This is a genomic window from Streptomyces marokkonensis, assembly GCF_008312835.1.
Lineage (GTDB): Bacteria > Actinomycetota > Actinomycetes > Streptomycetales > Streptomycetaceae > Streptomyces > Streptomyces marokkonensis_A.
The window spans coordinates 1-57,671 of the sequence record NZ_VSKS01000003.1; the positions used below are offsets into that span (position 1 = coordinate 1).

Genomic DNA, 57,671 nt, shown 5'->3' on the forward strand with positions numbered 1-57,671 from the left:
GGCGTTGACTTTTGGCACGCTGTTGAGTTCTCAAGGAACGGACGCTTCCTTCGTACTCACCCTCTCGGGCTTTCCTCCGGGCGCTTCCCTTCGGTGTTTCCGACTCTATCAGATCCTTTTCTCGACCTGACCCCCAGTCAGCGGGGTTTGTCTTCCCGGCCGTTGGGCCGTTCCGACGTCTCAAACCTTAGCGGCTCTCTCCGTGTTTCCCAAATCGGGAGTGGGAATTCGAATTCGGGCACGCCGAAATCGATCCCGCTGGGAGGTCGTGCTGAGGTTTTGAGTGCCGCAGTCGCGGCGGAAGGTGCTGCCGCAGAACCGTTACGGCCCCGTGGCAACCCGGAGAACTCTACGGATCGGCAGGGCGACTGTCAACCACCCCCGGCCAAGATCTTTCAGTCGAGGTCGGTGAGCCGTCCGCCGGCGTCCGGCTGGGCGTCCTCCACCCGCCGCAGCAGGCGAGTCAGGACCTCTCCCAGGGTGGCCCGCTCGTCCGGGTCGAGGTCCTGGAGGAGGTCACCCTCGAAGACGGTGGCCATGCGCATGGCCTCCTGCCACTTCTCCCGGCCGGCCGGGGTGAGCTCCACGATCACGCGAACCCGGTTGGTCTCGTCCCGGTCCCGGGTGACGAGGCCCTCCGCGACCATGCGATCGATGCGGTGCGTCATGGCGGCCGGTGTCAGACCCAGGCGCTTGGCGAGGTCGCTCGGGCCCATGCGATACGGGGCGCCGGAGAGGACGAGGGCCTTGAGGACCTCCCAGTCGGCGTTGGTGATGCCGAGCTCGGCGGTCTGACGGCCGTAGGCGACGTTCATGCGGCGGTTCAGCCGGGACAGCGCGTTGACGATCTTCTCGACCTGGGGGTCGAGGTCCTGGAACTCGCGCTGGTACGCGGCGATCTGCTCTTCGAGTGTCGGCTCGCCGAGGCCGGAGGTGTCACCCATGCCCGCAGTATGGCACGTCCCTCCTTTGCCTTGAAGTCCTTCTCTGTGTAGTCTTTAGCATCGAACTTTAGCTTCTAAGTGTTCAGGTCTAACTAGTGAGAGAGGTGAACGTGACCAGGGCGATGGGCGCAGCGATGCGCCGGATCCACGTGGGCAACGCACTCAGCGCTTTCGGGCTGGGCTTCACGGTCCCGTATCTGTACGTCTACGTGGCGCAGGTGCGTGGGCTGGGGGCCATGACGGCGGGACTCGTGCTCGCCGTCTTCGCCGTGGCCGCGCTGATCGTGCTGCCGTTCGCCGGGCGTGCCATCGTCCGGCGGGGTCCGCTGCCGGTGCTGCTCGTCGCCCTCGTCACGGCCGCGGTCGGCGCACTGGGCCTGGGGTTGTCGGGCAGTGCGGCGGCGGTGCTGCTGTCGGCGTCGGCGCTCGGTGCCGGGCAGGCCGTCATGCAGCCGGCGCTCGCGACGATGATCGTCGACTGCTCCACCATGGAGACCCGGTCACGGGCGTTCGCCACGCAGTTCTTCCTGCAGAACCTCGGGCTCGGCGTCGGCGGTCTCATCGGCGGACACCTGGTGGACCCGACGGAAGCCGGCTCGTTCACTCTCCTCTTCTCCCTCGAGGCGGCGATGTTCCTGCTGCTGGTCGTGGTGATGGCGACGGTGCGGATGCCGCACTCGCCGCGCATCACGGACGCGCCGCGGCAGTCGGCCAGGGCGGGCTGGAAGGAGCTGCTGGGCAACCGGGCCATGGTGCAGCTCTGTGTGCTGGGCTTCGTGCTGTTCTTCGCGTGCTACGGACAGTTCGAGTCCGGGCTGAGCGCGTACGGTGTCGAGGCCGCCGGGATCTCCACCTCCGCGCTGGGCACGGCGCTGGCCGCGAACACGCTGGTCATCGTGGTGGCGCAGTTCGCGGTGCTGCGGTTCGTGGAGCGGCGCAAGCGGTCGCGCGTGATCGCGTCCGTGGGGCTGATCTGGGCCGTGGCGTGGGCCGTGGCCGGGTACGCGGGGCTCGGGAACGGGAGCCAGACGATGGCGACCGCCGCCTTCATCTCGACGTACGCGCTGTTCGGGCTCGGGGAGGCGATGCTGTCGCCTACGCTCGCGCCGCTGGTCGCCGATCTCGCGCCGACCGGGATGGCCGGTCAGTACAACTCGGCGTTCGCCCTGGTGAAGCAGCTCGCGCTGGCCGTCGGTCCGGCGGTGGGCGGCCCGCTCGGCGCCTCGCTGCACGCTCCGTACATCGTGGTCTTCCTGCTGTTCTCGCTCGGCATCACCGTTCTGGCGGTGCGGCTGGGCAGGCAGCTCACGGAGGTGCAGAACCATCCGTCGGCGGTGCGCAGCCGTGTGGTGGCGCAGGGCGGCGCGGCGGCGGGACAGGCTCCGGCGCACGCCTGAGACAGGCGCGTCCCTAGGGGGCTGTCCTCGTCGGCCCCGGCAGGAGGAATTCGCACCAGACCGCCTTGCCACCGCCCGGAGTGCGTCGGCTGCCCCAGGTGGAGGCGATCGTCGCGACGATGGCGATGCCCCGGCCGGACTCGTCGCCGGGTTCCGCGCGGCGGCGTCTCGGCAGGTGGTCGTCGCCGTCGGTGACCTCGATGATCAGGCGGCGGTCGGTGCGGCGCAGACGCAGCCGCATGGGGGGTGTGCCGTGCTGGAGGGAGTTGGCGACCAGTTCGCTGGTCGCCAGGACACCCAGGTCGTGCAGTTCCACGGGGAACCGCCAGCTGGTCAGGACGCCTGAGGCGAAGGCACGCGCGCGTGGCGCCGCCTCGACACCGCCGAGCAGTTCCAGCGCGGCGTTGCGGAAGAGCTCGCTCTCCGCTCCCTTGCGGGCCGGGTGCTGGAGGACCAGGACGGCGACGTCGTCGTCGTGGTCCGGGGTCACGCCGGCCGAGCGGACCAGGCGGTCGCAGACGACCTGGGGGCTGCCGGTGGCTCCGGCCAGGGCGCGCTCCAGGGCGGCGATGCCCTCGTCCAGGTCCTCGTTCCGCCGCTCGACCAGGCCGTCCGTGTAGAGGACGGCGGTGGAACCGGGGCCGAGGGGAACGGAGCCGGAGGAGTGCATCCAGCCGCCGGTGCCCAGCGGGGGGCCGGTCGGTTCGTCGGCGCGCTGGACGGTGCCGTGCTCGTCGCGGACGAGGATGGGCAGATGGCCGGCGGAGGCGTACACCAGGCGGCCCTCGTTGGGGTCGTGGATGGCGTACGCGCAGGTGGCGATCTGGTTGGCGTCGATCTCCATGGCAAGGCCGTCGAGCAGCTGGAGGACCTCGTGCGGCGGGAGGTCGAGCCGCGCGTAGGCCCGTACGGCCGTACGAAGCTGTCCCATGACCGCCGCCGCCCGCACCCCTCGTCCCATGACGTCGCCGATGACGAGGGCGGTGCGTCCGCCGCCCAGTGTGATCACGTCGTACCAGTCGCCGCCGACGGCGGCCTCGGTGCCGCCGGGGTGGTAGGTGGCGGCGATGCGCAGGTCGTCGGGCTCCTCGAGCTCCTGCGGGAGGAGGGAGCGCTGGAGCGTGACGGCGGTCTCGCGCTGCCGGCGCTCGCTGGCGCGCAGGCGTTCGGCGGCCTCGGCGTGGTCGGTGACGTCGGTGGCGAAGATCAGCACCCCGCGGCCGTCACCCTCGGCGACCGGGGTGCAGGTGAAGGTGTACGAGCGGCCGTCGGGGGCCTTGCGCGACTTCACCGTGCGGGGCTTGCCGCTGCGCAGCACCTGGTCGAGGAGGGGCAGCAGGCCGAGTTCGTCGAGTTCGGGGAGGGCTCCGCGCGCGGGGGCGCCGATCGGCCGGATGCCGAAGGCCGCCGTGTAGGCGTCGTTGACGTAGGCGATGCGGTGGTCGGGACCGTGGACGAGGGCGACGAGGGAGGGGACGCGGTCCAGGACCTCGCGCACTCCGAGCTCGTCGACGGCGGGCACGGGCCGCACGTCGTCGGTGAGTCGTTCGGCGCGGGCCGCGGGCACGGAGCCCTCTCCCCGCCGGTCCGGGGAGACCGTCTGCTCGGTCCGCGCTGCGGCGCGGCGCTGCGTTCCGGGGAGCCGGGCGCTCCAGCGCGTGAAGTTCACGAATCCTTGCCTCGTGTAGTTGTCGGCGGCCGGAAACCGGGACCGGCCGGGGCCCCGGGGGCCGCACCGGGGTGGGCGGGGCCCGCCCGCGGTGGTGGACCAGTCTGGCAGGGTGCCGACCGGGCCGACATCCCTCAGACGCCGGGCCTGTCGCTGAAGTTCCTGGGTCCGGTCAGGACGACCCCTTCGGGTTGTGCGGGGGGTCCTGAGAAGGCTTTCCACCGGCCGCCAGTTCGAACTCCGCACGGGGGTGCTCGAGTGACCCCAGGGAGACGATCTCCCGTTTGAAGAGCCCCGCGAGCGTCCATTCCGCGGCCACCCGTGCCTTCCGGTTGAAGGTCGGGATCCGGCTGAGGTGGTAGGTGCGGTGCATGAACCAGGCGAGGTAGCCCTTGAGCCTGCGCCCGTACACCTGGGCGACACCCTTGTGCAGGCCCAGGGAGGCGACGGAACCGGCGTACTTGTAGGCGTACGTCTCGAGCGGTTCGCCCCGCAGGGAGTGCAGGACGTTGTCCCCGAGGACGCGCGCCTGGCGGAGTGCGTGCTGCGCGTTGGGAGCGCACTCCCGCCCCGGCTCCCGCGCGGTGACGTCGGGCACGGCGGCGGCGTCCCCGGCGGCCCACGCGTGCGCGGCACCGTCGACGGCCAGTTCGGCGGTGCACTTCAGCCGCCCTCGGCCGTTCAGCGGCAGGTCGGTGGCGGCGAGGACGGGATGCGGCTTGACTCCGGCGGTCCACACGACCGTGCGGGTGGGGAAGCGCGACCCGTCGCTGAGCACGGCCACCCGGTCGGCGCAGGACTCCAGCCGGGTCTCGAGACGGACGTCGATGTTGCGCCGGCGCAGTTCGGTGACGGTGTACCGCCCCATCTCCTCCCCGACCTCGGGCAGGATCCGCCCGGACGCCTCGACGAGGATCCACCTCATGTCCTCCGGCCGGATGTTGTGGTAGTACCGCGCGGCGTAACGGGCCATGTCCTCCAGCTCGCCGAGCGCCTCGACCCCCGCGTAGCCGCCCCCGACGAAGACGAACGTGAGGGCGGCGTCCCGGAGGGCGGGATCTCGGGTGGAGGAGGCGATGTCCATCTGCTCCAGCACGTGGTTGCGCAGACCGATGGCCTCCTCGACGGTCTTGAAACCGATGGCGTGTTCGGCGAGCCCGGGGATCGGCAGTGTGCGCGACACGGAGCCGGGGGCGAGCACCAGCTCGTCGTAGGCGATCTGCCGCCCTCCCGTTCCCTCCTCGTCGGTGGCGAGGGTGCTGATGGTCGCGGTGCGCTTCGCGTGATCGATGGCGGTGGCCTCGCCGATGATGATGCGGCACCGGTCGAGAACCCGACGCAGTGGTACGACGACATGGCGAGGAGAAATGGCCCCGGCGGCCGCTTCGGGGAGAAAGGGCTGGTACGTCATGTACGGGTCCGGAGAGACGACCGTGATCTCGGCCTCGCCCCGCCCGAGTTCCCGTTTCAGCTTCCGCTGGAGACGCAGGGCCGTGTACATCCCGACGTAGCCGCCGCCGACAACGAGAATGCGCGCACGTTCCTTCACCATCCCATGACGCACCCGCCGCTTGCGTTTGTCCACAGCCTCGACGGATTGTGTGACCGGACGTTCCCGTCCCCCGGGGTTGGCCGATTCTCCGACCCTCACGCCGTAAACGCAGGTCAGCATGTATGAAACCGCATCCACCCCGGGGTACATTCAGGACGTATACGACTCGTGCTCCGATCGAGGGGCGCTCCGTGCGGAACCTGCCCCTTCTGAATTGACCCCCTCTCAACTATGTTCATGTGTCGACGGGGTGCAGGAGACGTGCTCTTCGGGTCCGTGACGGGCGGAGCCGACCAGCAGGGCCGGTTCCACGCCCCGGACATCGAATGGCGGGGAGAAGTCTCCGGGGGGAGACGTCATTACCGGGGGAATACATATGCATGTTCAGGGCTCTCATTGGTCTTCCGCCGTCGCGACCGGCGGCGCGCTGAGCGCGTCCACGGGCGCCTCGCGCGCGGACGGCGGGCGTACGACACCGCTGCGCGTGGACGCCCAGCGGAATCTGGAGCACGTGCTGCGTGCCGCCCGCGAGGTCTTCGGCGAGCTGGGCTACGGCGCTCCGATGGAGGACGTGGCACGCCGGGCACGGGTCGGTGTGGGCACGGTGTACCGGCGCTTCCCGAGCAAGGACGTCCTGGTGCGGCGGATCGCCGAGGAGGAGACCTCCCGGCTGACCGAACAGGCACGTACGGCGCTCGGCCAGGAGGACGAGCCGTGGTCGGCGCTGGCCCGCTTCCTGCGCACGTCGGTCGCCTCGGGCGCGGGGCGGCTGCTGCCGCCGCAGGTGCTGCGGGTGGGCGTGGCGGAGGAGCGCGGTCTGACGGACCACGCACGGCTGCCGCAGCAGCGGACGCAGGGGGCGGGTGAGCTGCGGCTGGTGCCGGAGCGGCCGGTGGGCGGCGCGGCGGAGGACGACGCGGGGGCGGCGCAGCTGCTCGATGTCGTGGGGCAGCTGGTGGACCGGGCCCGGGCGGCGGGGGAGCTCCGGCCGGACGTGTCGGTGGCGGACGTGCTGCTGGTGATAGCCACGGCTGCGCCGTCCCTGCCGGATGCGGCGCAGCAGGCGGCGGCGTCGGCGCGGTTGCTGGACATCCTGCTCGACGGGTTGCGGTCGCGGCCGGCGTGACACGCGGGTGCGCCTGACGGGCGCGGGGCGCTTCTCGCAACCTGACGTTGGCGCCCCGTCGGCCAGGCAACAGAGCCCGGCGCTGACGGAGTGCCCGGCGTTGGTGTGGTCCGGCGGATGTTCGCGCGGCCCGGCGCCTACGGGGCGCCGTCGCGCCCACCCTCCCCCACTCTCGACTCCTCCCCCACTCTCGGCTTCGCTCGAGCGGGGGGACCCCCATGAGCGGGGGGACCCCCATGAGCGGGGGGACCCCCATGAGCGGGGGGACCCCCATGAGCGGGGGGACCCCCATCGCCCCTGGGGGCACCTCCCAGGCCCTCAAGGCACTGGGGGAGGCACGACTGCCCGCGGAAGCGGGGGCCGCGGGAATGGCGCGGGGCCCGCGGGAGCGGCATCGGCCGCCTACGGCGCGGCATTGGCCGCCTACGGCGCGGAGGGGACGGGGCGGGGGTGTGCGCCCGCAGCGGCTGGTGCGACTCAGCGCCCCGCACCTCCACCGAGAGGCCCGATCGCACCAGTCCGAGGACGTACACCCCCGACCCGGCCCCGACCCACCCACCGGCAGAAGGCGCTACCCAAGCCCCCACCGGAGGGACAGCTGCGCCGCAGGCACGGGGACGTCGGCCCCCACCGCAGGGGTGTCAGCGGGTGCCCGCCGCGCCCGCGCCCAGCGCGCCCCGCTGCGGGGCGATCCCGCCCGGTACCGCCCGCTGCCGCGCCGGCGTCCCCGTCCAGCAGGTCCCGCGGCGTGCCAGCAGCCGCCGCAGCCACACCTCCAGGGCGACCAGGTCCGCCAGACCGTCCAGCGGCAGCGGCTCGCCCTCCGCCGCGCCCCGCAGGGCCTTCCGCACCACCCGCGCCTCGACCAGCCCCGCCTCCGCCAGCAGCGGCGTGTCGAACAGCGACATCAGCGAGCCCGCCGCCACCCGCAGCCCCGTCCGTGCCGCGGCCGCCGAGGTGGCCGCGCCCGGCGCCCCCCACCCCGCCGGCAGCTCCCGCACCCCCGCCCCCTCCAGCACCGACCGCAGAATCGACGCCCGCGCCCCGGGCTGCACCCGCAGTGCCTCCGGCAGTGCCCGGCACGCCCGCACCACCTGGTTGTCGAGGAACGGCGCGTGCAACCGCTGCGAGCGGATCTCGGCCGCCTGCTCCAGCACCCGCAGATCCGCCGCGTGCCGGGCCAGCGCCGCCCGCGCCCGGAAGTCACCGGGCCGCTGCCCCGGCCCCACGTCCGACCGCCGCGTCGACGCCTGGAGGCGAACCGATACTTCAGCCAGCGCCTCCCCGGTCAGCCAGCGCGCCGCCGGCCCGGGTCTCCCCCAGGTCAGCGCGGCCAGCGAGGCATCCGCGGCACCCGGCCCGTCATCGTCCAGCCGCCGGTGCAGCAGCCGCTCCGCGAGGTTCTCCAGGCCCGCCCGGTACGGCGTACGCGCGAGCCGCCGGGCCGCCGCGTACACCCGCGCGGGCACCATCACGGACCCGTCCGCCTTCGCCAGCGCGGCGACCGGCCGCACGAGATGCCGCCGCTTGCGGTCCATCAGCAGATCGGCCAGCCGCGCCGGATGCGCGTCCAGCACCTGCTTCGCCCCGTACCCGGTGAAGTGGTCCGCGCTCCCCGCCGCCAGCCGCGCCCGGTGCCGGGCCGCGGTCACCAGCGAGGGCCCGGGCTCGTCCGTCAACGGCCCGTCCAGTTCGACGTACGGAAGCGTCGACTCCTCACCGGCCACCACCACATGGTGCAGCCGCGGATTGGCGGCGAGCGCCCCGGCCCGCTCCAGTTCGCCCTCGTCGCGCCCCCCTGCCGCCCCGCCGGCCGCGAGGTCGTTGAAGGTGACGGCGAGCAGCCGCTCCCCCGCTCCCGTGCCGTGCCCCAGCACGGTCCCCGGCATCCCCGGCAGCCCCGCCGCCAGCAACGCCAGCGCTCCGGACGCCGGCCCTCCGGACAGGTCCGCCCCGATCCCCGGCACCGGCGTCCCCCGGGCCGCACGCCGCTCGGCGGGCCCCATCCCCGGCACGGGCCCGGGATCGATGTCGGCGCCCGGGACGTGCCGAGGGGCGGCCAGCCGGGTCCGTACGGCTTCCACCAGCGCGTCCCGCACCGCGTCCACCGCGTGGCCGGGATCGGCCGCCGGGGCGGCGACGGCGAGCGAGGCGACGGGTTCGTACCCGGCGATCTCGCGCGCCCCCGCGCGGAGGATCAGCGCGTGCCCGGGCGGGATGCGCTTCACGCCGTCGTACGGCGTGGAGTCGTGCAGCGCGGCCGGTACGTCGGGTGCGGCGAGCAGCGCGGCGAGGTGCCCGAAGTCGAGGTTGGCCTCGATGAGGTCGGCGAGGGGCAGCGCCGCGGTGGCGTACGCCGTACCGCCCGCCCAGGGGGTGTAGAACACCGGCCGGGCACCGGCGAGGTCGCCGCACACCGTGACCCGGCGCCCCACCCGCACCACCGCCGTGTAGCTCCCGGCCCAGGCGGTCAGGTGCCGCAGCGCACCGCCCCGCGCGGCGAACAGCGCGACGCGCAGCTGTTCGTCGGAGGCCCCGCACGTGCCGAGGACGGCGATCCGGGTCTGTTCGTCGGCCTTGACCACCCGTACCTCGTCGGGGCGCCAGTCACCGACCGCCCAGAGCGGGTCGGGGTCGCCCCACAGCAGCTGGGATCCCACGGGGTGCACGGTCTCGCCGTCGACGCCCGTGGCGCCGGCGGAGCCGGTGGGGCCGAACCCCATGGCTCCCGCGGCGGTGCTGCTCCATCCCACCAACCACCGCATCGCCGCCTCCACAGACTGTGGACAACCAGTGCACCGTACGAACCGGTTCCCCATGCTGCCATGAAGGAGGGGCTCAGGAGGGGTGCCGGAACCGTATGTGCTCCGTCGAATGCGCCCCGGCGGATACACCCACCCTCGCACATCCCGACCCCACCCCGGACCGAACAACCGCGCGGCACAAGGAGATCGCGGCGCAGGCGCCACGCAACACACCACGCCACCGCGACGCGAATGCGCCCCCCGGGTGCGCCCCAATAACCCTCAACGCGCCGTCAACTACCAGGCTAGAGGCGCCGATACACCCGAAAGAGTGGGGTCGATTTTCGGCCAATTCGGAGCGGTGAGGCCAGACTCGAACACGCTCCGTGCATGCTCTGCGCACCGCTGAGCGGTGCGCAGTCCGGGAGACGGAACGCGCCTCCCGGACCGTTCCGCCGCCCGCGGGGATGAAGGCGGCGGTGTCCCCCAGCCCACTGGATCCAGTACAGCGGGCCGACCCACGCACCGACCATGGAACCGCTCCCGTGATGGCCGGAGAAGAGCGCACACACAGGCGCACGGCCACACACCGGGAGCACGCCGCAACTGCGCGTATCGGACCCGTACTTCAGTACGGACCACAATCCCGCCATCCGGAAGAATGCCCCTTAACGCTTGGGATGCGGCGAACTACGCTGGGTTTACGAATGCCGCGTGGTTATGCCAGCGCGGCAGCCGTCTGTGTCGAGGGGTGGCGCATGTCCAGGGAGCAACGCGGGCCGAACGAAAAACTCGGCGCCGTTCTCGCCCTCGCGGGAATCAGCAACGCGGGCCTCGCGCGGCGCGTCAACGACCTTGGCGCACAGCGAGGACTGACACTTCGCTACGACAAGACGTCGGTGGCGCGCTGGGTGTCGAAGGGAATGGTGCCGCAGGGCGCGGCTCCGCACCTGATCGCCGCCGCCATCGGCCAGAAGCTGGGCCGTCCGGTGCCGCTCCACGAGATCGGCCTGGCGGACGCGGATCCCGCACCCGAGGTGGGCCTCGCCTTCCCCCGTGACGTCGGACAGGCGGTGCGCTCCGCGACGGAGCTGTACCGGCTGGACCTCGCGGGCCGCAGAGCCGGCTCCGGCGGCATCTGGCAGTCGCTCGCCGGATCGTTCGCGGTGAGCGCATACGCAACACCCGCCTCACGGTGGCTGATAACCCCGGCCGACAGTTCGGTGGCGCGTGAGGTGAGCCCCGCCGACGGCTCCGGCGCACCGCTCAAAGTCGGCCACAGCGACGTGCAGAAGCTGCGGGAGGCCGCCGAGGACGCCCGGCGCTGGGACTCCAAGTACGGCGGTGGCGACTGGCGTTCGTCGATGGTGCCCGAGTGCCTCAGGGTCGAGGCGGCCCCGCTGCTGCTCGGCTCCTACTCCGACGACGTGGGCCGCTCGCTCTTCGGCGCCGCGGCCGAACTGACCCGCCTGGCCGGCTGGATGGCGTTCGACACGGGCCAGCAGGAGGCGGCCCAGCGCTACTACATCCAGGCCCTGCGCCTGGCCCGCGCGGCGGCCGACGTCCCCCTGGGCGGCTACGTACTGGCCACGATGTCCCTCCAGGCGACCTACCGCGGCTTCGGCGACGAGGGCGTGGACCTCGCCCAGGCCGCCCTGGAGCGCAACCGTGGCCTGGCCACCGCCCGCACCCTGAGCTTCTTCCGCCTCGTCGAGGCACGCGCACACGCACGCGCGGGGGACGCGCAGGCGGCCGGCGCCGCCCTGAAGTCGGCGGAGAGCTGGCTCGAGCGGTCCCGCCCCGGTGACAGCGACCCGACCTGGCTCGGCTTCTACTCCTACGACCGTTTCGCCGCCGACGCGGCCGAGTGCTACCGCGACCTGAAGGCACCTCGCCAGGTCCGCCGCTTCACCGAGCAGGCGCTGTCCAGGCCGACCGAGGAGTTCGTGCGCTCGCACGGACTGCGCCTGGTCGTCTCGGCGGTCGCCGAACTGGAGTCCGGCAACCTGGACGCGGCCTGCGAGCAGGGCGTCCGCGCGGTCGAGGTGGCGGGCCGCATCTCGTCCGCCCGCACCACCGAGTACGTCAAGGACCTCCTGCACCGTCTGGAGCCCTACGGCGACGAACCCCGCGTGGTCGAACTGCGCGAACGCGCCCGCCCGCTCCTGATGACGACGGCCTGACACCACCGGCGGGCGGCCCCCGGCGGGCCGCCCGCTGCGGCCGTTGTCAGTGGCACGGTGCACTATCGATGCGGGAGGTGGTGCAGGTGGTGGTGGCGCGGTCGTACGACTGTGACGTGCTGGTGATCGGCGGCGGGATCGTCGGCCTGTCGACGGCGTACGCGATCAGCCGCGCGGCTCCGGGCACCCGGGTGACGGTGCTGGAGAAGGAGCCGGGTCCGGCCCGGCACCAGACGGGCCGCAACAGCGGCGTCATCCACAGCGGCATCTACTACCGCCCCGGCTCCCTGAAGGCGCGGTACGCGGTGCGGGGCGCCGCGGAGATGGTCAAGTTCTGCGCGGAGTACGACATCCCGCACGCCGTGACGGGCAAGCTGATCGTCGCCACGGCCCGCGAGGAGCTCCCCCGCCTGCACGCCCTGGCCCAGCGCGGCCGGGAGAACGGCATAGCGGTCCGTGAGCTGTGCGGCGCGCAGATCGCGGAGTACGAGCCGCAGGCCGACGGCCTGGCCGCCCTGCACGTGGGCACCACCGGCATCTGCGACTTCGCCGCGGTCGCCCGCCGGCTGGCGGAGGCGTCCGGCGCGGAGGTCCGCTACGGGGCACGGGTGGTACGCGTCGACCGCCGCCCCGACCGGGGAGTGGCCGTCCTGACGGCCGGCGGCGACGTCGTGCGCGGGCGGGTGCTGGTGAACTGCGCCGGTCTGCACTGCGACGAGATCGCCCGCCGCACCGGCGACGATCCCGGCGCCCGGATCGTGCCGTTCCGCGGCGAGTACTACGAGCTGGCCAGGCCGGAGCTGGTGCGCGGTCTGGTCTACCCGGTGCCGGACCCGGCGTTCCCCTTCCTCGGTGTCCACCTCACCAGGGGCGTCGACGGCAGTGTCCACGTCGGCCCCAACGCGGTACCCGCGCTCGCCCGCGAGGGCTACGACTGGCGGACGGTGCGGCCGCGCGAACTGGGGGCGACCCTGTCCTGGCCGGGTTCCTGGCAGCTGGCCCGCCGCCACTGGCGGTACGGCACCGGCGAACTGCACCGCTCACTGTCCAGGAGGGCCTTCACCCGGGCGGTGCGCCGGCTGCTGCCCGCGGTGCGGGAGGACGACCTCGTGCCGACGGCGGCCGGGGTGAGAGCGCAGGCGGTGCTGCGGGACGGCACCCTGGCCGACGACTTCCTGATCCAGGAGGCCCCCCGGGCGGTACACGTGCTGAACGCGCCGTCCCCCGCGGCGACGGCGTCCCTGCCGATCGGGCGCGAGATCGCGCGGCGGACGATGGCGCAGCTCACGGCGCAGGGACGGTGAGGGCCCTCCGGGTCCCCGTAAAATCGAAGCACTGTGTCTGACTCCGTGAGCACCCCCGAAGCACCGCACCCCGCCCCCACGCCCGGTGCGTCGATCCGCCGTACCCGGGCCAAGGGGGAGCCGCGGTTCCCGGACGGACCGAAGGCCGATCCGGCCGGATCGCACTTCGAGCGGCGGATCCGCAGTTTCCAGCCGCGCCGCAGCCGCGTCACCACCGGCCAGGCGGACGCCCTGCAGCGGCTGTGGCCCCTGTGGGGTCTGGACATCGACGGCAGCGGGCCACTCGACCTCGCCGGGTTCTTCGGCAACGACAACCCGGTCGTCCTGGAGATCGGCTTCGGCATGGGCGAGGCCACCGCGGCGATGGCCGCCGCGGACCCCGCCACCAACATCCTCGCCGTCGACGTCCACACGCCCGGCCAGGGCAACCTCCTCAACCTCGCCGACCAGCGCGGCCTGACCAACGTCCGGGTGGGCAACGGCGACGCGATCATCCTGCTGCGCGAGATGCTCGCCCCCGGCTCCCTGGACGGACTGCGCGTCTACTTCCCCGACCCGTGGCCCAAGAAGCGGCACCACAAGCGCCGGCTGATCCAGCCGGACTTCCTCACCCTCGCCGCGGCCCGGCTGCGGCCGGGGGCGGTCGTGCACTGCGCCACCGACTGGGAGCCGTACGCGGAGCAGATGCTCCAGGTGCTGACCGCGCACCCCGCGTTCGAGAACACGCAGGCGGACGGCGGTTTCGCGCCGCGCCCCGGGTTCCGTCCGCTCACCCGTTTCGAGGGGCAGGGACTGGACAAGGGTCATGTCGTGAACGACTTGCTCTTCCGCCGCGTACGGCACGAGGAGCGGACCGGGCACCGGGCCGGAGACCGAGCCTGAGACCGGGTTCCGGCCCGCACGCAGTCCTTCCCCTCCCTCGTTAGGGTCGATTCCGTGGCCACCAGCCCTCCGTACCCGACGCACCCCGGCGAAGCCTCCGGCGGGACGCCGCGGCACCCGCACTGGTGGCAGCGCCCCGGGGTGCGTTACGGCGCGCTGATCACGCTGCTCACCCTGTCCGGCCTGGTGATCCTCGCCCTGGTCCGCGAGCAGACGGGGACGCGGGGGTTCCTGGTCGGACTGGGTCTCGCCGTTCTGCCGGTGCCGCTGCTCCTGGCCGCCTTCCGCTGGCTGGACCGGGTCGAGCCGGGACCCTGGCGGAACCTGCTGTTCTCCTTCGCCTGGGGGGCGTGTGCGGCGGCGCTGATAGCCATCGTGGCGAACAGCTTCGCCACGCAGTGGATAGCGGCGGCGACCGCCGACCCGACCGGCGCCGACACCCTGGGGGCGACCGTCATAGCGCCGGTCGTGGAGGAGTCCGCGAAGGCCGCGGCCGTCCTCCTGGTCTTCCTGTTCCGCAGACGTGACTTCACCGGGATCCTCGACGGCGTGGTGATAGCCGGGGTCACCGCCACCGGATTCGCGTTCACCGAGAACATCCTCTACCTCGGCACCGCCTTCGGCACCGACCAGCTCACCGGCCACAGCGGCATTGCCTCGGTGACGGCGGCGACCTTCTTCGTCCGCATCGTCATGTCGCCGTTCGCGCACCCCCTGTTCACCGTGCTCACCGGGATCGGCTTCGGCATCGCCGCGCTGTCCACGGACCGGCAGCGCGTCCGGCGCGTGCTGCTCCCCCTGGGCGGGCTGCTCCTCGCCATGGGCATGCACGCCCTGTGGAACGGCTCCACCACACTCGGCGAGTACGGCTTCATCGCGGTGTACGCGGCCTTCATGGTGCCGGCGTTCGGACTGCTGACCTGGCTGGTGGTGTGGACGCGCCAGCGCGAGCTGCGGACGGTACGGGCGGAGCTGCCCGCGTACGCGGTCGCCGGCTGGCTCACCCCGGCGGAGCCGTTCGCCCTGGGCTCGATGCGGGCGCGGCGCCTCGCCCGGCGGTACGCGCGCCGGTACGGCGGGAAGCGGGCGGCGCGCGCGGTCGCGCAGTACGAGGCGTACGCGACCTCGCTGGCGTTCCTGCGGCACCGGGGCCGGCGAGGGCGGGCCGGGTCGGACTTCGTCACCCGGGAGCGGGAGCTGCTGCTGGAGCTGTGGCACCGGCGCGGTGCGGCCCGCCCGGCCCTGGACCACGCGGCCCGCCTCACCGCACCGCCGGTCCCGGCCGCGCCGTGGCCGGTGCACGGGACGTACGGGCATCCGCCGTACGGGCATCCGCCGTACGCTCATCCCGCGCACGGGCGCCCGCCCTACGGGCATCCGTACCCCGCCGGTGGACCCGGCGTCCGCCGCTCCTGACGGAGCGGGACGAGCGGCCCCGGAAACACCTGACCGGCAGCCCTGACGTCGGGGGGTCGTCGTCGGGACTGCCGGGATTCAGGGAGCGGCAGGGCTCAGGGGTTGAGGCCCTTGTCGCGCAGCCAGGCCATCGGGTCCACGCCCGAGGAGGAGCCGCCGGGGTGGACCTCCAGGTGGAGGTGGGCCCCGGTGGAGTTGCCGGTGGAGCCGACGCGGCCGATCACGTCGCCGGTGTTGACCTTCTGGCCGACGCTGACGCTGATGGAGGACTGGTGGGCGTACCAGATCTCGGTGCCGTCGTCGAGCGTCAGCACGGTCTTGTAGCCGTAGGAGCCGTCCCAGCCGGCGGAGGTGATCGTGCCGGTGTGGACCGCCTTGATCAGCGTGCCCGTGGGGGCGGCGAAGTCGAGACCGGTGTGCTGACCGGAGGACCAGTAGGCGCCGGCCTGACCGAAGGTCGAGGAGATGGTGTACGAGGAGGTCGGCAGCGCGTACTGCCTGGCCAGCTCGGCGAGGCGCTCGGCCTCGGCCTTCTTCGCGGCCTCCTCCTCCGCCTTCTTCTTGGCGGCCTCGGCCTTGGCCTCGGCCTCCTTCTCCGCCTTGGCGGCGGCCTCGGCGGCGGCCTTCTCCGCGGCGGCGACGGCCGCGGCCTCCGCCTTGCTCTCGGCCTGGTCCTGCTGCTGCTCGACCTGGGCCATGATCCGGGCGCGCAGCGCCTCACCGGCATCGGCGCCGCCCTGCTCGGTGTCGGCGGTGGTCATGCCGATGCTGCTGAGCGGGGTGGCCGAACCCTGGGGTGTTTCCTCGTCGGAGATGAGGGAACCCACGTTGGGGAGGTCGGGCATGGAGATGGACACCGGCGGCTTGCCGGCCTGGGCGCTGGCCATGCCGCCCGCGCCGACCGCGGCTATGACGCCGACGCCCAGCACGGTGGAGCTGCGGGCGAGTCCGCCGCCGCGCTGCTTGCTGACGCGGTGCCGGCCGCGCACCGGACGAATGGACTCCGCGGTGGGGTTCCACTCCTCGAAGGGGCCCTCGTCGGTGTGGGTGCCGCCGTAGGCGAAGGTGTCGCTCGGCTTGAACGGGGCCTCGGGGGCAGGCGGGTTGGACGCCACGGGGGCGTGCTCCTTTCCTTCCTTCTCGCCTACCGGGTTAGCTGACGGGTTCGGAGCAGGAAGGTCTCCTACGCGCGGGTACGAGCCGTGTCTCCACGGCTGTATCCACGCGATTCACCCCATGGTGGTGGTTCCCCGGTTCCCTTGCGGGATTCGGCGCGTGCGCACGGAGCCGACTTCTGTGACGGCTGGGACGACCGCGCTGCGTTATCGAACGTTAATAGACGCGAGGGCCGGATTCCAAGCCGTTCCTCTTGATCATTAACGATTTCCGCGTGGACTTAACCGCCACCAGCGGTCAAAAACGGGCGAGTTGACCCCACTGCAGACGTCGTGCGGTTTCTGACGGTGTATCAGTTGTTACGCTTTGCGGGGTGACTCGCTCACAGTGAGTGAAGAAGGAGCCGGGCCACGCGAAAACACCGAGGGCCGGAATCCTTGTCGGATTCCGGCCCTCGGCCTTCAGTAGCGGGGACAGGATTTGAACCTGCGACCTCTGGGTTATGAGCCCAGCGAGCTACCGAGCTGCTCCACCCCGCGTCGTTGAGACCAGTGTACGTCATCCGCGGGCCCTGCCGCACACCCATGATCGACGACCCGTCTCAACGGCCGGTCAAGTGGCCGTTCGGCGCCTTGGCGCGGTCCTCGTGCTCCGGCAGGACGACGACGGTGGCGCCCCCGTCGGCCAGCACCGCGCTGCCGTCGGCACCCGCCACGAACGTGTCCGGCTCCCGCCACGCCGTGACCACCCGCCGCACCCCCGCGGCCAGGATCAGCCGGGAGCAGGGGACCGGCCGGGACGCGCGCCGGGCACAGGGTTCCAGGCTGGAGTACACGGTGGCGCCGGCGAGCCGGGGATCCGCGGGGTCGATCCTGGCGAGCGCGGCCTCCTCCGCGTGCACCACCGGGTCCGCGCCCTCCCGGGAGTGACCGCGCGCCAGCTCCGTACCGTCGGCGGCCACCACCACCGCGCCCACGCTGAACGCCGTCCGGGAGGGAGGGCACTGCGCGGCCAGCTCGCAGGCGAGGGCCAGCCAGTGGTGGTCGGCGGCGGAGGGCAGCTCGCCGGCGCCGGGCGCGGTGGGCTCGTAGCGCATCAGGACGACGTCACCGACCGGGCGGGTCTCCACGAGCCGCAGCCGGCCGCCCTGGTAGGCGCCGGGGCCGAAGAGGCGGGGGGCGTCCGCGTCGCCGACGAACAGCGGGGCGAGGACCAGCTGGAGCTCGTCGGCGAGGCCCTGGGTGAGCAACTGGGTGTGGACCCGGCCGCCGCCCTCCACCATCAGCCGCCGCACCCCGCGCACGTCGTGCAGGTGCTCCAGCAGCCGCCGCCAGTCCAGTTCCGGGCCGAGCGGGACGACGTCGGCGGCGAGCCCCAGGGCGCGGGCACGCTCGGCGCCCTTGTCGGTGGTGCACAGGACCTTCTCGCCGCCGGTGTGCCAGAACCGCGCCGCCGGGTCCAGGTCACCGGAGCCGCTGACGGTGACCTTGAGCGGATACTCGGGCCTGCCCGCGGCGAGGCGGGCGGCACGCCGCTCGGGCGAGTTGACCAGCAGCCGGGGGTTGTCGGCGCGGATCGTGCCGGCGCCGACCAGGATGGCGTCCACGGATGCCCGCACCTCGTCGACCCGGTCGAAGTCGGCGGGGCCGGACAGCAGCAGCCGCTCGGGGCCGGTGTCGTCCAGGTAGCCGTCGAGGGAGACGGCGGCGGACAGCAGGACGTACGGATGGGGCATCGGCGCACTCCGGTGAGGGTCGGCGGCTGGCGGGACCGCTGTGCGGCCCGGGTCAAGTCTGACAACCCGCGGGGCGGGGAGCCGCCGGGGCCCGGCGGGGGCGGCCGCGGTCAGGCCCACGGTGAGCAGGACCGGGGTGTGGGCACGGTGACCGGTCGCAGCAGGAGGGCCGTGGCCACGATGAGCACGACGGCGCCCGGCGGGAAGACCCGCCGGAACAGAGGCACCCCGTACCGCCTCCTCGCCATGGACCGCTCGGCATGGGTCTCCGGTGCGGCGGAGCCCGTGACGGGCCGCGGACCGGGGGCGCGGACGCGGGCTGTCGCCCCATCCTGTGCCCCGAGCGGGCCCGCGCCATCGGTGACAGCCCCCATTTCCCGGGCCGGACACCGACCGGCGGGCGGTCCGCGTGCATACCGGACCCCCATGGGGATGGGGAGCGCGACGGATGGCCCCGGCCGGTGGTGACGGGAGACGCTGGAGGCTCCGTACCGAAGGGGTGACGACGTCGGCACACGGGCAAACTCCCTCGTACCGGCCCGAGTTCGCAGCAGGCCGACGGACCCCCTTCACCCGCCCCGGCGTTCCGGAGCGACGGCCGTCGGCAGGTCGCCGCGCGGCCACCCCTGGGAAGGAGGAGCCGTGCCCCAGTCCAACGACGACCGCCTGGTCGGCCCGGCGGCGCCACTCGAGCACGAGGATCCCCGTCGCGCCCGCCCGCCGTCCGCCGGACAGCCGGCCCGGCCGCGCGGGTACCGGCGCGCGGGCGCCTGGTGGGCGCTCGTCATCGGGGTGACGATGCTGGTCGCGGGCGTGATCGTCCCCGACGGACTGCTCATCGCGGCGGGTCTGGTTCTCTCCGGGATCGCCGTCCAGCTCCTCGACCCGGACCGGCGCCCGGCACGCGCCGCCCGGGACGCCCCCGACACGACGCGGCGCCCGGGCCGCGCGAAGCCGCCCCGGGCGCCGTGTCGCAGGTCAGAGGCAACGCCCCTGCCCTGCGAGGAGTAGGCCCTGTGGGACTCGAACCCACAACCAATGGATTAAAAGTCCACTGCTCTGCCAATTGAGCTAAGGGCCCCTGGCGATGTTGCCTCCCCGAGCATAGCCGGACGTGGCCGAGTCTCCGATCGGGTATCGGGGAGGCGGGTCCGGACGTGTCCCGCGGCGAACGCGGAAGGGCCCGCGCGACGAGTGTCGTGCGGGCCCTTCCGGTCAGCTCGGTGAGAGGGCGTCAGCCGTTGCGCTTCCAGCGCGGCTTGTCCTCGCGGCGGCCGAAGGAGCCGCCGCCGCGGTGGTCGTCACGACGGCCGTACGGGCGGTCGTGGCCGCCGGTGCGGAAGCCCGGACGGTCGCCCTGGCGGTCGCGGTTGAACGGCCGGTCGCTGCCGCGGTGGCCGCCCCGGTCGTCACGGCGGAAGCCGCCGCGGTCACGGTCACGGTCCCGGTCGCGGTTGAAGCCGCCCCGGTCGTCACGACGCTCGAAGGGACGCCCGCCACGGTCACCGCGGTCGTCACGACGCTCGAAGGGACGCCCGCCACGGTCACCGCGGTCGTCACGGCGGAAGCCACCGCGGTCGTCACGGTCGTCGCGGCGGAAGCCTCCGCGGTCACCGCGGTCGTCACGACGCTCGAACGAACGCCCGCCACGGTCACCGCGGTCGTCACGACGCTCGAAGGGACGCCCGCCACGGTCACCGCGGTCGTCACGGCGGAAGCCACCGCGGTCGTCACGGTCGTCGCGGCGGAAGCCTCCGCGGTCGCGGTCCCGGTCGCGGTTGAAGCCGCCCCGGTCGTCACGGCGCTCGAAGGAACGCCCGCCGCGGTCACCGCGGTCGTCACGGCGCTCGAACGAACGCCCGCCACGGTCGTCACGGCGCTCACGCCGCTCGTACGGCGCCGGGGCCTCCGTACGCTCCACGCGCTCGGCCCGCTCGACGTCCCGCACGGTCGGCTGTTCCGGCAGCGACACCTCGGCCTCGGCCGACACCTCGCCCGGCGCCACGGCGGCCGCCTCGGCCACCACGGTCCCGGGGTCCTCGCCCCGCTCCCGCGCGACCCGGGCCAGCAGCCGGTCGGCCTCGTCACGCAGCTCCGAGGCGCGGCGCTGCGCCCGCTCCAGCTCCTTGGTGAGCTGGGCGACCTCGCGCTCGGCCTGCTGCGCCGCGTTGCCGGCCGACTCGGCCTGCACCTCGGTCATCGACCGGGCACCGGTGATCTCGGCGACCTCGGGGTCGAAGGCCGCGCCGCCCTGGATGATGTGGCGCGTGGCGTCGACGCCCGCGTCCTCCATCAGCCGGAAGATCTGACGCCGCTGGTGCGGCAGGGACAGGGAGACGACGGTGCCGGTGCGGCCGGCGCGCGCCGTGCGGCCCGCGCGGTGCAGGTAGTCCTTGTGGTCGCCGGCCGGGTCCACGTTCAGGACGAGGTCGATGCCGTCGACGTGGATACCGCGTGCCGCGACGTCCGTGGCGACCAGGACGTTGACGTAGCCGTCCTTGAAGTCCGCGAGCGTCCGCGTCCGCGCGCCCTGGGTCATGCCGCCGTGCAGCGCGTCCGCCTTCACCCCGGCGTGGCGCAGCTGCTCGGCGACACGGTCGGCGCCCAGCTGGGTGCGGACGAAGATGATGGTGCGGCCCTTGCGGGAGGCGATGGCCGCGGTGACCGGCGCCTTGTCCTTGGGCTTCACCACGAGGATGTGGTGCGACATGGTCGTCACCGCGCCCTGCGCCGCGTCGACCTCATGGGTCGCCGGGTCGTTGAGGTAGCGGTCGACGAGGGTCTTGATCTCGTTCTCCATGGTCGCGGAGAACAGCATCCGCTGGCCGCCGGCCGGGACCTGGTCGAGGAGTTCGGTGACCTCGGGCAGGAAGCCCAGGTCGGACATCTGGTCGGCCTCGTCGAGAACGGTGATCTGCACGTTCTCCAGGGAGCAGGCGCCGCGGTTGATGATGTCGCGGAGCCGGCCCGGGGTGGCGACCAGGACGTCGACGCCGCGCTCGAGGGCGTAGATCTGGTTGCCCATCGAGGTGCCGCCGCAGACGACCTTCATCTTCAGGCCGAGGACGTCCCCGTAGGGCTGGAGGGCGTCGGCGACCTGCATGGCGAGCTCGCGCGTCGGCGTCAGGATGACGGCGCGCGGCTTGTGCTTCTCGGTGCGTCCGCCGGCCAGCGTGGCCAGGGTCGGCAGGCCGAAGGAGAGGGTCTTGCCGGAGCCGGTGCGGCCACGGCCGAGGATGTCCTTGCCGGCCAGGGCGTCCGGGATGGTCGCGGCCTGGATCGGGAAGGGGGTGGTCACGCCGTTCTGCGCGAGCTTGCGCACGACGCCCTCGGGCAGGCCGAGGCCGGCGAAGGTGACCTCGGGGGTCGTCTCGGGCTCGGGGGTCGTCCCGGGGGTGATGTCGGTGTCCTCGGTGTTCTCGGGCACGACGACGTGATCAGTACTGGCGATGGGCATACGAATGCGAAACCTTCCGGAGTCTCTTCGGCACGCGCCCGTCAACTCCGTGATTCGCGATTCGCAATTACGACCGCCTCGATGCGGTCCACCACGGCAAAGGAGAGTACGCGCCACACGGCGCGCTCTGCAGTGGCGCCGGGCAAATAGGATCAAACGATCTGCCACCATACGCACCCCGGCACCCTGAAAGCAAACCGGCAGGTGAACAGGGGGTCCGGCGGGCACGGAGGTGCTGGAGAGGGCCCTACACCGGCGCCCCCGCTTCCGGCGCCGGCTCCCGCTGCGCCAGTTGCGGCCCCGGCGGCGGGTGCGCCGACGAGGACGGCTCCGCCTGTGTCGGCTCGGGTGTGACCGACGGCTCGGGCGGCGTCGGTGTGGGCTCCGGGACCGGCGTCCACGAGGGCTCCGGCGGGACCGGCCCGTCGTCCGGGGTCGTCCCCGGGTGCCCGCCGGGGCCGCCGCCGGCCGGCGCGGACCCGCTCGCTCCCGGGGACGGCGCCGTCTCGGCGGACGCGGGCTTCCCCGCCCCGTCCTTCTTCCCCTTGCCCTTGCGCCCCTTGCCCTTCGGGCCGTCGCCGTACTCGCCGTCGGCCGCCGCGGCGCCGTACCCCGCTCCGCCGCCCGACACCGCCGCGCCCCCGTCCGGGGCCTCACCGCCCGACCGCCGCGCTGAGTGCGACGGCCCGGCACCCCGGCCGGTGCCGTCCTCACCGACGCTCACGCAACCGGCGGCAGCGGCGACTGCCACGACCGCGGCGGCCAGGCGGGCGGGTACGTACAAGCGGTGCACGGGGCCACCTCCGGTTGGAGTACAGGGTCAACAACCCCAACTCCCGCCACCCGCAAGAAGACACGCGTACGGCTCATCCGTAGCCGAGCGCGTGCAGCCGGGCGTCGTCGATGCCGAAGTGGTGCGCGATCTCGTGCACCACCGTGATCTCCGTCTCGGCGACCACGTCCTCCCGGGACTCGCACATCCGCAGCGTCGGCCCCCGGTAGATGGTGATCCGGTCCGGCAGCACCCCGGCGTACCACTCGCCCCGCTCCGTCAGCGGAGTCCCCTCGTACAGCCCGAGCAGCTCCGGATCGTCCGCCGGCGGCTCGTCCTCGACGAACACCGCGACGTTGTCCATCAGCCGCGTCAGCTCCGGCGGAATCCGGTCCAGCGCCTCGGAGACCAGCTCCTCGAACATCTCGCGCGTCATCTCCAGCACAGAGCCATTGTCGGGCACGAGCCGTCCGTACGAGATGCCCGGGACACCCGCATAACCGGACCGTGGCGTGGGCATACGGGATCAATGGCCCGCGTCCCCTCCCCCGTCACGAACGCCGTCCACCGCATCCGACGGGTCCCGCGGGCCCTCACCCGCCGCTCCCGCTCCCGCCGGCCCGCGCCCACGACGGTCGCGCTCGCCCCCCGGCCGCACCCCTGGACCCGCGCCCTCGGGCTGACCGCCGTGGTCGTCCTCGGCGCCTGGCTCGGCCTGCTCGTCGTCGGCAACGTGCGGGTCCCCGTGGGCCCCATGAACACCACGATGGCCCTGCGGCCCTCCTTCACCGGCGGCACCAAGATCAACGTCTCGCCGCTGGGCGCCCTCCAGCTCGACAGCCACACCGCCCCCGTGCGCCTCGACGTCAACGTCGACCAGCTCGACCCCGAACGCTCGCAGGCCCTCGTCGACCACCCCGAGCGTCTCTCCGGCCTCCAGGACGAGGTCGCCCAGGACGTCGCCCACGGGACCGCCGACCTCGCCGTCCGCTCCTGCGTGGCCGTCGTCACCGGCGCCACGGCGCTCGGCCTGGTCATCTACCGCCGCCCCCGCCGCGCTCTCGCGGCCGGCGGCCTCGCCCTCACCCTCCTGGCCGCGTCCGGCGGCTCCGCGTTCGCCACCTGGAACCCCGACTCCGTCCTGGAGCCGAAGTTCTCCGGCCTGCTCTCCTCCGCCCCCTCCCTCGTCGGCGACGCCCGCAGCATCGTCACCGAGTTCGACGTCTACCAGCAGGAGTTGGCCCGCCTCGTCACCAACGTGACCAAGCTCTACGACGCCACCTCCACCCTCCCGGCCTACCGGCCCGACCCGAGCACCATCCGCGTCCTGCACGTCTCCGACATCCACCTCAACCCCGCCAGCTGGAAGATCGTCGCCTCGCTGGTGGAGCAGTACCGGGTGGACGTGATCGTCGACACCGGCGACACGATGGACCACGGCACCGCCGCCGAGAACGGCTTCCTGGACCCCGTCGAGGACCTCGGCGCCCCCTACGTATGGGTCCGCGGCAACCACGACTCGCTCGTCACCCAGCGCTATCTCGAACGGATGAAGAACGTCCACGTCCTCGACGACGGCAGGGCGAAAAGCGTCGCCGGACTGCGCTTCGCGGGCATCGGCGACCCGCAGTTCACCCCCGACCGCTCGAAGAAGGCCGGGGCCGAGCAGTCCCAGGAACTGGCGGGTGCCCGCCTCGCCTCCGCCCTGCGGGACCAGCGCACCGCCGGCACGCCCGTGGACGTCGCGCTCGTCCACGAGCCGTCCGCCGCCCGCGAGGTCGACGGCACCGTTCCGCTGGTCCTGGCCGGGCACATCCACCGCGAGCAGACCGAGGTCATGGAGTACGGCACCCGGCTCCGCGTCGAGGGCTCCACCGGCGGCAGCGGCCTGCGGGCCATCGAGGGCAAGTACCCCGACCCCATCGAGACGTCGATCCTCTACTTCGACCGCGACTCCCGCCGCCTCCAGGCCTGGGACTCGATCGAGCTGGGCGGTCTCGGCCTGACGACGGCAGAGGTCAGCCGGCACCTCCCCGAGGAGAACCAGCCGGGCGCGACCACCTCGCCGTCCCCGTCCGGCACCTCCTCCACGACCCCGTCGTCCCCCTCCTCCGGGACCCCTTCGGCCCCCACGCCGTAAACCGTTTTGGCGAACCCTCCCGCCATCCCATATGCTTCTCACGTCCCCGACGCGCTGAGAAGCGCCCAGGCGGGCCGATAGCCCTCATCGTCTAGCGGCCTAGGACGCCGCCCTTTCAAGGCGGTAGCACGGGTTCGAATCCCGTTGGGGGCACGCACCACCCTGTGCGACACTGTCGTACGACACGCTTGGTCCTGTGGAGCAGTTTGGAGTGCTCGCCACCCTGTCAAGGTGGAGGCCGCGGGTTCAAATCCCGTCAGGACCGCTGGTGTTTCACGTGAAACACCGCGGCTGGGTAGCTCAGTTGGTACGAGCGATCGCCTGAAAAGCGATAGGTCGCCGGTTCGACCCCGGCCCCAGCCACAGCAAAGGCCCCGATCATCGATCGGGGCCTTGTTGTGCGCCCCGGCAAAATCATTGGCCGCGAATTTTCGCGGGATGAGATCCTGGAGTCCGTATGTCTACGCACTCTGCCCCCGCCCTCGGCTCCCTCGCCTCCCGTCTCACCGAACTGTCGCTGCGCGACGCGCACCGGCTCGGGCGGAGGCTCGAGGGTGCGCGCAAGATCCGTAAGCCGGAGGCTCGCGCCGCCGTGCTCGCCGAGATCGAGACGGAGGTCGCCGGGGCCGAGGAGCGGATGACCGGGCGGCGGGCCCGGGTGCCGCGGGTGCGGTACCCGGAGCAGTTGCCCGTCAGCCAGAAGAAGGACACGATCGCCGAGGCGATCCGTGATCACCAGGTCGTGATCGTCGCCGGTGAGACGGGGTCCGGCAAGACCACGCAGATCCCGAAGATCTGTATGGAGCTGGGCCGGGGCGTCCGAGGCATGATCGGCCACACCCAGCCCCGGCGTATCGCCGCCCGTACGGTGGCCGAGCGGATCGCCGAGGAGCTTCAGACCCCGCTCGGGGAGGCCGTGGGCTGGAAGGTCCGCTTCACCGACCAGGTGAATCCGGACGCCACGTTCATCAAGCTGATGACCGACGGCATCCTCCTCGCGGAGATCCAGACCGACCGTGAGCTGCGCGCCTACGACACGATCATCATCGACGAGGCGCACGAGCGGTCACTCAACATCGACTTCCTGCTCGGCTATCTCGCACAGCTGCTGCCGAAACGTCCGGATCTCAAGGTTGTCATCACCTCGGCGACCATCGACCCGGAGCGTTTCTCCCGGCACTTCGACGACGCGCCGATCATCGAGGTCAGCGGGCGCACGTATCCGGTCGAGGTGCGGTACCGGCCGCTCCTGGAGGAGGACTCGGACGACGCCGACCGGGACCAGATCACGGCGATCACCGACGCCGTCGAGGAGCTGATCGCGGAGGGGCCGGGCGACATCCTGGTGTTCCTCTCCGGTGAGCGGGAGATCCGTGACACGGCGGACGCGCTGACGAGGAAGCGGTACCGGTCGACCGAGGTGCTGCCGTTGTACGCCCGGCTGTCGCACGCCGAGCAGCACCGGGTGTTCCAGCAGCACAGCGGCCGCAGGATCGTTCTGGCGACGAACGTGGCCGAGACGTCCCTCACCGTGCCGGGCATCAAGTACGTCATCGACCCCGGATTCGCCCGTATCTCGCGCTACAGCCATCGCACGAAGGTGCAGCGGCTCCCGATCGAACCGGTGTCGCAGGCGAGCGCCAACCAGCGCAAGGGCCGCTGCGGCCGTACGTCGGACGGCATCTGCGTCCGTCTGTACAGCGAGGACGACTTCCTGTCCCGTCCGGAGTTCACGGACGCGGAGATCCTGCGGACGAACCTCGCCTCGGTGATCCTGCAGATGACGGCGGCCGGTCTCGGCGAGATCGAGAAGTTCCCGTTCATCGACCCGCCGGACCACCGCAACATCCGTGACGGTGTCCAGCTGCTCCAGGAGCTGGGCGCGCTGGACGCGGCGCAGAAGGATCCGCGCAAGCGGCTGACGCAGACCGGACGGAAGCTGGCGCAGCTGCCGGTGGACCCCCGCCTGGCGCGCATGGTGCTGGAGGCGGACCGCAACGGCTGTGTCCGTGAGGTCATGGTCATCGCGGCGGCGCTGTCGATCCAGGATCCGCGGGAGCGGCCGGCGGACAAGCAGGCGCAGGCCGACCAGCAGCACGCCCGCTTCCGGGACGAGTCCAGTGACTTCCTGGCCTTCCTCAACCTCTGGCGGTACGTCCGCGAGCAGCAGAAGGAGCGCGGCTCGTCGTCGTTCCGGCGGATGTGCAAGCAGGAGTACCTGAACTTCCTCCGGATCCGCGAGTGGCAGGACATCTACACACAGCTGCGGACGGTCGCCCGGCAGATGGGCATCCACCTGAACGAGGAGGACGCCCCGGCGGACCACATCCATGTGTCGTTGCTGGCCGGTCTGCTCTCGCACATCGGCATGAAGGACGTGAAGGAGTCCAAGGACTCGGGTCCGGGCAGCGGCCGCAAGGACGGCGGGCGCAACGAGTACCTGGGCGCGCGCAACGCCAAGTTCGCCATCTTCCCGGGGTCGGCCCTGTTCAAGAAGCCGCCGCGGTTCGTGATGTCGGCCGAGCTGGTGGAGACGTCCCGGCTGTGGGCGCGGGTCAACGCGAAGATCGAGCCCGAGTGGGTGGAGCCGCTCGCCGGGCATCTGCTGAAGCGCACGTACAGCGAACCGCACTGGGAGAAGGACCAGGCGGCCGTGATGGCGTACGAGAAGGTGACGCTGTACGGCGTACCGATCGTGGCGCAGCGGAAGGTGAACTACGGGCGGATCGATCCGGAGATCTCCCGGGAGCTGTTCATCCGCAACGCGCTGGTCGAGGGCGACTGGCGTACGCACCACAAGTTCTACGCGGACAACCGGCGGCTGCTGACCGAGGTCGAGGAGCTGGAGCACCGGGCGCGGCGCCGGGACATCCTGGTCGACGACGAGACCCTGTTCGACTTCTACGAGCAGCGGATCCCCGAGCACGTGGTGTCGGGTGCGCACTTCGACTCGTGGTGGAAGCACAAGCGGCACGAGCAGCCGGACTTCCTGGACTTCGAGCGGGAGATGCTGATCCGTGAGTCGGCGGAGGCGGTCACCAAGGCCGACTATCCCGACGTGTGGCGGCAGGGTCCGCTCAAGTTCCGGGTGACGTACCAGTTCGAGCCGGGTGCGGATGCCGACGGTGTGACGGTCCACGTCCCGCTGCAGGTACTGAACCAGGTGACGGACGAGGGCTTCGACTGGCAGATCCCGGGCCTGCGGGAGGACGTCGTCACGGAGTTGATCCGTTCGCTCCCCAAGCCGATCCGCCGGAACTACGTGCCGGCGCCGAACTTCGCGAAGGCGTTCCTGGACCGGGCGGTGCCGTTGCAGGAGCCGCTGACCGTCACGATGGCCCGTGAGCTGAAGCGGATGGTCGGGGTGCCGTTCGAGGCGGAGGACTTCGACTGGTCCCGCGTTCCCGACCACTTGAAGGTCACGTTCCGGATCGTCGACGAGCGGCGTCGCACACTCGCCGAGGACAAGGACCTGGAGGCGCTCAAGCTCCGGCTGCGGCCGAAGGCCCGCAAGGCGCTGTCCCAGGCGGCCGCCGCGACCGCGCAGCGCCAGGGTGGCGAGTCGCTGGAGCGCAAGGGGCTGACGGACTGGACGATCGGTTCGCTCACCCGGGTGTTCGAGACCCGGCGCGCCGGTCAGCCGGTGAAGGCCTACCCGGCGCTGGTGGACGACGGCGACACGGTCTCCGTCCGGCTGTTCGACTCGGAGGCCGAGCAGGCGGAGGCGATGTGGAAGGGCACCCGGCGGCTGATCCTGCTGGGCATCCCGGTCAATCCCGCGAAGTTCGCTTCCGAGAAGCTGACGAACGCCCAGAAGCTGGCGCTGTCCGCCAATCCGCACGGATCCGTGCAGGCCCTGTTCGACGACTGCGCGACGGCCGCGGCGGACAAGCTGATCGCGGACTTCGGCGGGCCGGTGTGGGACGAGGAGTCGTTCCGGAAGCTGTACGACAAGGTCCGCGCGGACATCGTCGACACGACGGTCCGCGCGGTGGGCCAGGTGCAGCAGGTGCTGGCCGCGTGGCAGGCCTGTGAGCGCCGCCTGAAGGGCGTACGCAGCCCGGCGCTGCTGCCGAACCTGCAGGACGTGCGGAGGCAGCTGGACGGGCTCGTGCGGCCGGGCTTCGTGACGGAGGCGGGGCTGCGGCGGCTGCCGGACCTGATGCGGTATCTGGTGGCCGCCGACCGCCGGCTCCAGCAGATGCCGGCGAACGTGCAGCGGGACTCCACGCGCATGGCGAAGGTCCACGAGATGCAGGACGAGTACGCCTGGCTGCTGGAGCAGATGCCGCTGGGGCGGCCGGTCCCGCGGGAGGTGCTGGACGTCCGCTGGATGATCGAGGAGCTGCGGGTCAGCTACTTCGCCCACGCGCTCGGCACGGCGTACCCGGTGTCGGACAAGCGGATCGTGAAGGCGATCGACGCGGCGGTGCCGTGACCGGACCGGTACGCAGGGTGAGTTCGACCAGCGGGCGCCCCCTCCTGTACAGTCCTTCTCGCAGCGCAACGCAGGAATGACGCTGCGAAACCTGGTCCTGTGGAGCAGTTTGGAGTGCTCGCCACCCTGTCAAGGTGGAGGCCGCGGGTTCAAATCCCGTCAGGACCGCAAGAAGTATGGAAGGCCCGCACCCGCAAGGGACCGCGGGCCTTCCGCACGTCCGGGCACCCGACACCCCAGAGGCCGCGCCCCGCGGCGGAGCCGCGAACGGACCAGCAAGGGACCGCGGGCCTTCCACACATCCCGGGCCCCCGGCACCCCGAAGGCCGCGCCCCGCGGCGGAGCCGCGAACGGACAGCCCTACAGCAGAGCCCGGGTCTTCGGACCCGGGCTCTGTCCGTTGCGCGTCCGTGGCGCCGTGCGCCCCTCAGTGCCCGTCGTGGCAGCCCTCGCGCCGTCTTGACGGGGCCGCGGCCCCTCGGTACCTCAGGAGGCAGGGCACGACTCCGCAGAGCCCCTGGAGGTGGCGTATGGCGGCATCGGCTAGGCACGAGACGCGGGCGTTGCTCCGTGCGCATCTGTCGGCCGCGTCGTCGTACCGGCATCTGACGCGCCACTGCCCGATCTGCCACCGCCTGCTGCGGCTGGCGCTGGACTCCCCGTCGTGCCCGCCGGAACCCGCCGGGGAACACCCCGCCCCCAACGCCCGTTCCCTCTAGCGCATATGCCACGGGCTCAACAAGCCAACTGGTATGTGACGGGTGTCACCGCATGAGTTTTGTGAAGTGCGGTACTTACGCCTCTCCTACAACAGATCAATTTAATATGTGCAATTGCACCACTCGGAGAGGTCCGCACCGCCCGGCGCGCAGGCGATCCCACACCCGCCCCCAGACAGGCACCGCCGGCCCACCATCGGCGCACAAAAAAGATCGCGCTGGACCCGGCGGAGTCCAGCGCGATCGACGACGCACCCTTGTTCAGTTGCCTGGATAGCTCTGATCGGCTTGGGCAAGGGGCCTGTTGGGGCAGTCCCCGCGTCGCTTGGAGCCAGTGTTCCCGGGCGTCTCGGCCAGTGGGGGACCAGCCGGTTCTGCCCGGTTCATGCAGTGGTTCAGGCCTCGCTGCGCTGCTGCGGAATGCCCGCGAGCAGTGCGCGGACCTCGGCTTCGCGGTAGCGGCGGTGCCCGCCGAGCGTGCGGATCGACGTGAGCTTGCCTGCCTTCGCCCAGCGCGTGACCGTCTTCGGGTCGACGCGGAACATGGTGGCGACCTCAGCCGGGGTCAGCAGCGGCTCGGCATCAGGGGTGCGAGCGGTCATGAGCGGCCTCCTCGGGAGAACCGAACCTTCTCGGTTCTTTCCTCTAAATTCTGCACCTTGACCCGCGTTGCCCGAAATGGCGGACGCGAGTCGAGTCGGTTATAGGACGAACGGCTTGTCCTCGGCACTACAACTACACCATCTGTCCAGCCACGTCGGCCAAACCGATGGAATTGCCCTCCCAGGTGTTCATCAGCCGCGGAAGCCGATGGACCATGCCATAGCGGACAGTCACGCTGCTGTGACGATCAGTCACAGCAGCGATCAGGAGTCACCAGACCCCCCAAAGCGTGCAATGCTGAGATTCCGCCCATAGTCGAGCACAGCAGGACGGAGGAGTCCTCCCCGGACTCCTTGTCCTATTTTGGCATGAGGGTGGGCAAGGGGCGCAAGGGCCGCGTAAGTGCGGTCCGTCACGCTTGACACGCTTGGGACTTACGCCCGGATCGACATCTACGTCCGTTCTCGGGCCCGCACTGACGGAACCTCAGACACCTCAGGGCGAAGACAAAACCCCAAGAAGGGCGTTTGGTCAAACGTCAGTTCGCCGAGCGCAGGTCGCGCACCGACCGCCAGCGCTCCACGAGGCGCCCGTAGGCCTCCCCGGCGCCCTCCCCGTCACCGCGCCGCAGCGCCGCGATCCCCTCGGCCACGTCCGCCGCCGAGTGGTCGCCCTCCAGCGTTCCGGCCGGCAGGGCGTGCACCAGTCCGCCGTAGTCCAGCTCGACCAGTGAGCGCGGGTGGAACTCCTCCAGCCAGCGTCCGACATCCACGAGGCCGTCGATCAGCAGGCTCTCGTCCATGGCGTCCCGCAGCGCCCGCAGCCCGCGCGCCACCCGCCGGCGGGCCTGGACCATCGGGGTCCGGTAGCGCAGGACGGGCGCCTCGTCGGCGGAGCCCTTGCCGTACTCCCGCTCGTCGTCCGCGAACAGCACGAACCAGTTGATCGGCACCTGCCAGGTCGCGGTGCGGATCCACGGCCGGGCGTCGGGGTGGCCGGCGAGCCAGCGTTCGTAGTCCTGGGTGGCCTGGTGCCGTACGACCGGCGGCAGGAGCGCGTCCAGGACCGGCAGCGGGAAGTCCTCGGCGAGCTCGCCCAGGGCCTGCCAACCGCGCAGCCGGGTGCGCCAGGGGCAGACGCAGACCACGCCGTCCGCCTCGAGGACGAAGGCGTCGTCACTCTCGTGCACCGGCACCGGCACCGGCGGGGTGGGCACCAGGTCCGCCAGCGACCGGCGGAGTTCGTCCTGGTAGGAGGGACGGTCCGGGCGGCGGGCGTAGCGGGCCCAGTGGCCGCGTTCCGGTTCCGGGAAGGCGGCCAGCGGTTCGTACACGCGCAGGTAGGTCGCGTAGGGGACGATCACCGAGGACACCTTGGGCACGCCTGCTCCATCCCCCGCGGACCGCCGCGAAAACCTGCGGGACCCCCGCTCGGACGGGTGGGAAACCCAGGCAAATCGTCGCACGGCGGTACTCCGGACGGAGGTGATCTGGAACACGGTGCCGTCGGCGGGCGCGTGAGGATCTAATCTCGTGCTCACAGCCCCCGCCACCTCTACGGGAGCCCACCCCACCCGCCGCTACTTACTCAGGAGTCACCACAGTGACCGACGTATCTGACGGCGTCCTGCACACCCTGTTCCGCTCGGAGCAGGGGGGCCACGAGCAAGTCGTGCTCTGTCAGGACCGTGCCAGCGGCCTCAAGGCCGTCATCGCCATCCACTCCACCGCCCTGGGCCCCGCCCTCGGCGGCACGCGGTTCTACCCGTACGCCTCCGAGGAGGAGGCCGTCGCCGACGCGCTGAACCTCGCGCGCGGGATGTCGTACAAGAACGCCATGGCCGGTCTCGGCCACGGCGGCGGCAAGGCCGTGATCATCGGCGACCCGGAGCAGATCAAGACCGAGGAGCTGCTGCTGGCCTACGGCCGGTTCGTCGCCTCGCTCGGCGGCCGCTACGTCACCGCCTGCGACGTCGGCACCTATGTCGCCGACATGGACGTCGTGGCGCGCGAGTGCCGCTGGACCACCGGCCGCTCCCCCGAGAACGGCGGCGCGGGCGACTCGTCGGTGCTCACCTCGTTCGGTGTCTACCAGGGCATGCGGGCCGCCGCCCAGCACCTGTGGGGCGACCCCTCGCTGCGCGACCGCAAGGTCGGCGTCGCGGGCGTCGGCAAGGTCGGCCACCACCTGGTGGAGCACCTGCGGGCCGAGGGTGCCGAGGTCGTGATCACCGATGTGCGCGAGGACGCCGTGCGGCGGATCCTCGACCGGCACCCCGAGGGCGTGTCGGCCGTCGCCGACACCGGGGCCCTGATCCGCACCGAGGGCCTGGACATCTACGCCCCGTGCGCGCTCGGCGGGGCGCTGAACGACGACAGCGTGCCGGTGCTGACCGCCAAGGTGGTCTGCGGCGCCGCCAACAACCAGCTCGCCCACCCGGGTGTGGAGAAGGACCTCGCCGACCGCGGCATCCTCTACGCGCCGGACTACGTGGTGAACGCCGGCGGTGTCATCCAGGTCGCCGACGAGCTGCACGGGTTCGACTTCGACCGGTGCAAGGCGAAGGCGTCGAAGATCTTCGACACCACGCTCGCCATCTTCGCACGTGCGAAGGAGGACGGTATTCCGCCGGCCGCCGCGGCCGACCGGATCGCCGAGCAGCGGATGGCGGAGGCACGCCCGCTGCGTTGAGGTGGGTGAGGGCGGCCCGGCTCGGGCCGCCCTCGCACGTGTGAGCGGTACCCGCCGGGGGCCACTTGGAGAGAACTCTCACTTCTCCCGGCGGGTCGACCGCCGATAAGTGGCTAAAATCGCGATTGACCAGCGAGGACGGGGCGCCTCGAGGGTCCCGGGCGCGGGCACGTCATGCGGGCGACGTACCGTATGGGCGCGGGCTCAGGTACCGTGGAAGCCCTACGGACCGGACTCTCCGCGGAGAGTCCGTTCTGGACCATGAACGCGTGTCAAGACTCTGGGGCCGTCGAGCCCCGTCGTTGAGGGGGTCGAGCCATGGGGCGCGGCCGGGCCAAGGCCAAGCAGACGAAGGTCGCCCGCCAGCTGAAGTACAACAGCGGTGGGACTGACCTCTCACGCCTGGCCGAGGAGCTGGGCGCATCGACGTCGAATCAATCACCGAACGGTGATCGTTTCGAGGACGATGAGCAAGACGACGACCTGTACGCACGGTACGCCGACCTCTACGAGGACGACGAGGGAGACGAGGACGGCCAGTCCTCGCAACAGCGTCGCGGCGCTTGACCTTGCGCTGAGCGTGAACCCGGTAGGTGACCCCGGTCACCTACCGGGTTCAGTGCTGCCCGGGACCGCTGGGCGGCTCCCACGTTCCGGCGTGCTGCCCACCCGCTCACCGGGCGGGCAGCACCCGCATGCTCAGTTCGCGTAGTCACCGACGAGGGCCGCGCCCGTGGTGTGCTCGCCGCGGTCGGTGATCTCACCGGACACCCAGGCGTCCACCCCGCGGTCGGCCAGTGTCGCCAGCGCCACGTCGACGGACTCCTGCGGCACGACCGCGATCATGCCGACGCCCATGTTCAGCGTCTTCTCCAGCTCCAGCCGCTCGACCGAACCGGTCCGGCCGACCAGGTCGAACACCGGTGCGGGCGTCCAGGTGGAGCGGTCGACGACCGCGTGCAGCCCGTCGGGGATCACGCGCGCCAGGTTGGCCGCGAGGCCGCCGCCGGTGACGTGGCTGAACGCGTGCACCTCGGTGGTGCGGATCAGCGCCAGGCAGTCCAGCGAGTAGATCTTGGTGGGCTCCAGCAGCTCCTCGCCGAGGGTGCGGCCCAGCTCCTCGATCCGGCCGTCGAGGGCCAGCCCCGCGCGCTCCAGCAGCACGTGCCGGACGAGCGAGTAGCCGTTGGAGTGAAGACCGGAGGACGCCATGGCGATCACCGCGTCACCCGTACGGATGCGATCCGGGCCGAGGAGGCGGTCGGCCTCCACGACGCCCGTGCCGGCGCCGGCGACGTCGAAGTCGTCCGGACCCAGCAGACCGGGGTGCTCGGCCGTCTCGCCGCCGACCAGGGCGCAGCCGGCCAGCACACAGCCCTCGGCGATGCCCTTGACGATGGCGGCGACACGCTCGGGGTGGACCTTGCCGACGCAGATGTAGTCCGTCATGAACAGCGGCTCGGCGCCGCACACCACGATGTCGTCCATGACCATCGCGACCAGGTCGTGGCCGATGGAGTCGTACACGCCCATCTGCCGTGCGATGTCGACCTTGGTGCCCACGCCGTCCGTGGCGGAGGCGAGCAGCGGGCGCTCGTACTTCTTCAGGGCGGAGGCGTCGAAGAGGCCGGCGAATCCGCCGAGGCCGCCGAGGACCTCGGGGCGCTGCGTCTTCTTCACCCACTCCTTCATCAGCTCGACGGCGCGGTCGCCCGCCTCGATGTCGACGCCCGCCGCTGCGTAGCTGGCACCAGTGTTCTGGGACATGACTGTGAGAGCTTTCGTGTCGTCCGTCAGGGCTTACGGGCGGCGGATCGCGTCGACCGCGGCCGGGGCGGCGGTGCCGGCGGCCAGCTCGGTCTCCAGGAGCTGCTTGCCGAGGAGCTCGGGGTCGGGCAGCTCCATCGGGTACTCGCCGTCGAAGCAGGCGCGGCACAGGTTCGGCTTGGCGATGGTGGTCGCCTCGATCATGCCGTCGATGGAGATGTACGCCAGGGAGTCGGCGCCCAGCGAGGTGCCGATCTCGTCGATGGTCATGCCGTTGGCGATGAGCTCGGCGCGGGTGGCGAAGTCGATGCCGAAGAAGCAGGGCCACTTCACCGGCGGCGAGGAGATCCGGATGTGGACCTCGGCGGCGCCCGCCTCGCGGAGCATGCGGACCAGGGCGCGCTGGGTGTTGCCGCGGACGATCGAGTCGTCGACCACGACCAGGCGCTTGCCCTTGATGACTTCCTTGAGCGGGTTCAGCTTCAGGCGGATGCCGAGCTGGCGGATGGTCTGGGAGGGCTGGATGAACGTACGTCCGACGTACGCGTTCTTGACCAGGCCGGCGCCGAAGGGGATGCCGGACGCCTCCGCGTAGCCGATGGCGGCCGGGGTGCCCGATTCCGGGGTCGGTATGACCAGGTCCGCCTCGGCCGGGGCCTCCTTGGCGAGGCGGCGGCCCATCTCGACACGCGAGAGGTACACGTTCCGGCCGGCGATGTCGGTGTCCGGGCGGGCCAGGTACACGTACTCGAAGACGCAGCCCTTGGGCTTCGCTTCCGCGAACCGGGTGGTGCGCAGACCGTTCTGGTCGATGGCGACGAACTCGCCCGGCTCGATCTCCCGCACGAAGCTCGCGCCGCAGATGTCGAGGGCGGCGGATTCGGAGGCGACGACCCAGCCGCGCTCCAGGCGGCCGAGGACCAGCGGACGGATGCCCTGCGGGTCACGGGCCGCGTAGAGGGTGTTCTCGTCCATGAAGACGAGGCTGAAGGCGCCCCTGACCTTGGGGAGGACCACGTGCGCGGCCTGCTCCACGGTCACCGGCTCGCCGTCGGCGGCGCGCTGGCCGGCCAGCAGGGCGGTGATCAGGTCGGTGTCGTTGGTGGCCGCCACCTTGGGCGCGCGGCCGTTGTCCTTGGGGAGCTCGGCGACCATCTCGGCGAGCTGCGCCGTGTTGACCAGGTTGCCGTTGTGGCCGAGCGCGATGGATCCGTGCGCGGTGGCGCGGAACGTCGGCTGGGCGTTCTCCCACACGGAGGCGCCGGTGGTCGAGTAGCGGGCGTGTCCGACCGCGATGTGACCCTGGAGCGAACCGAGAGAGGTCTCGTCGAAGACCTGGGAGACCAGGCCCATGTCCTTGAAGACGAGGATCTGGGAGCCGTTGCTGACCGCGATTCCCGCGGATTCCTGGCCCCGATGCTGGAGGGCGTAGAGCCCGAAGTACGTGAGCTTGGCGACCTCTTCGCCCGGAGCCCAGACACCGAAGACGCCGCAAGCGTCCTGGGGGCCCTTCTCGCCGGGGAGCAGGTCGTGGTTGAGTCGTCCGTCACCACGTGGCACGCCACCGAGTGTAGGCGAGATCGACCACTGGTCCGAATGCGGGATAAGGCCCCTGTCGTGGATCAGCGCTGTGCGACGGCCCGCACACTGGTGCCGTTCTTGCTGGTCAGCGTGAGGGTCTGGCCTTCGATCCCGTACTCGACGGTGCCGTCGAACAGTTTCGTCAGGGTCTTCTCGGTGTCCATGAGTGAGTCTTCGCACACCATTCGGGTCAGGGCGGGCACGCCGAGGGTGATATGGCCGTCGCGCACGGTGGCGCCGGCGTTCACCTGGTTGCAGCCGAGGCTGCCGTGGACGGTGCCCTCCTTCTTGTCGAAGGTGAGGTGGGCCCGGCGGCCGGCGGCGGGGGTGGTGACGGTCCATTCGGTGCCGTACAGCGGGCTGTCCCGGGTCTCGCTGAGGCGCACGGTGTCGCCGGCCCCGGTGGTGAGGGTGAGGCGGCCGTCGTTCACGTCGGTCCTCAGGGCGCCGTCGCCGAGGGTGCGGGCCACGGTGGTCTCGAGGTCCATCAGTTTTTCGGAGCAGGCCCTGAGGGTGGTCTCCCGGTCGCCGAGCCGGATGCGGTCGCCGTCGAAGGTGACGCGGCCCTTGAAGAGGTTGCACCCGTAGCTGCCGGTGGCCCGGCCGTTCTCGTCGAGGGTGAGGTTCGCGCCGTCGGGGGCGCGGTGGGTGGTGCCGTCGACGGTGACGCTGTCGATCGTCCAGCGGATGCCGGTGACCGGCTCCTCCGCCTCGGCGGTGCCGCTGCCGGTGCCCGCCTTCTCGCTGCCACAGGCCGCCGCGAGCGGGACGGCGAGCACGGCGACGGCCGTCAGGGTCATGCGCTGCTTGTGCTTCTGCCTGTACATGCCGATTCGACGGGGGCGGGGAGCGAGCGGTTCCCCTTCCGCCCCCGGGTCACCCCAGCAGGGGCAGATACGGGCCGAGGTCCGCCCGTTCCCCGCTGGCCCTGACCGTGGCGCCGGCCACGGCGTCCTGCCAGGCCGTCCGCCCGCCGGCCAGCCGGATCCAGGTGAGCGGGTCGGTCTCGACGACGTTCGGCGGGGTGCCCCGGGTGTGCCGCGGCCCCTGCACGCACTGCACGACCGCGTACGGCGGCACCCGCACCTCCGTGGAGCCGCCGGGCGCCTTCACGGCGAGCGCGTCGGCCAGCAGCCGGGTGCAGGCGGCGAGGGCCTGACGGTCGTACGGGATGTCGAGGCCGGGGACGGCGGCGTTCAGGTCGTCGGTGTGCACGACGAGCTCGACGGTGCGGGTGACGACGTAGTCGGCCAGCGGCAGGGCTCCCGCGCTGGTGGGGAGCAGCCGGCCGCCGGGGTGCGCGTCGAGGCGGGCGGTGAAGCGCTGCTGGACGTCCGCGAGGTGGGCGTCCAGGTCGGGGTGGTCCGCGGCGAGCCGGCGCGCGGTGCCGGCGACGGCATCCGCGTCGGCGGCGATGGCGGACAGCCAGTCGAACAGGCGTGCGTCCTGTCGCGGGGGCTCGGGCTCGTCGAGCAGCCGGTCCACGGCCGTCAGGGCCATCCCGATGTGCGCCACGAGCTCCCGCACGGTCCAGTCACCGAGCCGGGTGGACAGGGCGAGCTGCTCCGGGGTGAGGGTGCGGACCGCCGTCCGCACGTTCCCGAACTGGGCCAGGACGGCGGCTCGGGTCCTGGCGGGGTCGTAGCTGCGGGTGCGCTTCCTGGCCGGTGGCATGGCGGCAGCGTAGGGGACGGTGACGGCGCGGCAACCGGAATATTGACGTCCCATTCCGTCGGGCCGACAACGGGAACGGCTCATTCCGGGACCGCGATAGCGCCATTGCCCGCCACCGGCTCCCCCACGAGAGACACGGAGGAGACTGCCCGGAACGACGGCTTCGCCCCGTTGCGCAGACTGGGCTTCCGTGTTAGCGAGGCGGCCCGAGTCCGTTGATTCCGGCCGGCAGTGCTGTCCCAAGTGGGAGGCAACAGACAGTAAAACCCAGACAAAGTCGCTCAAGGGTTCATTGTCCGTCATAGTTGGCACCGCCTCATTCCGGGAATGGCCGGATCATTGCGTAAGCGAAATCTTTGGGCGGAACCGGCCTTGCTCCGCACTTCTTCCTGTCGAAGGATTGCCTCGCGACTTCGAGCGCCGAGTGAAGCCGAATTCACGCCGTATTCACGCAGAGGTCTTCGCCGGCAGACCGATTGCTCCTTTTCAATCCCAGGGGGTCACCGATGATCAATTCGCTCGGCGGTCGCGCCCTGTGCGCGGCGGCGGCCATCTGCGCGGTCGTGTCCGCGGCGAGCCCCGCGGCGGCCGGCGTCCCCGGTACGGCGGCCGTCGACTGGTCGGCCACCCACGGCGCATCCGTCGCTTCCGGTACACGGTGGACCGAGCCCAGCGGCACGGGCCTCGGGTCCGCGCTCGTCGTGCGGGGAGAGCTGCGGAACTCCGGCACGGCGTGCTCCTCGGTCTGGGTCCGGTGGACGTACGACTTCGTCCCGGGCCCCTATCACAGACATGCCACGCAGTGCGGTACGGGGACGGCGGAGGTGAACGTCCGGCTCGACCCGTACCGGCCCACGACGACAGGGCAGTTGACGGTGTGCCGCGGCACCGCTGACACCCGCGACTGCGGGCCGGCCGTCTCTCTCACCTCCTGGCCCGTGAACGGCTGACGCGGAGCGGGCCCCTCACAGACTTGCCCGGCGGTTTCCGTCGGGCATGCCCGGATGCCCTTTCCGGTCCGGGGTGCAGCAGCACACAAGGAGCACGAAAGCAGACAGGAGACAAGCAAGTGGAGCAGAAGATCTCTGCCTTCATGAACGAGCTGGACCTCGGTCCGCTCGAGGGCGGCTACCAGGAGGACTCCGGCCTGCAGGTTCTGGCGACCCCCGCCGCCGTCGCGACCTGCTGGTACATCGCCGGTGGCGTCGCCGGCGCCGGTGCCGTGGTCGGCGCCTACGTGGCCGGCCGCAACGAGGGCTGATCCAGCACACCCCCCACGAAGGAGATGGAATGAGCAAGATCATCGAGAGCGTCGCCGCCGTCACGCCGGCCGAGCTGACGGACGAGGCGCACGGTGAGTTCGGCGCGATGATGCCCGTTCAGGCCACCCCGGGCCTGGTCGCGTTCGGCGTCGGCTTCGCCGGTGGCGCCGGTGTCGCGTGGGTCACCGTCCAGGCGTACGAGGCGGGCGCCAACGACTGACCGTACGCCCCGACTGAGCACCACCTGCTGATCAGTACCGCGGGCTTGTGAAGGTTCGCAGCGGGAGGCGCCGGAGCGCTGTCGGGCCACGCCGGAATCGCGGCCCGACAGCCTTCCCACCCTACTGGCGGCAGGTTCAACACAAAGGAAAAGCCGGGTATGACGCGAATAAAGAAGATCGCCTCTGCGCTGTTCTCGCCCGTCCCGATATCCCGGGACCGCGCGATCGGAATTTCCGAACGACTTGCCGCTCTTTCCAGCCTCTCCTCCTCACTTGAGTACCTCCATCAGCACCGGAATCTGGGTCCGGGCGGTCTCAATGACTGGGAGATCATGAAGCAAACGCCGGAAAGCAAGATCCCGGCCGTGCAGAAGATCACCGATGCGGTGAGTGGCAGACGGACGACCCTGGGCCTGCACGCCACGCGCGTCGCGTGCAGCGCGGCCATGCTGCTGCCCGGGAACGGCAGGTGGCGGGCCGCGGGCAACCTCTACCTCGCTGCCACCACCACGCTGCTGCAGGCCCGCCACCGTTACGGCACGGACGGCTCGGACCAGGTCGCCACCCAGGTGCAGGCGGTCAACGGACTCGCCCGGCTGGCACCCGGCCCGCAGGTCAAGGACGCCCTCATGTGGTACCTGGCCCTGCAGGCCAACATGTCGTACGCGACGTCCGGCTGGGCCAAGATGGCGGGCACGAAATGGCGGGACGGCTCCGCCCTGCCCGGCGTCATGCGGACCCGCACCTACGGCTTCGAGCCCGCCTACCGGCTGACCCAGCGTTACCCACGGGCCAGCAAGGCCGTACAGCACTCCGTGCTGGCGATGGAGTGCCTCTTCCCGGTCGTCTACCTGGCCGGTGGCCGGCTGACCCGGCCGATGATCGCCTCGGCGGCCGGATTCCACGTCGCCAACGCCTTCGTCATGGGGCTGGGCCGGTTCATGACCGCGTTCCCCGCCATGCACCCCATGATCGCCTACACGACCGCGCCGCGGACCCTCCCCGCGGTCGCCGGCCGCGACGACCGGATGGTGAAGACCGCGCTCGTCCTGCTGGCCGGAGGGGTCACCGCCGCAGGCGTGCTGGCGACCCAGCGGCGCGCCCGAGCCGTGGCCGGCTGGCCGAAGTCGCGTACCGTCACCACGCGGTGCGGCAACGTCCTGACGTACGACGTCGGCGGCAGGGACCACCCCGACCGCCCGGTTCTCGTCTTCAACCACGGACTCGCCTCCACCCCCGAGCACTTCGCGTGGATCATCGAGCGGCTCGCCTTCGATCTCGGACAGCCGGTGGTGAGCTACGCCCGCGCCGGCTACGGGCCGAGCCGCCGGGTGCGCAACGCCCCGTACACGTTGCAGGAGTCCGTCGACGACCTGGTGGATCTCGTCCGGCGGGCTCTCCCGGACGACCGCAGGGTCGTGCTCGTCGGGCACTCCCTGGGCGCCGAGTTCAACCGGCGTGCCGTGGCGCAGCTCGGCGACCGGGTGGCGGGCGTCGTCTACCTGGACCCCTCGCACCCCGGCCAGCTCGTGCGTTCGGACAAGCAGCGCAAGGGCATGGAGCTGTTCACCGACTCCACCCACGAGATGACGCGGTGGACGAAGGCCGGCTTCGGCGCTCTGATGACGCGTCCGCGCTGGGTCGACGAACTGCCGTACGCCTACCGGGACAAGGTCTTCTCCCTCTACACCGACTCACGGCTGTGGTCGGCGGCGGCCCGGGAGTGGGACGTGGTCCGCGAGGAGTTCGGCGGCTTCGAAGGGGAGCTGGAGCCGGTGCCGGCCCCGGGTCTGGTGGTCGCCGCGCAGCTGACCGTGGACGTGGATCCCGAGCAGCTGCTGATGTACCACGACCTCGTCCGCGCCCATCAGGCGGCCGGCCGGCCGGGGGACGTCACCGTCGTGGAGCGCGCAGGACACGACACGATCCTGACCAACCCCCGCTTCGCGCGGACCGCCGCTGACCGTCTGGCCACGTTCGTGGAGCAGCACTGCATGCCGTCCGCCCCGCAGACCACCGCGGCCCCGGAGCGGGAAGCCGCCGGGAAAGGCGAGTGAGCCACCGTGAACCCCACCGCACTCCTCAAGGACGCCTTCACCGGCCCCGGCGCCGTCACCAGGCTGGCGGGCGCGGCGGTGCTCGTGACGACGCTGGCCGCGCAGCATCCGCACCCGGCGTTCGAACGCGCGCGGGCGAAGGACCTGTTCTCCCTGATCCCGAACTGGAAGTTCTTCGCACCGAACCCGGCGACGCACGACTACCACTACCTGTACCGCACCCTCGACGAGAACCGTCGGACCTCCGACTGGGTGGAGCTCGACCTGATCGAGCACCGCAGGATGAGCCAGGCCTTCTGGTTCGCCTCCCGCCGGTCGGAGAAGGCCGTCTTCGACATCTGCACGGCCATCATCAAGAGCATCGCCAAGGGTGAGGACCCGACGGACTCCCCGGGCTTCCGCGTCCTGGCCGAGTTCATCCGGCGGCAGATCAGGGACTCCGCGCGGGTGTCCCAGGTGCGCGGCTTCCAGTTCGCCGTGGTGCGCGCCGCCGGTCACGACGACGCAGAGGACCCCGAGGTGCTCTACGTCTCCACCTACCAGGCGATGAACCCGGTCTCCCCCGGTTTTCTGAAGGCGGCCTGACAGCCACCGCCCGAGGGCGCCACACCGGCACCGGACCCCAGCAACGAAACGGAGAACCAGTGACGATCGCGGACATCGGCTACGGCAAGCAGTTCGAGGGCTGGTACGACCGCGTCTTCCGGGACGACGCGTCCACCCGCATCGCCGTCGAGGCACTGACCCGATTCCACCCCGATCCTTCCTGGGGCACGCTGGAGTTCGGTGTCGGCACCGGCCGGATCGCGCTGCCGCTGTCGCATCACGTGGGTCCGGTGCACGGCGTGGACTCCTCACCGGAGATGCTCGCCTCCCTGGAGAAGAGGGCGGACGAAGGCCGGGTCACGGCCGAACTCGGCGACATCCGCACCTACCGGAGGGACCGGGAGTACGGCCTGGTCTACTGCGTGTGCTCCACGCTGGCGCTGGTGCTCGACCCCGAGGAGCAGCGCACGGTCGTGGCCCGGGCCGCCGAACTGCTGCGTCCCGGCGGCCGGCTGGTGATCGAGACCCACAACCGGCCGGGCATCGTCGCCCAGCACGAGGGCATGTCCCGTACGACGTTCTTCGCGCCGTACCCGGAGCCCAACACCGGCATCCAGATGCACGCCACCCTCCTGGCGGACCAGCGGATCTGGCAGGTGTCCACGGTGTGGTTCGAGGCCGACGGCACGCACCGCATCGGCACCGAGACCGCCCGCCTGCTGACGCCCGGCGAGGTCGACGGCTACGCGCGGGACGCCGGTCTGGAGCCGGAGGGGAGCTACAGCGACTGGCAGCACACCGCGTACGTCCCCGCGGCCGGTCTGTTCGTCACCACCTACACCAAGCCGGCATGAACCTCCGGGACATCGTCCGCCGCCACCGGACCCTGCTGATCACCGGCATCGCCCTGGGCCTGGCCGGAGCGGCGGCCACGCTCGCACAGCCCTGGATGCTGGGCCGGCTGATCAAGGCCGTGTCCCAGGACGAGCCGATCGCCTGGCCCATCACCCTGATCGCGCTGTTCTTCCTCGCCGACGCCGCGCTGAGCGCCGGACACGCCTACGCGATCGGCCGCGCCGGCGAGAACATCGTGTACGACACCCGGCGCGTCCTCGGGGGCCGTCTGCTGCGCAGCCGGATACCGGACTTCTCCCGTCTGCAACTCGGCGACGTCTTCGCCCGCACCGTGTCGGACACCTCCATCGCCTGCCTGGTCATCGCCCAGGCGCTGGCGCAGATGGTGACCTCCGTGTTCATGGTGGCCGGCAGCCTGCTGCTGATGGCCAGGCTGGACTGGAAACTGCTGCTGACGACCGTCGGCTGTCTCGGCGCCGCGAGCGCCGGCGCGCTCCTGCTGGCCCGCCAGGTGCGCCGGGCCGCCCTGCAGAACCGGGAGAACGTCGGCGCGTTCGGCTCCGGGCTGCAGCGGGTGCTCGGTGCCCTCACCACGGTCAAGGCGTCCCGTGCCGAGGAACGGGAGACCGGGGAACTGGCCGCTCTGGCCGACCGGGCCCGGCGCACGGGCATCCGCGTCACGGCGTTCGGGTCGCTGCTCAACCCGATGATGAACGTGGGCACGCAGCTCTCGCTCGCCGTCGTCATCTCCTGGGGCATGGCCCGGGTCGCCACCGGCTCGCTGTCGGCCGCCGACCTGACGTCGTTCGTGATGTACCTCTTCTACCTGGTGTCGCCGCTGGTCCTGCTGTTCATCTCGATCAGCCAGATCCAGCAGGGCCGCGCCGCCGTCCAGCGCGTGACCGAGCTCGGGGCGATCCCCCAGGAGGAAGAGGAGACGGCGCCGGGTGAACCGCACGCGTCCGGCACCCCGGCCGACGCGCCGGCGGTCCGTTTCGAGAAGGTGGGCTTCGCCTACCAGGACGACGCCCCGGTGCTGCGGGACGTCTCCTTCACGACGCCGAGGCGCGGTCTGACCGCCATCGTCGGTCCGTCGGGTGCCGGGAAGACGACCGCGTTCCAGCTCATCGAGCGTTTCCACCTCCCGGACTCGGGAACGATCCGGGTCGCGGGCCAGGACCTGACACGGCTGCCGCTCGCCGAACTGCGTTCACTGGTCGGGTATGTGGAGCAGGACACGCCCCTGCTGCGCGGAACGATCCGGGAGAATCTGACCTATGCGAACCCGAGTGCCGATGACACCGAGATCGCCCGCGCGCTGCGCCTCGCCCATCTGGAGGACTTCGTGGCAACACTGCCCGCCGGGCTCGACACGGAACTCGGCGAGCGCGGCGCGGGGTTGTCCGGTGGGCAGCGCCAGCGGCTGGCCATCGCCCGTACGCTGCTGCAGCGGCCGGCGGTGATCCTGCTGGACGAGGTCACCGCGCATCTGGACAGCGACACCGAGGCGGCGCTGCGGGACGCGATCACCGAGGCGGCCCGTGAGTGCGCGGTGCTGGCCATCGCCCACCGGCTGTCCACCATCGTGCAGGCGGACCGCATCATCGTCATGGAGAAGGGCCGGGTGCGGGCGGTCGGCACGCATCGTCAGCTGCTCCAGGACGACGAGGTGTACCGGCGGCTCGCGCTCCAGCAGTTCGCGGGCGAAGAGGCGGCCGTATGACCCGTGTCGACGTCGCCGTGGTGGGCAGTGGGCCGAACGGTCTGGCCGCCGCCGTCACCATGGCCCGCGCCGGGCTGACGGTGCACGTGCACGAACAGGCGCCGACGCTCGGCGGCGGCCTGCGCGGCGAGGCCCTTTTCGACTCCCGGGTCCGCCACGACCTGTGCGCCGCCGTGCACCCGATGGCCGCCGCGTCCGCGTTCTTCCGGGAGTTCGACCTTCCCGCGCGCGGGGTCGGGCTGCGGCGGCCCCCGATCGCCTACGCCCACCCGCTGGACGGCGGCCGCGCGGCGTTCGCCCACCACGACCTCGCGACGACGTGCGACCGGCTCGGCCCGGACGGACAGCGCTGGCACCGGCTGATGGCACCGCTGGTACGGCACAGCCGGGGCGTGACCGACCTCCTGCTGTCCGGCCAACGCTCGCTGCCCCGGGACCTGTCGGCGCCCCTGCTGCTCGGCACGCGCGTCCTCGGCCAGCTCCTGCACGGCAACGGGCTGCGCACCGAGGCGGCGCGCGCGCTGCTCACCGGGGTCGCGGCGCACGCGGTCGGCCGGTTGCCGAGCCCGCCCTCCGCTGCCATCTCCCTCCTGCTCGGGCATCTGGCGCACGCCACCGGCTGGCCACTGCCGGAAGGCGGGAGCATCCGCATCGCCGAGGCGCTGGCCGACGACCTGCACGCGCACGGCGGAGTCGTGCACACCGGCCACCGGATCAGCCGGCTGGCGGAACTGGACGCCCGGGTGATCATGCTGGACACCGCGCCCAACGGCCTGCTCGCGCTGGCCGGCGACCGTTTGCCGCCCCGCTACGCGCGAGCGCTGCGCCGCTTCCGCTACGGCCCGGGCGCGGCGAAGGCCGACTTTCTGGTGAGCGAGCCGATCCCCTGGGCCGACCCGGAGGTGGGACGGGCGGGGACCGTCCACCTGGGCGGCACCCGCGCCGAGACGGTCGCGGCGGAGAACGCCACCGTCCGCGGCGAACCCGTCGACGACCCGTTCGTGCTGGTCGTCGACCCCGCCGTGACCGACCCCACCCGCGCCGTGGGCGGCCGTCGCCCCGTGTGGGCCTACGCCCACGTGCCGAACGGGGACACCCGGGACCCGGTTCCCCTCATCACCCGCCGCATCGAGCGGTACGCGCCCGGCTTCGCCGACACGGTCGTCGCCGCGCGCGGTGTGCCGGCCGCCGAGTACGAGACGTACAACCCGAACTACCCGGGCGGCGACATCGGGGCGGGCGCCCTCACCCTCAAGCAGTCCCTGTTCCGGCCGCTGCCGGCCTGGAATCCGTACCGCACCCCCCTGCCCGGCGTGTACCTGTGTTCCGCGTCGACCCCGCCCGGCCCCAGCGTGCACGGGATGTGCGGGCATCTGGCGGCGCGCGCGGCCCTCCGCGACGAGTTCCACATCACGACGGCGCCGTCCCTGCGTCCGAGGGACGGCGTTCCCCCCACCGATACAGCCAGGAGAGCGTCATGAGCACCACGGACCACCCCACCGCCGCGGAGGACTTCGCCGGCTACCTCCGCGCCTACTACGCCGACGCCTTCGACGGGACCGAGCCGGTCGAGGAGGTCTGGGACCGCTACCACCTGCCCGAGGGCACCCTGCGCGTCAACGGCGGGGTCTGGGACCGCAAGAAGATCCTCGGCGAGGCCCGCTCCCGGCGATCGCTACGCGCGCCGCACGAGCTGCACGTGCACGAGGTGATCACCGACGGCCGCCGGGCGGCCGCCCGGTACACGGTGAGCACGCCGATGGTGTGGAAGGTGCAGAGCGTCACCGAGGCGGCGGTCCTCGCCGAGATGGCCGAGGACGGCCGGGTGGCCCGGATGACCGCCTTCTTCTCCAGCGGCCTCGGCTGGTCGAGCGGCGCCGGGCCCTACGACAGCGGCGCCCGCCCCGCCCCGGGGACCTCTCCGGCCGCCCCGCCCGCCCCCGGTACGGAACCCACGCCCGCCCAGGACCCGGCCCACTATCTGCGGGCGTACTACGCCGCCGGATACGACCCCGCGGTCCCGGTCGCCGAGGCCCACGACCGGTTCCACACCCCGGACGCGGTGCACCAGGTCGGGGGCAGGGTGATGCAGCGCAGCGCCGTGCTGAAAGCCCTGGAGGACGGGCGGAAGCGGGGACACCGCTACCCGGTGGACGTCCGCGAGACCCTGCGGGAGGGCAACCGCTTCGCGGCGCACTACCTCACCAGCCGGGACGGGAACCCCGATCGGCTCCAGGAGGTACTGGCCTTCGGCGAGTTCGCTCCCGACGGCCGCGTCCGCGTCGTCCGCTTCGCGCTCCAGCCCGGCCACGGAGCGGCTTAGGGCCTGTCCGGCGGACCATGCCGGACAGGCCCTGGCAGTCAGCGGCCGCCGGACCGAGCCCCCGGACACACGCGACGCCCGGCCGGTGTCACCCGGCCGGGCGTTGCGTCGGGTCACGCGCGGTCGTGGACCCGACGCGAGGGGGTCCTCACGCCAGCAGCGCCGGGATCGTCCCCTCGTGCGCCTCGCGCAGCTCGGCCAGGGTGAGCGCGAACTCGCCCTGGACCTCCACCGTGTCGCCGTCGACCACGCCGACACGGGTGGCCGGGAGGCCGCGCGCGCCGCACATGTCGTTGAAGCGGAGCTCCTCAGAGCGCGGCACGGCGACGACGGCGCGGCCGGCCGACTCGGAGAACAGGAAGGTGAAGGCGTCGAGCCCGTCCGGCACGACCAGACGCGCGCCCTTCTTCCCCAGCAGCGCCGACTCGACCACGGCCTGGACCAGACCGCCGTCCGACAGGTCGTGCGCCGAGTCGATCATGCCGTCGCGCGAGGCGGAGACCAGGATCTCGGCGAGCAGCCGCTCGCGCTCCAGGTCGACCTTCGGGGGCAGGCCTCCGAGGTGGTCGTGGACGACCTGCGACCAGGCCGAACCGCCGAACTCCTCACGGGTGTCGCCGAGGAGGTACAGCAGCTGGCCGTCCTCCTGGAAGGCGACCGGCGTGCGGCGGGCCACGTCGTCGATGACGCCGAGGACCGCGACCACCGGGGTCGGGTGGATGGCGGCCTCGCCCGTCTGGTTGTACAGCGAGACGTTGCCGCCGGTCACCGGGGTGCCGAGCTGCTGGCAGCCGTCCGCCAGACCGCGTACGGCCTCCGCGAACTGCCACATGACCGCCGGGTCCTCGGGCGAGCCGAAGTTCAGGCAGTCGGAGACCGCGAGCGGCTTGGCGCCGGTCGTCGCCACGTTCCGGTACGCCTCCGCGAGGGCGAGCTGGGCGCCCGCGTACGGGTCGAGCTTGGCGTACCGGCCGTTGCCGTCGGTGGCGATCGCCACGCCGAGGCCGGACGCCTCGTCGATGCGGATCATGCCGGAGTCCTCGGGCTGGGCGAGGACCGTGTTGCCCTGCACGAAGTGGTCGTACTGCTGCGTGATCCACTGCTTGGACGCCTGGTTGGGCGAGCCGACCAGCCTCAGCACCTGGTCCTTCAGCTCCTCGCCGGTCCCCGGGCGCGGCAGCTTGTTCGCGTCGTCCGCCTGGAGCTCGTCCTGCCAGGACGGGCGGGCGTACGGGCGCTCGTAGACCGGGCCGTCGTGGGCGACGGTGCGCGGGTCGACGTCGACGATCTTGCCGCCGTGCCAGTAGATCTCCAGCCGGTCGCCGTCGGTCACCTCGCCGATGACGGTGGCGATGACGTCCCACTTGTCGCAGATCTCGAGGAAGCGGTCGACCTTCTCCGGCTCCACCACCGCGCACATGCGCTCCTGCGACTCGCTCATGAGGATCTCCTCGGGCGAGAGCGTGGAGTCGCGCAGCGGGACGTCGTCGAGGGTGACGCGCATGCCGCCGGAGCCGTTGGAGGCGAGCTCCGACGTGGCGCAGGACAGACCGGCCGCGCCGAGGTCCTGGATGCCGACGACCAGCTTCTCGGCGAAGGCCTCCAGGGTGCACTCGATGAGCAGCTTCTCCTGGAAGGGGTCGCCGACCTGCACGGCGGGGCGCTTGGAGGGCTTTGCGTCGTCGAAGGTCTCGGAGGCCAGGATCGACGCGCCGCCGATGCCGTCGCCGCCCGTGCGGGCGCCGTACAGGATGACCTTGTTGCCGGCGCCGGACGCCTTGGCGAGGTGGATGTCCTCGTGCCGCATGACACCGATCGCGCCGGCGTTGACCAGCGGGTTGCCCTGGTAGCAGGCGTCGAAGACGACCTCGCCGCCGATGTTGGGCAGACCCAGGCAGTTGCCGTAGCCGCCGATGCCGGCGACGACGCCCGGCAGGACGCGCTTGGTGTCGGGGTGGTCCGCGGCGCCGAAGCGCAGCGGGTCGACCACCGCGACCGGGCGGGCGCCCATCGCGATGATGTCGCGGACGATGCCGCCGACGCCCGTGGCCGCGCCCTGGTAGGGCTCGACGTACGAGGGGTGGTTGTGCGACTCGACCTTGAAGGTGACGGCGTAGCCCTGGCCGACGTCGACCACACCGGCGTTCTCGCCGATGCCGACGAGGAGGGCGTCGGACTCGGGGGCCTTCTCGCCGAACTGGCGGAGGTGGACCTTGCTGCTCTTGTACGAGCAGTGCTCGGACCACATGACGGAGTACATGGCGAGCTCGGCGCCGGTCGGGCGGCGGCCGAGGATCTCCACCACCCGCTCGTACTCGTCCTTCTTCAGGCCCAGCTCGGCCCAGGGCAGCTCGACGTCGGGGGTCGCGGCCGCGTGCTCGACCGTATCCAGAGGCGTCTTGCTCATGCGTTGACCAGCTTCTTGAGGATCGACGTGAAGAAGGGCAGGCCGTCGGTACGGCCCGTACCGATCAGCGGCTCGACGGCATGCTCGGGGTGCGGCATCAGGCCGACGACGTTGCCCGCGGCGTTGGTGATGCCGGCGATGTCGTTGAGCGAGCCGTTGGGGTTGAAGTCCAGGTAGCGGAACGCGACGCGGCCCTCGGCCTCCAGCTCGTCCAGCGTCCGCCGGTCGGCGACGTAGCGGCCGTCCATGTTCTTCAGCGGGATGTGGATCTCCTGGCCGGCCGTGTAGTCGGTGGTCCAGGAGGTGTCCGCGTTCTCCACCCGCAGCTTCTGGTCGCGGCAGATGAAGTGCAGGTGGTCGTTGCCCAGCATGCCGCCGGGGAGCAGGTGCGCCTCGGTGAGGATCTGGAAGCCGTTGCAGATACCGAGCACCGGCATGCCCGCCCTGGCCTGGTCGATGACGGTGTCCATCACCGGCGAGAAGCGCGCGATGGCGCCGGCGCGCAGATAGTCGCCGTAGGAGAAGCCACCGCAGAGCACCACGGCGTCGACCTGCTTGAGGTCCTTGTCCTTGTGCCAGAGGGCGACGGGTTCGGCGCCGGCGACACGGATCGCGCGCCGGGTGTCCCGGTCGTCGAGGCTGCCCGGGAAAGTGACGACGCCAATACGAGCGGTCACTTCACGGCCTCCGCGACTTCCTCGACCCGTACGGTGAAGTCCTCGATCACGGTGTTGGCGAGGAAGGATTCCGCAAGATCGTGGATACGGGCGAGCGCGGCCTCGTCGACCGGCCCGTCAACTTCCAGTTCGAATCGCTTTCCCTGACGGACGTCCGAGATCCCCTCGAAACCCAGCCGCGGCAGTGCGCGCTGCACCGCCTGGCCCTGGGGGTCGAGGATCTCCGGCTTGAGCATGACGTCGACTACGACGCGTGCCACTGGCACTCCCGGTGTGTGGTGCTGAGCAGGTCCCTTCAGACTACCCGCACAAAATTTCTACGCGGGTAGAGTTGTAGGAATCTACGTGAGCCCGATCACGATTCGGCATCGCGGGGAGGCGCCAGGGAAAAGATCCGGGAAAGATCCGCCTTCGCTCGCACATCTCTATTGCGCCCCGGACACGCGGACAGATTTAGTCGGGCTTCACAATGCATTGCCGGGCACTGTACAAATGAATTGTCATTAGCAGATACTTTGCCCGATTACAGGCGGACAGCCGACATCTCGGCGACGTACCGGCACGTCATCAAGGACGTACGGACGAGAGATGCCGCACGAAGGGACCGATATTCGTGGCGCAGAAGGTCGTGGTCACTCTCTTTGACGACATCGACGGCTCGGAAGCGGCGGAAACGATCGCCTTCGGACTCGACGGCAAGTCGTACGAGATCGACCTCAATGAAGCCAATGCCAGGAAACTGCGGAAGGCGCTCGAGCCCTACGTGGACGCCGGCCGCAAGCGGTCGCGCTCCGGCAAGGCGTACCGGCAGACGGAGGTCGCCCCGGACCCGGCGGCCGTGCGCGCCTGGGCGCAGGCGAACCGGATGGACGTCCCCGCGCGGGGGCGGATCCCCAAGAAGGTCTACGAGGCGTTCGCCGCGGCGCAGTGAGCCGGCCGGGTGAACCCTGGCCCCGGGCGGGTGAGCCGCCCGGGCCCCGGGTGGTCATCCGGCCCTCCCGGCAACCGACTTGCGCAGCACCCCCGCTGATCAGCTAGAGTCTGGAGCACGCCGAGGGGCGAGGCCGAAAGGCCCGGCCCACGGAGTACATGCGGGTGTAGTTCAGTAGTAGAACATCCCCCTTCCAGGGGGAAGGCGCAGTGTGCAATTCCTGTCACCCGCTCTGCACCGCCGTACCGAGACCCCACAGGGGTCCCCCCCTCTGGGGAGGATCAGGTAGGCTGGTGCCCGCGCCGATCGGTGAGAGCCGGTCGGAGGCAATGCGGACGTAGCTCAGTTGGTAGAGCGCAACCTTGCCAAGGTTGAGGTCGCGAGTTCGAGCCTCGTCGTCCGCTCGGGAACGAGACCCCGGTCCATCGGACCGGGGTCTTTTCGTGCCGGCTCCGGGTCCGTCGGTGCTCTCCGGGCGGTCGTCTGACATTTGTCATGCGCAATGATGACAACGCGCACTGCCTCCGCCTCCCCGCCGCCGGGATGCTCGAGGCATGGAAGCGAACGAACACGGACACGTGATTGAGGTCACCGACCTGCGGCGTGTGTACGGGGGCGGGTTCGAGGCGGTGCGCGGGATCGGCTTCTCCGTGCGGCGCGGGGAGATCTTCGCCCTGCTGGGCACCAACGGCGCGGGCAAGACCTCCACCGTCGAACTGCTGGAAGGACTCGCGGCCCCGGCCGGCGGGCAGGTCCGGGTGCTCGGGCACGACCCGTACACCGAGCGCGCCGCCGTCCGGCCGCGCACCGGCGTGATGCTCCAGGAAGGGGGCTTCCCCTCGGAGCTGACCGTCGCCGAGACCGCGCGGATGTGGGCCGGCTGCGTCAGCGGGGCGCGTCCACCGCGGGAGGTGCTCGCGCTGGTCGGGCTGGCCCAGAAGACGGACGTACGGGTCAAGCAGCTGTCCGGGGGTGAGCGACGCCGCCTCGACCTGGCGCTGGCGCTGCTCGGCGATCCCGAGGTGGTGTTCCTGGACGAGCCGACCACCGGACTGGACGCCGAAGGCCGCCGCGACACCTGGGAGTTGGTCCGCGCCCTGCGCGACGGCGGTACGACGGTGCTGCTGACCACGCACTACCTGGAGGAGGCCGAGGCACTCGCCGACCGGCTGGCGATCCTGCACGAGGGGCGCATCGCCGCGACCGGCACCCCGGCCGAGGTGACCGCGTCCCAGCCCTCGAGGATCGGCTTCGAGCTGCCCGAGGGCTACCACCTCGGCGACCTGCCGCCGCTCGCCGAACTCGGCGTGTGCGGGCACGAGGTCGAGGGCCGGTTCGTCCGGCTCCGTACGCGGGAACTGCAGCGGGCGGCGACGCGGCTGCTCACCTGGGCCGAGGGGGCCGGGGTCGAGCTACGGCGGCTGGACGTGCGCTCGGCGTCATTGGAGGAGGCGTTCCTGGGCATCGCCCGCGAGGCGGCCGCGGGAACCACTCCGGCTTCGGCGGATGTGAAGGAGTACGCGGCATGAGTCAGGCCGTCACCACCAGCAGGGGCCGGCTGACGGCCCTGGCCCGGGCCGAGATGACCCTGCTCGGCCGCAGCAAGGGAACGCTCGTCGCAGCGCTGTTCGTGCCGCTGATGCTGCCGTTCACCGTGCTGTCGGTGGTCGGGGAGATGGATCTGGAGGACGCCGGGCTCACGGTGGGCACCGTCGTACTGCCCGCCGCCGTCGGTTTCTCCCTGCTCTTCGCCGTCTACAGCGCCCTCGTGGGCATCTTCGTCACCCGGCGCGAGGAACTCGTCCTCAAGCGGTTGCGCACCGGTGAGGTGCGGGACGTCGAGATCCTGGCCGGGGCCTCGCTCCCCGCGGTCACCATCGGACTCGTGCAGTCGTTGGTGCTGACCGTCGGCTGTGCCGTCCTGCTCGACGTGTCCGTCCCCCAGGCGCCTCACCTCGTCGTCCTGGGTCTGCTCTCGGGCCTGGTGATGTGCGCCGCCCTGGCCGCCGTCACCGCGAGCTTCACCCGGACCGTGGAGAGCGCCCAAGTCACCTCGCTGCCCCTGCTGCTGGTCTCGATGCTCGGCTCCGGCATCGCCGTCCCGCTGGAGATGCTGCCCGACCGGCTGGCCTCGGTGTGCGAGCTGCTGCCGCTGAGCCCGGTCATCCTGCTCGTCCGCGACGGCTGGACCGGAGACCTGTCGGCCTACGAGACACTGGGCGCCGTGGTGACAGCGGTGGCATGGACCGGTCTGGCGCTGTTCGGTGTACGGCGCTGGTTCCGGTGGGAGCCGCGGCGTTGAGGTGAAGGAGCCGAGAAATGCGGGAGCCCGGTCGCTGGTGGCGGCGCAAGAGCACACCGGCGAAGGTGGAGACGTACACACGATGGTCGTTCCACTTCTTCGGCGTGGTCGAGGTCCTCGTGGTCGGGCTGCCGGCCGTCGGCGGGCCGGAGCCGCGACTCGGCGGTCCCCTGCTGGCGATGGTGTGCGCGCATGCCGCGCTGTGCATGGTGACCGTGTCGCGCGCCCTGGACTGGACGCGGGGTCGCCGTAAGCAGCCCGTCCACCTGCTGTGGGTGCTCGGTGCGGTCAGCGCGGTGATCGCCGTCGGCGCCCTCGCGGCCGTGGAGCACGGTCCGGCCGGCTCGGACGACGTCGGCACCGCGGCCGGCGCGGTCTTCGGCACCGTGCTGATCCTCGGGGCGGGCATCATCACGCTCGGCCTCGGCGACCGGCGGCATGTGTTCTCCGTGGTGCTCGCCTTCGCCACAGGTGCGGGGCTGGTGCCGCTGCTCCTGGGCGCTCCGGTGACCGCCGCCGCGGTCACCTCGCTGGTCGTGCTGCTGGGAGCCGGGTTCGTCGCGTTCACGGCCGCCCTGTCGGTCTGGCTGCTCAACGCGGTCTACGAGCTCGACGAGGCACGCGAGAACCGGGCACGGCTCGCCGTCGCGGAGGAACGGCTGCGGTTCGCCCGGGACCTGCACGATGTGATGGGCCGGAACCTGACCGTACTCGCGCTGAAGAGCGAACTGGCGGTGCAACTGGCCCAGCGGGGGCGCCCGGAGGCCGTCGACCAGATGACCGAGGTGCAGCGGCTCGCACACGAGGCGCAACGGGAGGTCCGCGAGGTCGTACGCGGCTACCGTGAGGCCGACCTGACGGCCGAGATCGTCGGTGCCCAGGGCGTGTTGCGGGCCGCGGGCATCGCCTGCACGATCACCGGCTCACCCGCCGGGCTGCCTGCCTCGGCGCAGTCGGCGCTGGGATGGGTCATGAGAGAAGCGGCGACCAACGTGCTGCGGCACGGAGATGCCCGGCGGTGCACGGTGGAACTGAAGGTGACGGAGGGACGTGTGGTGCTGTCCGTGGAGAACGACGGCGTCCGGGGGGAGACGGGTGGCCGCGGGACGGGATCCGGACTCGCCGGGCTGCGCGAGCGGCTGACCGGGATCGGCGGGACGCTGGAGGCCGGTCCGGTCGGCGAGGAGAGCTTCCGGTTGACCGCCGAGGTGCCCCTGCCACGGAAGGCCGAACCGCCCGCTGCCGCGGCCCGGCAGGCGTCCCGCCCCGTGCACGGGGCCGCCTCATGACGGCGCGGCTGCGCGTGCTGCTCGCCGACGACGAGCACCTGATCCGGGGGGCGCTCGCCGCTCTGCTCTCACTGGAGGACGACATCACGATCGTCGCCGAGGCCGCCACGGGGCCGGAGGCGCTGGCGATGGCGCGGGCGCACGCCCCCGATGTCGCCGTACTGGATCTGCAGATGCCCGGCGCGGACGGTGTGAAGGTCGCCACATCGGTGCGGGCGGAGCTGCCCGACTGCCGGGTGCTGATCGTGACCGGTCACGGGCGGCCCGGGCATCTGAAGCGGGCGCTCGCGGCCGGTGTGCGGGGGTTCGTCCCGAAGACCGTCAGCGCCCAGCGCCTCGCGGAGATCATCCGCACGGTGCACGCGGGAAACCGTTACGTCGACCCGGAGTTGGCCGCCGACGCGATCGCCGCCGGCGACTCCCCGCTGACCGCGCGCGAGGCCGAGGTGCTGGAACTCGCGGCGGACGGGGCACCCGTGGCGGAGATCGCGGAGCGGGCCGCGCTGTCCCAGGGGACCGTGCGCAACTATCTCTCCTCGGCCGTCTCGAAGCTCGGGGCGGAGAACCGCCATGCGGCGGTGCGTCTCGCACGGGAGCGGGGTTGGGTATAGTGGTTCTCGCGCCACGGCGCATGCGAACGTAGCTCAGTTGGTAGAGCGCAACCTTGCCAAGGTTGAGGTCGCGAGTTCGAACCTCGTCGTTCGCTCAGGATCAGGGCCCCGGTCATCGACCGGGGCCTTTGTCGTGGGCCTTCCGCCGTGGGCCGGGCCCTCGCGGGCCCGGCTGTCGGGTGCTCAGCTCCAGGAGGTGCCGGTCAGCCGCTCGTACGCCTCCACGTACTTGGCCCGGGTGGCGTCCACGATGTGCTGCGGCAGCGGCGGCGGGGGCTGCTCGCCGCGGCGGTCCCAGCCCGACTCGGCCGAGGTGAGCCAGTCCCGTACGAACTGCTTGTCGTACGAGGGCTGGGCGTGGCCCGGCTCCCACTGCTCGGCCGGCCAGAAGCGGGAGGAGTCCGGGGTGAGCACCTCGTCGGCGATGACCAGGGTCTCGCCGTCGAAGCCGAACTCGAACTTGGTGTCCGCGAGGATGATCCCCCGGTCACGGGCGATGTCCCGGGCGCGGGAGTAGGCGGCGAGGGTCGCCTGGCGCAGCTGGGCCGCGGTCTCCGCGCCGACCTGGCGGGCGACCTCCTCGTAGGACACGTTCTCGTCGTGCTCGCCGACGGCGGCCTTGGTGGCCGGGGTGAAGATCGGGGCGGGCAGCTCCGAGCCGTCCACCAGGCCCTCGGGGAGGGCGAGGCCGCAGACCGTACGGGACTCGTCGTACTCGGCCAGGCCCGAGCCGGTGAGGTAGCCGCGGGCCACGCACTCCACGGGGACCATGTTCAGCGACTTGCACACGAGGGTGCGGCCCGCCCAGTCGCCGGGGGCGCCGGCCGGGGGCTCGGTGCTCAGGACGTGGTGCGGGAGCAGGTCGGCGAGCTGGTCGAACCACCACAGGGAGAGCCGGGTGAGGACCCGCCCCTTGTCGGGGATCTCGGTCGGCAGCACCCAGTCGTAGGCGGAGATGCGGTCGCTGGCGACCATCACGAGGTCGCCCGCCTCGTTCCGGTACAGCTCGCGCACCTTGCCGGTGTGCAGGTGCACCAGGCCCGGAACCTGGATCGGCTCGGGCTTTTCGACGAATCCGGACACGGTTCCTCCCCGTGGTGATGTCCAAGTGACTCGATTCTCCCGTATGCAGCGAACGGTCTCGGCCACGGGTCGGTGCGGACACCCCGCCCGGCGGGTCAGTCGCGTTTGCAGATGCGGTCCAGGAGGTTGGCGGTGGCGCGCTGGACGCGGGGGTCGACATGGCCCGGGCGGTCCAGGGCCGGGGACCAGGCGAAGGTGCCGGAGGCGAAGACCCAGGCGCCCGAGGGGGCGCGGTAGAGGGAGGTCTCCTGGTGGCGACGGGCGCCGGCCCGGTCGGCGTACGGGGAGTGCGCCAGCAGGACGCGCTCCTCGTGCTCGGGCAGCGGGGTGCGCGGGAAGTAACGGTCCGCCTCGCCCGCGACCATGCCCTCGATGCCGTCGCCCTCGTGCGCGCCGGTCGCCTCCCACATCCAGTGGCCGGCGTTGCGGACGATCAGCGGGTGCGGCTGCGGGACGTGACCGGCGTACTGGATGCCCAGCAGGTGCTGCTCCGCGCGGTCGATCTCCCGCCACAGCGCCGGTTTGCCCGGGCCCCGGCGTTTGCGGCAGGTCAGCAGGCGGTCGGGGCCGGCCGGGGAGGGGGTGAGCTCCACCTGCCAGTACAGGGTGTTGGCGGAGAGGAAGACCAGGGACGTACCGTGCGCGCGGGCGCGCTCCACGGCGGTGCGCATGGGCACCGACCAGTACTCGTCGTGGCCGGGGAAGATCAGGCCCCGGTGGCGGGTGGGGTCGACCCGGCCGGCGTGCAGGTCGCGGGCGTCGGCGTAGGCGAGGTCGTAGCCGTAGCGCTCGGCCCAGCGGATGACGTCGTAGGCGTGTCCCACGTGCAGCGGGAGGCCGGCGCCCGCGTAGGGGCGGTCGAAGGAGACGGTGGTGGCGGCGTCGGACTCGCCGAGCAGCCGGCCGCCGTCGTCCCAGGCGTGGTAGAGGCTCGCGCCGGTGCGGCCGTCCTCCGGATAGAGGTTGTAGGCCTGCCAGGTGATGTCGGGCAGGACGAGGAGGAGGTCCGCGGGGCGGTCGTCGCGGACGGTGAACGGGATGTGCGAGCGGTAGCCGTCGGCCGTGGTGAGCACGGCGACGTACGCGCCGACGCTCCAGTACGACGGGATCGGTAACCGCCAGGACAGCCACCAGTGGTGGCAGGAGACGGTGCGGTCGGCGGTGAGTGGCGGGGGCTGCACGATGCCGGAGAGGCGGGGACTGGAGGTGATCTTGGTGGCGCCGTCACCGGCGTAGTGGCCGATGCGGTACACGTCGACCCCGAACTCCTGGGGCGGGTCGACGGTGACGTGGAAGTCGATGGACTCACCGGGGGCGACCGCGCCCGTGGAGGTGAAGCCCTTGATCTGGCGGTGCACGTCGTCGGCGGCGCGGGGGCCGCCGGAGGACCGGGGGGCGGGGACCCGCGGGCCGCCCTGCCGGGGAAGGCGGGTGGTGGGCCGGTCCGGGCCCGTGCGCGGTTCCGGGTCCGCGG

46 protein-coding genes, 9 tRNA genes and 1 riboswitch (1 of these 56 running past the window's edge) are annotated in these 57,671 nt (G+C 71.7%); of the genes, 33 read left to right on the top strand and 22 right to left on the bottom strand.

From position 1 onward, the window contains the following. Nucleotides 1-395 precede the first annotated feature (395 nt). A complete protein-coding gene (locus tag F1615_RS05585) occupies nt 396-944 on the bottom strand; it encodes a MarR family winged helix-turn-helix transcriptional regulator (protein WP_149547771.1) in 549 nt (182 codons plus the stop codon). 122 nt (nt 945-1,066) lie between these two features. On the opposite strand from F1615_RS05585, the gene F1615_RS05590 reads away from it, so the two are divergent. Further along, a complete protein-coding gene (locus F1615_RS05590; protein ID WP_149548208.1) occupies nt 1,067-2,341 on the top strand; it encodes an MFS transporter in 1,275 nt (424 codons plus the stop codon). Between the two features lie 13 nt (nt 2,342-2,354). Here the strand turns inward: F1615_RS05590 and F1615_RS05595 are convergent, their stop codons facing one another. Together F1615_RS05595 and F1615_RS05600 are read right to left on the bottom strand one after the other, a co-directional pair. Further along, the gene (locus F1615_RS05595) at nt 2,355-4,010 is read right to left on the bottom strand and encodes an ATP-binding SpoIIE family protein phosphatase (RefSeq protein WP_149547772.1); all 1,656 of its coding nucleotides are present in this window, start codon (nt 4,008-4,010) and stop codon (nt 2,355-2,357) included. A gap of 172 nt (nt 4,011-4,182) precedes the next feature. After that, entirely contained in the window at nt 4,183-5,562 is a 1,380-nt protein-coding gene (locus F1615_RS05600; protein ID WP_149547773.1) for an NAD(P)/FAD-dependent oxidoreductase, read from the bottom strand. 376 nt (nt 5,563-5,938) lie between these two features. Between F1615_RS05600 and F1615_RS05605 the strand changes: the two genes are divergently transcribed. Further along, nucleotides 5,939-6,688 (top strand): TetR/AcrR family transcriptional regulator, encoded by a 750-nt coding sequence (locus F1615_RS05605; RefSeq protein WP_149547774.1) that lies wholly within the window; start codon nt 5,939-5,941, stop codon nt 6,686-6,688. Nucleotides 6,689-7,329: 641 nt separating this feature from the next. Here the strand turns inward: F1615_RS05605 and F1615_RS05615 are convergent. Further along, nucleotides 7,330-9,453 (bottom strand): asparagine synthase-related protein, encoded by a 2,124-nt coding sequence (locus tag F1615_RS05615; protein ID WP_149547776.1) that lies wholly within the window; start codon nt 9,451-9,453, stop codon nt 7,330-7,332. Between the two features lie 737 nt (nt 9,454-10,190). On the opposite strand from F1615_RS05615, the gene F1615_RS05620 reads away from it, so the two are divergent. The 4 genes from F1615_RS05620 to F1615_RS05635 all read left to right on the top strand — a co-directional run bounded on the left by F1615_RS05620 (nt 10,191) and on the right by F1615_RS05635 (nt 15,217). Beyond that, the gene (locus tag F1615_RS05620; RefSeq protein ID WP_149547777.1) at nt 10,191-11,615 is read left to right on the top strand and encodes an MFS transporter; all 1,425 of its coding nucleotides are present in this window, start codon (nt 10,191-10,193) and stop codon (nt 11,613-11,615) included. 68 nt (nt 11,616-11,683) lie between these two features. After that, entirely contained in the window at nt 11,684-12,919 is a 1,236-nt protein-coding gene (lhgO, locus tag F1615_RS05625; RefSeq protein ID WP_149547778.1) for an L-2-hydroxyglutarate oxidase, read from the top strand. Nucleotides 12,920-12,952: 33 nt separating this feature from the next. Then, nucleotides 12,953-13,801 carry a tRNA (guanosine(46)-N7)-methyltransferase TrmB gene (gene trmB, locus F1615_RS05630; protein WP_149547779.1) on the top strand — a complete coding sequence of 283 codons (849 nt, stop codon included), beginning with the start codon at nt 12,953-12,955 and terminating at the stop codon, nt 13,799-13,801. A 54-nt stretch (nt 13,802-13,855) separates the two neighbouring features. Beyond that, nucleotides 13,856-15,217 (top strand): PrsW family intramembrane metalloprotease, encoded by a 1,362-nt coding sequence (locus F1615_RS05635; RefSeq protein WP_149547780.1) that lies wholly within the window; start codon nt 13,856-13,858, stop codon nt 15,215-15,217. Between the two features lie 95 nt (nt 15,218-15,312). On the opposite strand, the gene F1615_RS05640 is transcribed toward F1615_RS05635, so the two are convergent. The 3 genes from F1615_RS05640 to F1615_RS05650 form a co-directional block, all read right to left on the bottom strand. After that, nucleotides 15,313-16,332 carry a M23 family metallopeptidase gene (locus tag F1615_RS05640; protein ID WP_149547781.1) on the bottom strand — a complete coding sequence of 340 codons (1,020 nt, stop codon included), beginning with the start codon at nt 16,330-16,332 and terminating at the stop codon, nt 15,313-15,315. An 11-nt stretch (nt 16,333-16,343) separates the two neighbouring features. Continuing rightward, nucleotides 16,344-16,501: riboswitch (cyclic di-AMP (ydaO/yuaA leader) on the bottom strand. 297 nt (nt 16,502-16,798) lie between these two features. Further along, nucleotides 16,799-16,872 (bottom strand) — tRNA-Met (locus F1615_RS05645). Between the two features lie 62 nt (nt 16,873-16,934). Continuing rightward, complete coding sequence (locus F1615_RS05650; RefSeq protein ID WP_149547782.1) at nt 16,935-18,068, bottom strand: dihydrofolate reductase family protein; 1,134 nt, start codon at nt 18,066-18,068, stop codon at nt 16,935-16,937. 642 nt (nt 18,069-18,710) lie between these two features. Between F1615_RS05650 and F1615_RS05655 the strand changes: the two genes are divergently transcribed. After that, nucleotides 18,711-19,079, top strand: coding sequence for a DUF3040 domain-containing protein (locus F1615_RS05655; protein ID WP_149547783.1), 369 nt, complete (start codon nt 18,711-18,713; stop codon nt 19,077-19,079). On the opposite strand, the gene F1615_RS05660 is transcribed toward F1615_RS05655, so the two are convergent. The 4 genes from F1615_RS05660 to F1615_RS05675 all read right to left on the bottom strand — a co-directional run bounded on the left by F1615_RS05660 (nt 19,077) and on the right by F1615_RS05675 (nt 22,742). After that, nucleotides 19,077-19,149: transfer RNA gene (locus tag F1615_RS05660), tRNA-Lys, on the bottom strand. The genes F1615_RS05655 and F1615_RS05660 overlap by 3 nt on opposite strands. Nucleotides 19,150-19,302: 153 nt before the next feature. Then, nucleotides 19,303-21,525, bottom strand: coding sequence for a DEAD/DEAH box helicase (locus F1615_RS05665; RefSeq protein ID WP_149547784.1), 2,223 nt, complete (start codon nt 21,523-21,525; stop codon nt 19,303-19,305). A 247-nt stretch (nt 21,526-21,772) separates the two neighbouring features. Next, nucleotides 21,773-22,318, bottom strand: a complete 546-nt coding sequence (locus F1615_RS05670) for a hypothetical protein (protein ID WP_149547785.1) — start codon at nt 22,316-22,318, stop codon at nt 21,773-21,775. A 73-nt stretch (nt 22,319-22,391) separates the two neighbouring features. Continuing rightward, the gene (locus tag F1615_RS05675) at nt 22,392-22,742 is read right to left on the bottom strand and encodes a metallopeptidase family protein (RefSeq protein ID WP_037940201.1); all 351 of its coding nucleotides are present in this window, start codon (nt 22,740-22,742) and stop codon (nt 22,392-22,394) included. A gap of 84 nt (nt 22,743-22,826) precedes the next feature. On the opposite strand from F1615_RS05675, the gene F1615_RS05680 reads away from it, so the two are divergent. The 7 genes from F1615_RS05680 to F1615_RS05710 all read left to right on the top strand — a co-directional run bounded on the left by F1615_RS05680 (nt 22,827) and on the right by F1615_RS05710 (nt 29,594). Then, nucleotides 22,827-24,437 (top strand): metallophosphoesterase family protein, encoded by a 1,611-nt coding sequence (locus F1615_RS05680; protein ID WP_149547786.1) that lies wholly within the window; start codon nt 22,827-22,829, stop codon nt 24,435-24,437. Between the two features lie 80 nt (nt 24,438-24,517). After that, nucleotides 24,518-24,590 (top strand) — tRNA-Glu (locus F1615_RS05685). Nucleotides 24,591-24,627: 37 nt separating this feature from the next. Next, a tRNA-Asp gene (locus tag F1615_RS05690) sits at nt 24,628-24,702 on the top strand. Between the two features lie 24 nt (nt 24,703-24,726). Further along, nucleotides 24,727-24,800 (top strand) — tRNA-Phe (locus tag F1615_RS05695). A gap of 94 nt (nt 24,801-24,894) precedes the next feature. Further along, a complete protein-coding gene (hrpA, locus tag F1615_RS05700; protein WP_149547787.1) occupies nt 24,895-28,875 on the top strand; it encodes an ATP-dependent RNA helicase HrpA in 3,981 nt (1,326 codons plus the stop codon). A 93-nt stretch (nt 28,876-28,968) separates the two neighbouring features. Beyond that, nucleotides 28,969-29,043, top strand: a tRNA-Asp gene (locus F1615_RS05705). A 362-nt stretch (nt 29,044-29,405) separates the two neighbouring features. Beyond that, nucleotides 29,406-29,594, top strand: a complete 189-nt coding sequence (locus F1615_RS05710) for a DUF6274 family protein (RefSeq protein ID WP_149547788.1) — start codon at nt 29,406-29,408, stop codon at nt 29,592-29,594. 395 nt (nt 29,595-29,989) lie between these two features. Here F1615_RS05710 and bldC read toward each other — a convergent pair whose 3' ends face one another. Beyond that, complete coding sequence (gene bldC / locus F1615_RS05715) at nt 29,990-30,196, bottom strand: developmental transcriptional regulator BldC (RefSeq protein ID WP_003949541.1); 207 nt, start codon at nt 30,194-30,196, stop codon at nt 29,990-29,992. 539 nt (nt 30,197-30,735) lie between these two features. Beyond that, nucleotides 30,736-31,578 carry a hypothetical protein gene (locus F1615_RS05720; protein ID WP_149547789.1) on the bottom strand — a complete coding sequence of 281 codons (843 nt, stop codon included), beginning with the start codon at nt 31,576-31,578 and terminating at the stop codon, nt 30,736-30,738. Nucleotides 31,579-31,799: 221 nt separating this feature from the next. On the opposite strand from F1615_RS05720, the gene F1615_RS05725 reads away from it, so the two are divergent. Together F1615_RS05725 and F1615_RS05730 are read left to right on the top strand one after the other, a co-directional pair. After that, entirely contained in the window at nt 31,800-32,888 is a 1,089-nt protein-coding gene (locus tag F1615_RS05725) for a Leu/Phe/Val dehydrogenase (protein WP_149547790.1), read from the top strand. A 318-nt stretch (nt 32,889-33,206) separates the two neighbouring features. Further along, nucleotides 33,207-33,455: a DUF3073 domain-containing protein gene (locus F1615_RS05730; protein ID WP_149547791.1), complete on the top strand. Its 249-nt coding sequence runs from the start codon at nt 33,207-33,209 to the stop codon at nt 33,453-33,455. 132 nt (nt 33,456-33,587) lie between these two features. On the opposite strand, the gene purM is transcribed toward F1615_RS05730, so the two are convergent. From purM to F1615_RS05750, 4 genes are all read right to left on the bottom strand, one after another. Beyond that, on the bottom strand, nt 33,588-34,655 hold the full coding sequence (gene purM / locus F1615_RS05735; RefSeq protein WP_149547792.1) for a phosphoribosylformylglycinamidine cyclo-ligase: 1,068 nt from the start codon (nt 34,653-34,655) through the stop codon (nt 33,588-33,590). A 33-nt stretch (nt 34,656-34,688) separates the two neighbouring features. After that, entirely contained in the window at nt 34,689-36,215 is a 1,527-nt protein-coding gene (purF, locus tag F1615_RS05740; RefSeq protein ID WP_149547793.1) for an amidophosphoribosyltransferase, read from the bottom strand. Nucleotides 36,216-36,277: 62 nt separating this feature from the next. Beyond that, nucleotides 36,278-37,063: an META domain-containing protein gene (locus tag F1615_RS05745; protein WP_149547794.1), complete on the bottom strand. Its 786-nt coding sequence runs from the start codon at nt 37,061-37,063 to the stop codon at nt 36,278-36,280. 49 nt (nt 37,064-37,112) lie between these two features. Beyond that, a complete protein-coding gene (locus F1615_RS05750; protein WP_149547795.1) occupies nt 37,113-37,910 on the bottom strand; it encodes a maleylpyruvate isomerase family mycothiol-dependent enzyme in 798 nt (265 codons plus the stop codon). Nucleotides 37,911-38,416: 506 nt separating this feature from the next. Between F1615_RS05750 and F1615_RS05755 the strand changes: the two genes are divergently transcribed. The 9 genes from F1615_RS05755 (at nt 38,417) to F1615_RS05795 (ending at nt 46,897) form a co-directional block, all read left to right on the top strand. Next, complete coding sequence (locus F1615_RS05755; RefSeq protein ID WP_149547796.1) at nt 38,417-38,860, top strand: hypothetical protein; 444 nt, start codon at nt 38,417-38,419, stop codon at nt 38,858-38,860. A gap of 119 nt (nt 38,861-38,979) precedes the next feature. After that, on the top strand, nt 38,980-39,171 hold the full coding sequence (locus F1615_RS05760) for a hypothetical protein (protein WP_149547797.1): 192 nt from the start codon (nt 38,980-38,982) through the stop codon (nt 39,169-39,171). 29 nt (nt 39,172-39,200) lie between these two features. Next, entirely contained in the window at nt 39,201-39,392 is a 192-nt protein-coding gene (locus F1615_RS05765; protein WP_149547798.1) for a hypothetical protein, read from the top strand. A gap of 333 nt (nt 39,393-39,725) precedes the next feature. Continuing rightward, complete coding sequence (locus tag F1615_RS05770) at nt 39,726-41,450, top strand: alpha/beta fold hydrolase (protein ID WP_149547799.1); 1,725 nt, start codon at nt 39,726-39,728, stop codon at nt 41,448-41,450. 6 nt (nt 41,451-41,456) lie between these two features. Next, nucleotides 41,457-42,035: a hypothetical protein gene (locus tag F1615_RS05775; RefSeq protein ID WP_149547800.1), complete on the top strand. Its 579-nt coding sequence runs from the start codon at nt 41,457-41,459 to the stop codon at nt 42,033-42,035. Between the two features lie 59 nt (nt 42,036-42,094). Then, nucleotides 42,095-42,850, top strand: coding sequence for a class I SAM-dependent methyltransferase (locus F1615_RS05780; RefSeq protein WP_149547801.1), 756 nt, complete (start codon nt 42,095-42,097; stop codon nt 42,848-42,850). Further along, nucleotides 42,847-44,574, top strand: coding sequence for an ABC transporter ATP-binding protein (locus F1615_RS05785; RefSeq protein WP_149547802.1), 1,728 nt, complete (start codon nt 42,847-42,849; stop codon nt 44,572-44,574). Before F1615_RS05780 ends, F1615_RS05785 begins: the two co-directional genes overlap by 4 nt. Further along, nucleotides 44,571-46,055, top strand: coding sequence for a phytoene desaturase family protein (locus F1615_RS05790; protein ID WP_149547803.1), 1,485 nt, complete (start codon nt 44,571-44,573; stop codon nt 46,053-46,055). The genes F1615_RS05785 and F1615_RS05790 overlap by 4 nt, the downstream gene beginning before the upstream one ends. Then, nucleotides 46,052-46,897: a nuclear transport factor 2 family protein gene (locus tag F1615_RS05795; RefSeq protein ID WP_149547804.1), complete on the top strand. Its 846-nt coding sequence runs from the start codon at nt 46,052-46,054 to the stop codon at nt 46,895-46,897. The genes F1615_RS05790 and F1615_RS05795 overlap by 4 nt, the downstream gene beginning before the upstream one ends. A 148-nt stretch (nt 46,898-47,045) precedes the next feature. Here the strand turns inward: F1615_RS05795 and purL are convergent, their stop codons facing one another. The 3 genes from purL to purS are packed head-to-tail and all read right to left on the bottom strand — an operon-like array spanning nt 47,046 to nt 50,241. After that, nucleotides 47,046-49,304 carry a phosphoribosylformylglycinamidine synthase subunit PurL gene (gene purL, locus F1615_RS05800; protein ID WP_149547805.1) on the bottom strand — a complete coding sequence of 753 codons (2,259 nt, stop codon included), beginning with the start codon at nt 49,302-49,304 and terminating at the stop codon, nt 47,046-47,048. Further along, on the bottom strand, nt 49,301-49,981 hold the full coding sequence (purQ, locus tag F1615_RS05805; RefSeq protein ID WP_149547806.1) for a phosphoribosylformylglycinamidine synthase subunit PurQ: 681 nt from the start codon (nt 49,979-49,981) through the stop codon (nt 49,301-49,303). Before purQ ends, purL begins: the two co-directional genes overlap by 4 nt. Beyond that, nucleotides 49,978-50,241, bottom strand: coding sequence for a phosphoribosylformylglycinamidine synthase subunit PurS (gene purS, locus F1615_RS05810; protein ID WP_010045045.1), 264 nt, complete (start codon nt 50,239-50,241; stop codon nt 49,978-49,980). Before purS ends, purQ begins: the two co-directional genes overlap by 4 nt. 353 nt (nt 50,242-50,594) lie before the next feature. Between purS and F1615_RS05815 the strand changes: the two genes are divergently transcribed. The 8 genes from F1615_RS05815 to F1615_RS05850 all read left to right on the top strand — a co-directional run bounded on the left by F1615_RS05815 (nt 50,595) and on the right by F1615_RS05850 (nt 55,209). Further along, nucleotides 50,595-50,912 (top strand): histone-like nucleoid-structuring protein Lsr2, encoded by a 318-nt coding sequence (locus tag F1615_RS05815; RefSeq protein ID WP_149547807.1) that lies wholly within the window; start codon nt 50,595-50,597, stop codon nt 50,910-50,912. A 160-nt stretch (nt 50,913-51,072) separates the two neighbouring features. Continuing rightward, nucleotides 51,073-51,144: transfer RNA gene (locus F1615_RS05820), tRNA-Gly, on the top strand. Between the two features lie 99 nt (nt 51,145-51,243). Next, nucleotides 51,244-51,316: transfer RNA gene (locus F1615_RS05825), tRNA-Gly, on the top strand. Between the two features lie 150 nt (nt 51,317-51,466). Continuing rightward, nucleotides 51,467-52,441, top strand: coding sequence for an ABC transporter ATP-binding protein (locus tag F1615_RS05830; protein WP_149547808.1), 975 nt, complete (start codon nt 51,467-51,469; stop codon nt 52,439-52,441). Continuing rightward, nucleotides 52,438-53,214: an ABC transporter permease gene (locus F1615_RS05835; protein WP_149547809.1), complete on the top strand. Its 777-nt coding sequence runs from the start codon at nt 52,438-52,440 to the stop codon at nt 53,212-53,214. Before F1615_RS05830 ends, F1615_RS05835 begins: the two co-directional genes overlap by 4 nt. A 17-nt stretch (nt 53,215-53,231) precedes the next feature. Beyond that, on the top strand, nt 53,232-54,503 hold the full coding sequence (locus tag F1615_RS05840) for a sensor histidine kinase (protein ID WP_149547810.1): 1,272 nt from the start codon (nt 53,232-53,234) through the stop codon (nt 54,501-54,503). Beyond that, a complete protein-coding gene (locus tag F1615_RS05845; RefSeq protein ID WP_149547811.1) occupies nt 54,500-55,114 on the top strand; it encodes a response regulator transcription factor in 615 nt (204 codons plus the stop codon). The genes F1615_RS05840 and F1615_RS05845 overlap by 4 nt, the downstream gene beginning before the upstream one ends. Nucleotides 55,115-55,136: 22 nt before the next feature. Beyond that, nucleotides 55,137-55,209, top strand: a tRNA-Gly gene (locus F1615_RS05850). Nucleotides 55,210-55,297: 88 nt separating this feature from the next. Here F1615_RS05850 and F1615_RS05855 read toward each other — a convergent pair. Next, nucleotides 55,298-56,197, bottom strand: a complete 900-nt coding sequence (locus tag F1615_RS05855; RefSeq protein ID WP_149547812.1) for a phosphoribosylaminoimidazolesuccinocarboxamide synthase — start codon at nt 56,195-56,197, stop codon at nt 55,298-55,300. 95 nt (nt 56,198-56,292) lie between these two features. Then, a protein-coding gene (locus F1615_RS05860; RefSeq protein WP_149547813.1) for a N,N-dimethylformamidase beta subunit family domain-containing protein crosses the window boundary here: on the bottom strand, nt 56,293-57,671 show its 3' portion. Its footprint extends 154 nt past the window's final position; only the last 1,379 of its 1,533 coding nucleotides appear in the window; the start codon falls outside the window, past its right edge — the gene reads right to left on this strand; its stop codon occupies nt 56,293-56,295.

Excerpts from the sequence above, each read along its gene's own strand:
- F1615_RS05585 (WP_149547771.1), bottom strand. The coding sequence starts at position 944 with ATGGGTGACACCTCCGGCCTCGGCGAGCCGACACTCGAAGAGCAGATC.
- F1615_RS05590 (WP_149548208.1), top strand. The coding sequence starts at position 1,067 with ATGGGCGCAGCGATGCGCCGGATCCACGTGGGCAACGCACTCAGCGCT.
- F1615_RS05600 (WP_149547773.1), bottom strand. The coding sequence starts at position 5,562 with ATGGTGAAGGAACGTGCGCGCATTCTCGTTGTCGGCGGCGGCTACGTC.
- F1615_RS05605 (WP_149547774.1), top strand. The coding sequence starts at position 5,939 with ATGCATGTTCAGGGCTCTCATTGGTCTTCCGCCGTCGCGACCGGCGGC.
- F1615_RS05615 (WP_149547776.1), bottom strand. The coding sequence starts at position 9,453 with ATGCGGTGGTTGGTGGGATGGAGCAGCACCGCCGCGGGAGCCATGGGG.
- F1615_RS05620 (WP_149547777.1), top strand. The coding sequence starts at position 10,191 with ATGTCCAGGGAGCAACGCGGGCCGAACGAAAAACTCGGCGCCGTTCTC.
- lhgO (WP_149547778.1), top strand. The coding sequence starts at position 11,684 with ATGCGGGAGGTGGTGCAGGTGGTGGTGGCGCGGTCGTACGACTGTGAC.
- F1615_RS05650 (WP_149547782.1), bottom strand. The coding sequence starts at position 18,068 with ATGCCCCATCCGTACGTCCTGCTGTCCGCCGCCGTCTCCCTCGACGGC.
- F1615_RS05665 (WP_149547784.1), bottom strand. The coding sequence starts at position 21,525 with ATGCCCATCGCCAGTACTGATCACGTCGTCGTGCCCGAGAACACCGAG.
- F1615_RS05680 (WP_149547786.1), top strand. The coding sequence starts at position 22,827 with ATGGCCCGCGTCCCCTCCCCCGTCACGAACGCCGTCCACCGCATCCGA.
- hrpA (WP_149547787.1), top strand. The coding sequence starts at position 24,895 with ATGTCTACGCACTCTGCCCCCGCCCTCGGCTCCCTCGCCTCCCGTCTC.
- F1615_RS05710 (WP_149547788.1), top strand. The coding sequence starts at position 29,406 with ATGGCGGCATCGGCTAGGCACGAGACGCGGGCGTTGCTCCGTGCGCAT.
- bldC (WP_003949541.1), bottom strand. The coding sequence starts at position 30,196 with ATGACCGCTCGCACCCCTGATGCCGAGCCGCTGCTGACCCCGGCTGAG.
- F1615_RS05730 (WP_149547791.1), top strand. The coding sequence starts at position 33,207 with ATGGGGCGCGGCCGGGCCAAGGCCAAGCAGACGAAGGTCGCCCGCCAG.
- purM (WP_149547792.1), bottom strand. The coding sequence starts at position 34,655 with ATGTCCCAGAACACTGGTGCCAGCTACGCAGCGGCGGGCGTCGACATC.
- F1615_RS05745 (WP_149547794.1), bottom strand. The coding sequence starts at position 37,063 with ATGTACAGGCAGAAGCACAAGCAGCGCATGACCCTGACGGCCGTCGCC.
- F1615_RS05750 (WP_149547795.1), bottom strand. The coding sequence starts at position 37,910 with ATGCCACCGGCCAGGAAGCGCACCCGCAGCTACGACCCCGCCAGGACC.
- F1615_RS05755 (WP_149547796.1), top strand. The coding sequence starts at position 38,417 with ATGATCAATTCGCTCGGCGGTCGCGCCCTGTGCGCGGCGGCGGCCATC.
- F1615_RS05765 (WP_149547798.1), top strand. The coding sequence starts at position 39,201 with ATGAGCAAGATCATCGAGAGCGTCGCCGCCGTCACGCCGGCCGAGCTG.
- F1615_RS05770 (WP_149547799.1), top strand. The coding sequence starts at position 39,726 with ATGAAGCAAACGCCGGAAAGCAAGATCCCGGCCGTGCAGAAGATCACC.
- F1615_RS05785 (WP_149547802.1), top strand. The coding sequence starts at position 42,847 with ATGAACCTCCGGGACATCGTCCGCCGCCACCGGACCCTGCTGATCACC.
- F1615_RS05790 (WP_149547803.1), top strand. The coding sequence starts at position 44,571 with ATGACCCGTGTCGACGTCGCCGTGGTGGGCAGTGGGCCGAACGGTCTG.
- F1615_RS05795 (WP_149547804.1), top strand. The coding sequence starts at position 46,052 with ATGAGCACCACGGACCACCCCACCGCCGCGGAGGACTTCGCCGGCTAC.
- purL (WP_149547805.1), bottom strand. The coding sequence starts at position 49,304 with ATGAGCAAGACGCCTCTGGATACGGTCGAGCACGCGGCCGCGACCCCC.
- F1615_RS05830 (WP_149547808.1), top strand. The coding sequence starts at position 51,467 with ATGGAAGCGAACGAACACGGACACGTGATTGAGGTCACCGACCTGCGG.
- F1615_RS05835 (WP_149547809.1), top strand. The coding sequence starts at position 52,438 with ATGAGTCAGGCCGTCACCACCAGCAGGGGCCGGCTGACGGCCCTGGCC.
- F1615_RS05840 (WP_149547810.1), top strand. The coding sequence starts at position 53,232 with ATGCGGGAGCCCGGTCGCTGGTGGCGGCGCAAGAGCACACCGGCGAAG.
- F1615_RS05845 (WP_149547811.1), top strand. The coding sequence starts at position 54,500 with ATGACGGCGCGGCTGCGCGTGCTGCTCGCCGACGACGAGCACCTGATC.